This is a genomic window from Pimelobacter simplex, assembly GCF_900114845.1.
GTDB lineage: Bacteria > Actinomycetota > Actinomycetes > Propionibacteriales > Nocardioidaceae > Nocardioides > Nocardioides simplex.
The window spans coordinates 56141-109145 of the sequence record NZ_FOUK01000001.1 but is presented as its reverse complement, the minus strand read 5'-3'; the positions used below and the strand labels follow the sequence as shown (position 1 = coordinate 109145).

Below are 53005 nucleotides of genomic sequence, written 5' to 3'. Positions count from 1 at the left end.
CGACGGCGACGATGGTCTCCCCCACCACGTCCAGCGGCAAGCTGATGCGGCGGATGCTCCGGGCACAGGCGTAGTGCGGACACCGAGTGCGAGCGCCCACTGCACGATGAGGAGAACGCCCCGGGCGGGTCCGGCCTCCCGCGGGGCCCGGACGGCGAACCGCTCACGCGAGCGAGGGGAGGCAGTCCGTTCCCGGGGGCGACGCAGAGGGCTCGACGTGTTCTCGAGCCGGTTCACGAGACGGAGAAGGCCCACCTCCCTGTCCGGGAAGTGGGCCTCTTGACCTGTTTGCGCAGGTCATGCGGTTGTTCGTGCTCTGCGCGCCTGTAGGGATTCGAACCCCAAACCTTCTGATCCGTAGTCAGATGCTCTATCCGTTGAGCTACAGGCGCTCGTCGCCGTGGCGACCGAATGAGAATAGCCGAGGCACCCCGTCGATGCCGAATCACCGCCGCCTGCCGGTGTGGAAGCATGGCTCCATGGCCGGCTACCGCCCCGAGGATCGGGAGCTCTTCGAGCAGGAGGCCATCGGTCTCTACGAGCTCATCCTGAACGAGGGCGGCCTGGCGGCGGACGACGACCGCCTCACCGACGGGACGACGTTGCGGCGGGCGTTCGACCTGCTCGTCGAGCTGGGCCTGCTCCAGCTCGACGGGACGCGGAAGACGTGGCGGCCGCTCGAGCCGAGCAATGCGCAGGCGCGGGTGGTGACGCCGCTGGGCAACGAGGGGGCGCGGCTCCTGCAGGAGTCGGCGCACTGGGCGTCGGCGTTCACCCACCTGGCGCAGAGCTGGCGGCGGTCGCCGGCGGCGAACGAGTCGGGGCCCTTCCTCTACCTGCACGGCGAGGCGATCAACCCCTACCTGACCACGCTGGTCAGCGAGGCCCAGGAGGAGCTCCTGACGGCGCAGCCGCAGGCGACGCGCAGCGCGAAGACGGTCGCCGAGGCGGCGGTGCGCGACGTGGCCGCGCTCAAGCGCGGGCTCACGATGCGCACGCTCTACCAGCACAGCGCCCGCCGGCACCCCGCGACGCACACGTACGTCGCCACGGTCACCGAGCACGGCGCCGAGGTGCGCACGCTCGACGAGTTCTTCAACCGGATGATCGTCGTCGACCGCCAGGTCGCGCTCATCCCGGCCGCCGACAGCCTGGCGACGGCGGTCGTCGTCCGGGAGGCGGCGATCGTGGCCTACCTGGTCGACGTCTTCGAGCGGGCGTTCGCGCGGGGGCGGCCGTTCGCGAGCGGTGAGCAGCGGGTGCGCAAGGAGATCGCCTCGGAGCAGCGGGCGATGACGATCCGGATGCTCATCGAGGGGCACGCCGACGCGGTGAGCGCCAAGCGGCTGGGCGTCAGTCCGCGGACGTACGCCGGCTACGTGGCCGAGCTCAAGGAGGAGTACGACGCCGAGACGCGCTTCCAGCTCGGCTACACGATGGCGAAGCTGGGCATCGCCGGCCAGGAGGACGACGACGACGCGTCGCCGGGGTGAGGCACAGGGGTGAGCGACCCCGGGCCCGAGACCCGGGGTGTGGCAGCGCAGCCGTCAGCGGTGCGCGCCCGGAATCACCCGCCAACCCCAACCGGTGTCCGCCTCGGCAGAGCTCGGCACGGAGACGACGCCGATGGTCACGACCACGACGGCGAAGGAGAAAGCGGCAGTCCTGCGGGCGAGCTTCTTCATCTCGGCCCCCCTTACTGGGTTGTGGGCCTGCACCCTCGAACAGGCCCTGAATCGCCTGCCCCTACCCGCTCAGGGGCGTGCGCAAACCCATCTTGCCGCAGAGATCCAACAGAAGCGAGGCAAAAGCGGGCTCGTCATCTCACGTTCGCCGTCCGGCCGACGTCTACGGGGTACCCGACCCGGAAGGACCTCCCCGCGTGCCCCTCGACCTCCCCCTGCTCGCCGGAACGCTCGCGACCGCGATGTTCGTGACCGCGGCGCTGCCGATGGTCGCCAAGGCCGCCCGCACCAAGGAGATGGCGTCCTACAGCGCCGGCAACCTGGTGCTGAGCAATGCCGGCAATGCGCTCTACTCGGTCTACGTCCTCACCACCCCGCCCGGACCGCTGTGGGCGCTGCACGCCTTCAACACGGCGGTCGCCCTGCTGATGCTCGCCGGCTGGCTCCGGTACGGCGCCCCGGCCCGCACGGGATGGCCGATCATGGCCGGGACGTCGTCCACGACCACGACCGCGAAGGGGAGGGAGACGCGGTGAAGCAGCCGTTCGAGCAGGTGGTGGCCCAGCACGGACCCGCCGTGCTGCGGGTGTGCCGCGTCCTGCTCGGCAGCCACGACGCCGAGGACGCGTGGTCCGAGACGTTCGTGGCCGCGCTGCGCGCCTACCCGGACCTCCCGGCCGACGCGAACGTCGAGGCCTGGCTGGTGACCATCGCGCACCGCAAGGCGATCGACGTCCTGCGCGCGACCGGACGACGCCCGCTCCCCGTCGACGAGCTGCCCGAGACCGCGACCGACCCCGGCCCGCCACCCCCGGACGACGACCTGTGGGCCGCCGTCCGCGCCCTGCCGGCGAAGCAGCGCCAGGCGGTCGCGTACCGCTACGTCGCCGGCCTGCCGTACGCCGAGATCGCGGCGATCCTCGGCGGCTCCACCGATGCCGCCCGCCGCGCCGCGGCCGACGGCATCAAGAACCTCCGCACGACCTACCCGGGCCTGCTCACGGAAGGAGCCCGCTCATGAACGACCTCACCCCCGCCGAGCTCGGCGCGTCGCCGGACGACGCCGACATCCTCGCCCGGCTGCGCCGGCGGCTCGCCGCCGACGCCGCCGGCGCCGACCTGCTCGACGTCGCCTACACGACCGTCGACACCCCCGTCGGTCCGCTGCTCCTCGCCGCCACCCCCCGCGGCCTGGTCCGCGTCGCCTACGCCAGCGAGGACCACGACCAGGTCCTCACCACCCTCGGCGAGCGCCTCTCGCCGCGGATCCTGCGCGCCCCTGCGCGCCTCGACCCCGTCGCCCGCGAGCTGGACGAGTACTTCGCCGGGCGGCGCCGGACGTTCGACGTCCCGCTCGACCTCGGGCTCTCCCACGGCTTCCGCCAGCTGGTGCAGCGCCACCTGCCCGAGATCGGCTACGGCGAGACGCGCAGCTACGGCCAGGTCGCGGCACTCGTCGGCAACCCGCGGGCCGTGCGCGCCGTGGGCACCGCCTGCGCGACCAACCCGCTGCCGGTCGTCGTCCCGTGCCACCGGGTGCTGCGGGCCGACGGCAGCCTGGGCGGCTACATCGGCGGGGCCGACGCGAAGACCGCGCTGCTGCGGCTCGAGGCGGCGGCGTGAGCACCTGGGAGGACCGGGTCGCCGGCGCCGACTGGGCCCGCGTCGCCGCCGACCTCGACCGCGACGGCGGGGCGCTGCTCCCCCAGTTCCTCACTGTCGCGGAGGCCGCGCAGCTCCGCGGGCTGTACGGGCGCGACGAGCTGTTCCGCAGCACGATCGACATGGCGCGGCACCGGTTCGGGTCGGGCGAGTACCGGTACCTGCGGACGCCGTACCCGGAGCCGGTCGAGCGGCTCAAGCAGGCGCTCTACCCGCGCCTGCTCCCCATCGCCCGGGACTGGTGGACCCGCCTGGGCCGTCCCGCGCCGTGGCCCGACACCCTCGACGAGTGGCTCGACCTCTACCACGCGGCCGGCCAGCACCGGTCGACGTCCATCCTGCTGCGGTACGGCGCCGGCGACTGGAACGCCCTCCACCGCGACCTGTACGGCGACCTCGTGTTCCCCCTGCAGGTGGTGGTCAACCTCGACGAGCCCGGCGTGGACCACACCGGCGGTGAGTTCCTGCTCGTCGAGCAGCGCCCGCGCGCCCAGTCCCGCGGGACCGCCACCCTCCTCCCCCAGGGCCACGGCTACGTCTTCACCACCCGCGACCGCCCCGTGCGCTCGGCGCGCGGCTGGTCGGCGGCGCCGGTGCGGCACGGCGTCTCGGCGGTGCGCAGCGGCGAGCGGCACACGCTCGCGCTCGTGTTCCACGACGCGGCCTGAGCCCGGACGCGCGCGACCCCGGTGAGCGATGCCCACCGGGGTCGTGGCTGCAGCGGAGGCGGAGGGATTTGAACCCTCGATGGGGTTGTAGCCCCAAACCCGCTTAGCAGGCGGGCGCCATAGACCAGACTAGGCGACGCCTCCTCCACTTGTCGGCCACAGACCGACCAGCGCAGCACAGGCTACAAGCACCTCGCGGATGCCGCCCAATCGGACCCCGGCATCGCCGCCGGATCAGCGCGCGGCGCGCTCCAGGTGGTCGCGGACGTCGCGCGCGAAGTCGTCCTTGTCGCCGGCCACCAGCTGCACCGGGATGGTCGTGCTCCGGCCGTCACGCAGGCGCAGGACGACGCACTCGACGCCGCTCGGCGCGGCCGCGACGGCGTCCTCGACCTCGGCCCAGCGGGCCTCGGTGACGCCCGCCGCGCGGATCGCCCGGACCCGGTAACCCGCGTCGGTCAGCCGCACCACGACCAGCCGCGACCGCAGCCACCACGACAGCCCGATCAGGCCCAGCAGCCCCAGCGCGAGGACGACGACGAGCAGGTCGGCGTTGAGCTCGAGGACCGCCACCAGCCCGGTCACCACCAGCAGCACCACCGCCAGCAGGATCAGGTACGCGCCCACGAACCGCGCCATGATCGGCGGGGCCAGGCGGTAGTCGGTGACCCCGGGCGACTGCGTGGTGCTCATGCTGCGATTGAACAAGACCGGACGAGCAGGGGCAAAGCGGCGCGGTCCGCGCGAGCGCCCTAGACTCTGCGACGTCCGGCAGCGCGTGCGCCGCCGGGCGAGGAGGGGTGCCGGAGTGGCCGATCGGAGCCGCCTTGAAAGCGGCCGTAGGGAGACCTACCGCGGGTTCGAATCCCGCCCCCTCTGCTCTGGATGGCGCGAGCGTGTCTTCGCCGGCCGGGGGGCAGCAAGCTGCCCGGGAGCCGGCTCTCGACGCGCTGCCGCGCTCGCGGTCGAGGTTCGCTCGGTGCGCGGTTGGCTGGCGGCCAGTCCGCTCAGGCGAGCCGGAGCTCGATGAGCACGTCGCCCTCCTGGACGACGTCGCCCACGTCGACCTTGACCGCGGTGACGACACCGGCGACCTCGGCCATGACCGGGATCTCCATCTTCATCGACTCCAGCAGCACCACGGTGTCGCCGACGGCGACGGAGGCGCCTTCGGCGACCTCGACATGGAGCACGTTGGCGACCATCTCCGCGACCAGCTCTGACGTCGTCACTCGGGCCATGTGACGACCGTAGGCGTTACCCCCGAGTACCCGAAAGCCGGGGTCAGAGGAGGGGCTCGAAGCGGCGCGGCTCCGGGCGGACGGCGGCCGCCTGCTCGGCGTCGCGGCTGCGGCGGCCGCGGGTGCCGGTGAGGGCGAGGTCGAGGCGGATGAGGAGCCAGCCGAGGACCAGGCCGATGACGAGGGAGTAGGCGACCGAGAGGCCGGCCTCGCGGACCGAGACGGCGGGGTTGGCGAGGGCGGTGGCGGCCGGGGAGGTGGCGGCGACGCCGAAGGCGCAGACCCACCAGCCCTGGCGGCGGCGGGCGCGCATGTGGCAGCCGTAGGCGAGGGCCGGGACGCCGAGCACGGTGGCGATCGGGCGGGGGAAGGCGCCGAGGTGGTCCCGGCTCCAGCGCACCCAGCCGAGCAGCTCGTCGACGAGGCCGGTGGAGCCGTAGCGGCGCAGCAGCTCGGCGTACAGGAGGGTCGCGGCGAGGACCACGCCGCCGACGGCGACGATGATCAGGCCGCGGCGGCCGATGCCGTGGAAGCCCGCACCGAGGCGGTAGACGAGGACGATGGCGGCGGCGAAGGCGAGGCCGAGGCCGACGTACTCGAAGCGCTCCTTCTGGATCGCCGGCTCGAAGCCGATCGCGGCCATCGCGCCGACGGCGCCGAAGAGGAGCGCGATCACGCACTCGCGGGCGGCCCCGAGCAGGCCGGCGGCGGGGACGGTGATCATCACGCCGAGGACGGCGGCCACGGCGGAGGTGCCGACCGCGGCGCCGGTGAGGAGCAGGTCGTTGTCGCTGAGGACGGCGGCCACGCCGCAGAGCAGCGCGAGCGGACCGAAGATGAGGGGGCGGCCACCGGTCCGGGCGGCGAGGCCCCAGGCGAAGACCGTCGCGACGACGATCGAGCCGGTGACGCCGAGCTGCTCGGGGCCGACCGGGACCATCGCGCAGACCAGCGCCGCGGTGCCGAGCAGGACCAGGGCGAACCAGATCAGCAGCGGCACCCGCGACTCCCCGAACTCACCGATGCGCTGCTCGAGGGGAGCACGGGAGGGAGCGCGGGACACGGAGAGCGAGCCTATCTGGTCGGCAGTGCGGCGAGAGGCGCGTCCCCCGGCAGCCTGCTGCCTGTCCCCCGCCGAAGACGCGATCGGCCCCGATCAGCGCAGGCGGCGGTTGGCCAGGGACGGATTGACCCGACGGGCCTCGTCGAGCACCGTGCGCTCCGCCACGGCCCGGACCACCTCCGGCGCATCCGGGGCCCCGGGCCCCGCCTCCGCGACGACCTCCCCGAACGGGTCGACGACCATGGAGTGGCCGCAGTAGCGCGGGGCCGGCTGGCCGACCGCGGCGACGTAGACCGTGTTCTCGATGGCGCGCGCGGTCAGGAGGGTGCGCCAGTGGTGCACCTTGCGGGGACCCGCCACCCACGCCGCCGGGACGACGACCAGCTCGGCGTCCCGGTCGACCAGTGCCCGGGCCAGCTCGGGGAAGCGCAGGTCGTAGCAGGTCATCAGGCCGACCTTCCAGCCGCCGATCTCGACGACGACCGGCTCGATCGGCCCGGCGGTGAGGCGGTCGGACTCGCGGTAGCCGAACGAGTCGTACAGGTGCACCTTCCGGTACGACGCCGCCGCGGCGCCGCGCACCAGCAGCGTGTTGTAGGGGCGCTCGGGGTCCGGGCCCGGCTCGAACATGCCGGCCACGAGCGTCGTCCCGTGCGCGGCCGCGGCGTCGGCGACCGCGCCGGCGAAGGGGCCGTCGAGCGGCTCGGCGAACGGGCTCACGTCGGAGCCGGCCTCGCCGAAGTCGCGGGCGAAGGCCTCCGGGAAGGCCACGAGCTCGGCGTCGCCGGCGTGCTCGGCGCTCAACCGGGTGAGCGCGTCGCGGTTGCCGGCCGGGTCGAGCCCGGCGGCGGCCTGGACGAGCGCGAGGCGGAGCGTGGGGGTCGTCACGGTGCCAGCGTAGAGAGTTCTTTGGGAGGATCGGAGGCGTGGCGATCGAGATGGGGCTCTCCGGGTTCGCGGCGGTCGTGCTGGCCGGCGGCCAGGGATCGCGCCTGGGAGGCGCCGACAAGGCGTCCATCGAGATCGACGGGCGGACGCTGCTCGACCACGCGCTCGACGCGGTCATCGACGCGAGCGAGGTCGTCGTCGCAGGGCACCAGGTGCCGACCGACCGTCCGGTGACGTTCGTGCGCGAGGAGCCCCGGTTCGGCGGACCGGCCGCCGGGCTGCTGACGGCGCGCGACGTCCTGCTGCGGCGGTTCCCGACGCTCGCGGTGCTCGCCGTGGACATGCCGCGGCTGACCGCCGGGACGTTCCGGCGCCTCCACGAGGCGGGGGTCGGCCACGACGGCGCCATCCTGACCGACGGCGACGGGCGGCGGCAGCTGGCGTTCGTCGTCGAGACGGCCCGCCTGGACGCCGTCCGACCGGACCACGAGGGCCAGCACGGGCTGTCGATCCGGGCGCTCCTGGCACCGCTCGACCTGGTCGAGGTCCCGCCGCTGGGCGACGAGGGACGCGACATCGACACCTGGACCGACCTGCGCGACGCGTCCGGCGACGCACCGTAGGGGGCGCGGGGGCCTTGTCAGGGCCGGGGCCCTCGTATCACTCTGGTCGGGTGAACCTCCACGACTGGATCGATGAGTTGTGCGACGCGCTCGACATCGAGGCCGAGGCTGACGAAGGTCTGCTCGTCGACCTCGCCGGGATCACGCGCGAGAACGTCCACCCCGCCGCCGGCTTCGTGACCGCCTTCCTGCTCGGCGTCGCCACCGGCGAGCAGGGCGCCGACCCCGACGAGGTCGAACGCCTGGCCGCCCGGGCGCAGGCGCTCGCCGAGTCCTGGGACCGGCCTGCCGGCGCCGCCGAGGAGGAGGACGAGGACGTCGAGGTCGACGAGCTCGCGGAGGCGGAGTACGAGGAGGACGAGCAGGACTCGCTCGTCTAGGCCTGGCCCCGCCTGCCAGACTGCGAGCATGCGCGCCGTCACCCAGACCGCCCCCGGAGGACCCGAGACCCTCGTCGTCAGCGAGCTGCCGGACCCGGTCCCCGGGCCGGGCGAGATCCTGGTCGACGTGGCCGCCACGGCGGTCAACCGGGCCGACCTGCTGCAGCGCCAGGGCTTCTACCCGCCGCCGCCGGGCGCATCCGACGTGATCGGCCTGGAGTGCAGCGGCACGGTCGCCGCGCTCGGCGAGGGCGTCACCGGCTGGGCCGTGGGCGACGCCGTGTGCGCACTGCTGGCCGGCGGCGGGTACGCGAGCCGGGTCGTCGTCCCGGCGGGACAGGTGATGCCCGTCCCCGACGGCATCGACCTGGTCACCGCGGCGGCGCTGCCCGAGGTGGCGTGCACCGTGTGGTCCAACGTCTTCATGGTCGCGGCCCTGCGCCCGGACGAGGTGTTCCTCGTGCACGGCGGAGGCGGCGGGATCGGCACGTTCGCGATCCAGCTCGCCGCGGCGTCCGGCGCCCGGGTCTTCACGACGGCCGGCAGCGCCGACAAGCTCGAGCGCTGCCGCGAGCTCGGGGCCGAGGTCGCGATCAACTACCGCGACGACGACTTCGTCGACGTGGTGCGGACGGCGACCGACGGCGCCGGCGCCGACGTCGTCCTCGACAACATGGGGGCCAAGTACCTCGGCCGCAACGTCGACGTGCTCGCCGACGAGGGCCGGCTGGTCATCATCGGCATGCAGGGTGGGTCGAAGGGCGAGCTCGACATCGGGCGGCTGCTGTCGAAGCGCGGCGCCGTGATCGCGACCGCACTGCGCTCGCGGCCGGTCGAGAGCAAGGCCCGGATCTGCGCGTCCGTGGTCGAGCACGTGTGGCCGCTCGTCGCCGACGGGCAGGTGCGCCCGGTGGTGTCCGCCGTCCTCCCCCTGGACGAGGTCGCCGAGGCGCACCGGCTCATCGAGTCCGGCGAGGCCGTCGGGAAGGTCCTGCTCACCCCCTAGGCGCTCACTCCGTCCGCGCGTCGTCGAGGCAGAGGATGTTGTCCTCGCTGTCCTTGAACCACGCGGCGTGACCCATCCCCTCGAGGCCCGCGACGTCGCCGTCCCAGGTGACGCCGGGCAGGTCGTAGTGCTCGAAGGTCAGGCCCCGGTTGCGGAGCTCGTCGACCACCGGGCGGACGTCGTCCACGTGGAGCTGGGCGATGGTGTGCCCCGCCTTCCCCGCGTACTCGGTCTCGTAGACGTTGAAGTCGGTCCCGCCGGTCCGGTAGAGCAGACCGCCGGGGCTCTCCCCCGCCGGCTCGAGGCCCAGCGTCTCGGCGTAGAACTTGCGGGCGCGGCTCAGGTCCGCGGCCGGGATGTTCGCGGTGACCCGGCACTCCTCCAGCAGCATGGCGGCCTCCTCAGGCGCTCTCGAACCAGGGGTGGTGCAGGTCGTGGAAGGTCGCGCCCTTCATGGCGTACTCCAGCTCGCGGCGCACGTCGGCCGGCGGCTCGACCTGCTCGCCCTCGCGGGCCGCGTCCTCGGACGTGAAGGCGATCGTCTCGACGAAGGTGCCGTCGGGCTCGATGGCGAGCGTGCCGCCGAGGATGTCGGGACGCATCTCGTGGAGCATCGTGGTGTCGGCCATCATCGCCTTGAGCCGGCTCGGGTCGTCGACCTTGCCGGTCACGATCTGGACGAAGCCGGCGTCGTCGGAGCCGCCGTCCATGAGCAGTGTGACGTCGTCGCAGTCGTGGAACTCCGGCTTGCCGTCCATGAGCGCGGTGAGCCGCTCCGCCCACGCGCCCTGCTCGGGCCGCTCGGAGTTGGCCATCGCCTCCTCGCGCGAGGCGAAGCGGACGACCGCCATGAGCTGGTCGTCGTCGGTGAAGCCGTAGGTGCCGCCGAGCCAGCCGGTCGCGCCGGGGGCCAGGTCGCGGCGCCACTCGTCCAGCAGCGCCCGGACCTCGTCCTGCCGACTGCAGGCGCACTGGATCATCTGGATGAACATTCGTTGCCTCCTCAGGTCGGTCCCGCCCCCTCGGCAACGTACGCCGGCGCGGCGGCCCGGGCATCACCCAACGAGGGGATCGGTCCGCCCGGGCGGCGTCGCGGGGAGTTGGCTAGGTTGGGGGCATGACCGAGAACGCCTCCGCGAGCGAAGAGCAGATCGTCGTCATCGGACCGGACGGCCAGCCCATCGGCACGGTCCCCGCGTCCGCGGTGGAGCAGGCCCGCGCCGCCGAGGACGACGACGGCGACGGCGAGCGCGCGCTCACCGACCTCGTCGAGCAGCCGGCCAAGGTCATGCGGATCGGCAGCATGATCCGCCAGCTCCTCGAGGAGGTGAAGGCCGCGCCCCTCGACGAGGCCAGCCGCAGCCGCCTCGCCGCGATCCACCGCTCCTCCATCGCCGAGCTCGAGCAGGGTCTCGCCCCCGAGCTCGTCGAGGAGCTGGAGCGCCTCTCGCTCCCCTTCTCCGAGAACGCCACCCCCTCCGAGTCCGAGCTGCGGATCGCGCAGGCCCAGCTGGTCGGCTGGCTCGAGGGCCTGTTCCACGGCATCCAGACCGCGATCTACGCCCAGCAGATGGCCTCGCGCGCGCAGTTCGAGCAGATCCGCCGGGCGCTGCCGCAGGGCATGGGCATCCCCGGGGGGCCGGGCGGCGTCGCGCCGGGGGCGCCGGGTCAGCCGGGACAGCCGGCGCAGGCCGACGACGCGGGTGACGAAGGCCGCTCCAGCGGCATGTACCTGTAGGACTGGCCGAGCGCGTCTCCGGCGCACCCATCGGCAGCAAGCTGCCGGGCACTCGCCTCCCGCCGCGCTGCCGGCTCGGCGCGCCTAGCCCCGCCGGCGGCCGAGCCGCGAGACCAGCACCAGCCCGAGCACGCCGATCAACGCGATCGCCCCACCCGAGGCGAGCACCCGGCCGAGCTCGGGCGGGTTGCCGAGGGGATCGCCGGGGTCGTCGAAGGCGACGGGCTGCGGCGTCGGGGACGGCGGTGCGGTCGGCTCGACCGAGGCGAGGTAGCGGCGCAGCGTGGCGGTGACCCGGGGGGTGATGCCGCCGGGCAGGAGCGCCGTACCGGTGCACGGGTCGGCGACGACGCGGCCACCGCGGTCGTTGGTGAAGAACAGGTAGGCGCGCGCCTTGCGCACGGTCGGGTCGACGTCGGCGGGCCAGTCGATGGTGACCAGGACCTGCTTGTCCTTGTCGATGTCGCCGCGGAAGGGCCGCTCGACGGCGACCAGGTAGCCGATCCGCTTCGCGTCGCCCGCGGTCGGCTGGACGGCGCGCACGGTGCCGGCGAAGACGTCGTCGGCGGGCAGCGCGCGGGCGTCGATCTCGGCCTCGTCGGTCAGGTCGAGCGCGTCGCACATCGCCGGGTACGCCGCGGGCGCGGTGGCCGGCTCCGGGACGGCGACCGGCGCGGCGGTGGCACCGGCCGGGGCCGCGGGCGCGAGCGCCAGGACCGCGAGCAGGGCCGGCGGGAGCAGCCGGCGGGCGGAGGAGGTCACGCCTCCATCCCACCAGATCCGGGTGCGGGGAACCAGCGACCGATCTCGAGCGCGGCGCCGTCGTCGTCGACGGAGGCGGTGACCGCGTCGGCGATCTCCTTGACCTCGTCGATGGCCTGACCCATCGCGACCCCGCGCCCGGCCCACTGCAGCATCTCGATGTCGTTGCGCCCGTCGCCGATGGCGAGGACGTCGGCCCGGTCGACGCCGAGCTGCTGGCAGACGTACTCCAGGCCGGAGGCCTTGGAGACGCCGACGGGCGCCAGGTCGAGCCAGGCGGTCCAGCCCACGACGTAGTCGGTGCCGTGCAGGCCGAGGTTGGCGGCGAGCGCGACGAAGTCCTCGGCGGTGGCCTTGGGATCGCGGATGATCACGCGGCTGACCGGCTCGGCGACCATGTCGGCGACCGCGGCGACGCTGGTCGAGCCGCCGAGCTCGCCGTCGGGGAAGGGCGCGGAGACCCGGTAGCCGACCCCGCGCTCCTCGACGGCGACGAGCGCGTCGGGGTGCTGCTCGAGGACGGCGGCGACGGCCGCGCGGGCGTCGAAGGTGACCTCGTGGACCACCTCGGCCGGCGGGTAGCGCAGCACGACCGCGCCGTTGGCGGCGACGATCCAGATCTTCTCGCCGTGCCCGTGCAGGTCGAGCTTGTCGGCGACGTCGGTCATGTTGTGCGGCGCCCGCCCGGACGAGAGGACGACGTGCGCGCCGGAGTCGAGGACCCGCTGGACGGCGTCGTGCACCGCCGGCGTGACCTCCTCGTGGCTCATCCCGAGCCCGGCGACCCAGCGCAGGAGGGTGCCGTCGATGTCGAGGGCGACCAGCCGCGGCCGCCAGGGCCGCTCGTCAGGCACCGGTGACCTCGGCGACCGGCGTCAGCACCTCGAGGCCGCCCAGGTAGGGCTGCAGCGCCTTCGGCACGCGGACCGATCCGTCGGCCTGCTGATGGGTCTCGAGGACCGCGACGATCGTCCGGGTGATCGCGGTGAGCGTCCCGTTGAGGGTGGCGATCGGGCCGGTCTTGTCGCCGAAGCGGCCGCGGGTGTCGAGCCGGCGGGTCTGGAAGTCGGTGCAGTTGGACGTCGAGGTCAGCTCGCGGTACTTGCCCTGCGTGGGGATCCACGCCTCGCAGTCGAACTTGCGGATCGCGCTCGCCCCGAGGTCGCCCGCCGCGATGTCGACGACCTGGTAGGCGAGCTCGAGCTTGTCGAGGAACTCCTTCTCCCAGGCCAGCAGCCGCTCGTGCTCGGCGGCGGCGTCCTCGAGCGTGGTGTAGACGAACATCTCGACCTTGTCGAACCAGTGGACCCGGATGATCCCCTTGGTGTCCTTGCCGTGCGAGCCGGCCTCCTTGCGGAAGCAGGGGCTGAACGAGGCGTACCTCCTGGGCAAGGACCGGCCATCCAGCAGCTCCTTGGAGTGGTACGCCGCCATCGGCACCTCCGAGGTGCCGACGAGGTACATCTCCTCGCCCTCGATCCGGTAGATGTCCTCGCCGCCGCCCTGGTCGAGGTAGCCGGTGCCCTCCATCGCCTCGCGGCGGACCAGCGACGGCGCGATCACCTGCGTGAACCCGGCGTTGCGTGCCTGGTCCATGGCCAGGTTGACCAGCGCCAGCTCGAGCTGGGCGCCGATGCCGGTGAGGAAGTAGAAGCGGCTGCCGCTGACCTTGGCGCCGCGCTCGAGGTCGATCGCGCCGAGCAGCCGGCCGAGCTCGATGTGGTCGCGCGGCTCGAAGCCCTCGGCCGCGAAGTCGCGCGGCGTCCCGACCTGCTCGAGGACGACGAAGTCGTCCTCGCCGCCCGTCGGCGTCGCGTCGGCGACGACATTGGGGATCGCCTTGAGCGCGTCGGTCCAGGCGCCCTCGGCGTGGGTCTGGGCGACCTCGAGGTCCTTGACCTCGGCCGAGAGCGCCTTGACCTGGGCGAGCAGCGCCTGCTTCTCCTCGCCCTGGGCCTGGGCGACCTGCTTGCCGAACGTCTTCTGCGCCGCGCGCTTCTCCTCGTACGCCGCGATGGCGCCGCGGCGGGCGGCGTCGGCGTCGAGCGCCCGGTCGACCACCTCGGAGGACGCGCCGCGCTTGGTCTGCGAGGCGCGGACGCGGTCGGGCTCGTCACGGAGGATGCGCGGGTCGATCATGGCGCTCAGGCTATCCGCCAGGGGTCAGTAGAGCGCGATCCGGTCGGGGGCGGGGAAGAGCGCGTCCAGCTCGGCCAGGTCGTCCGCGGTCGGCACCCACTGGTCGGCCGCGGCGTTGGCCGCGACCTGCTCGGGCGACGTGGCGCCGGCGATGACCGAGGTCACCGGCTCCTGGGCCAGCAGCCAGCCGATCGCGACGGTCACCTCGGAGACGCCGCGGGCCCGGGCGAACGCGGAGTACGCCTGCAGGGTCGGCGAGACGGCGTCCTCGAGCAGGTGCTGGCGGGTGGTGCTGAGCCGGGTGCCGGCGGGCGCCTTGCCGTCGGCGTACTTGCCGGTGAGCAGGCCGTTGGCGAGCGGGAAGTACGGCAGCACGCCCAGCCCGAGCTCGCGCGAGGCGGGCAGCACCTCGAGCTCGGCGCGGCGGTCGGTGAGGTTGTAGTGGTTCTGCGCGGAGATGAAGCGCTCGACGCCGAGCGCACGGGCGACGTACTCGGCCTGCGCGATCTGCCAGCCGGACCGGTTGGAGTGGCCCAGGTAGCGGACCTTGCCCTCGCGGACGAGGTCGTCGAGCGCCGAGAGCGTCTCGTCGATCGGCGTGCGGAGGTCGGGCGTGTGGAACTGGTAGAGGTCGATCCAGTCGGTGCCCAGGCGGCGCAGCGACGCCTCGACCGCGGTGCGGATGTAGCGCCGCGACCCGCGCGCGTCGAAGTCCGGGCCGTTGATCCCCTTCATGTCCATGCCGAACTTCGTGGCGAGGACGATCTCGGAGCGCCGCGCACCCAGCGCCTTGCCCAGCCGCTCCTCGGCGAGACCGGGCGTGGCGCCGTACGTGTCGGCGACGTCGAAGAGCGTGATGCCGGCGTCGAGGGCCGCGCCGATCACGCGGTCGGTGCCCTCCTGCGACTCGGTGGCGGCGCCCGGGCGGCCCAGGTTGTTGCAACCGAGACCGACGCGGGAGACGACGAGGCCGGAGCGGCCGAGGGTGGCGTGCGACGGGGAGGTCATGTCTCGACCGTAGAGCGTCGCGCAACGGCCGATAAACTCCGCTGGTGCTCGACCGTCCCCGCCAGACCCCGTTGCTGTCCGCGCTGGTCTGCCTCGGCCTCTTCGCCGCGATCGCCCTCTGCGTCGCCGCGGAGCTGTCCTGGCTCACCGACCTCGACAGCCACGGCGAGGCCGCCCGGCAGTGGGCCGGCGACCGCAGCTGGCTGGAGCACCCGCTCCGCGTGATCGAGGTCGCCGGCGGCACCCTCTGGATGACGATCGCGACCATCGTCTTCGCCGCCGGCGGGCTGCTGCGCGGGCACCGCCGGGCGGGCATCCTCATCGCCGTCGTGATGGCGGCGACCGCGCTCATCACCTACTTCACCAAGATGTTCGTCGGCCGCGGCCGGCCGCTCTGGCAGGACCCCGAGTACTTCCTGCACTCCAACGCCTTCCCCTCCGGGCACAGCTCCGCCGCCGCGGCCTTCGCCGGCCTGGTGATCGTCGTCGCGGCCATGCTCGTGCGGCGCACCGCGATCCGCCGGCTGATCTGCACCCTCGCGGTCCTCGCCTGGGCGCTCGTCGCCGCCGACCGGATCCTGCTCGGGCGCCACTACCCCAGCGACGTCCTCGGCGGGACCCTGCTCGGCGTCGGCGTCCTCCTCCTCGGCATCGCCCTCTACAACCCGCTGCCGCGCAGCCACGCCCTCAAGGCCGAGCCGCTGCCGGAGCCGTTCCCGTCGGCACGCCGGCTGGCCGTCGTCCTGAACCCGATCAAGGTCGAGTCGGTCGAGAACTTCCAGACGATGGTCACCCAGATGGCCCTCGAGTCCGGCTGGAACAGCCCCCAGTGGTTCTTCACCACCGTCGAGGACTCCGGCACCGGCCAGGCCGAGCAGGCCGCCGTCAACGGCGCCGACCTGGTCATCGTCTGCGGCGGCGACGGCACCGTCCGCGAGGTGTGCGCCGAGCTCGCCGGCACCGGCATCCCCGTGGGCGTCGTCCCGGCCGGCACGGGGAACCTCCTCGCCCGCAACCTCGAGATCCCCCTCTTCATCCGGGCCGCCATCGACATCGCCCTCACCGGCCAGGACCGCGCCATCGACATGGTCGAGGTCGACGGCGACGGCATCGAGCCCACCCACTTCATGGTGATGGCCGGCATGGGCTTCGACGCCGCGATCATGGAGGGCGTCAACGAGGACCTCAAGAAGAAGGTCGGCTGGCTCGCCTACGTGCTCTCCGCCCTCAAGGGCCTGATGTTCCCCACGATGAAGCTCGAGATCTCCGTCGACGGCGGCCCCTTCACCAAGCACCGCGCCCGCACCTGCGTCATCGGCAACGTCGGCAGCCTCCAGGGCGGCATGAACCTCCTGCCCGACGCCACCATCGACGACGGCCTCCTCGACGTCGTGCTCCTCTACCCGCGCCGCTTCCTCAGCTGGATCCCCCTCGTGCTGCGCGTCATGACCCGGCGCGAGCACAACGCCGGCGAGTCGGTCGCCCGGATGACGGGGCGCACGGTCGTCGTCCGGGCCTCGGGGGAGGTCCCCCGCCAGCTCGACGGCGACACCATCGGGCTGGGCTCGGAGCTGCGGATGGAGTGCGTGCACGGACGGGTCCTCGTGCGGGTGCCGCGCACGGTCTGAGCCGCCGCGAAAGGAGCGCGGCGCAGGCAAGGCGGCCGCGTAGGCAAGGCGGCCGCGTAGCGGCGGCGCGGACGAAGTCCGTGCCGGCACCCCGCGCCGCCAAGCCGGCCGTCAGGGCCCCGCAGTCAAGGACGCCGAAGGCGCCGCGCAGCGGACCGAGCGAAGCGAGGGTCCTTGACGGCGGGAGACGGCCGGCTAAGCGCGGCCGCCACCGCAACCCCGCTCACCAGCCCCCGGCAGCACCGCCGACGAGCACCTACATCCGCGCCATCCGCGCGTGCGCGACCGCCTCACCCTCCTCCGGCGACAGCTCCTGCTCGCCGGCCCACGCCGCGACCGACTTGGCGTAGGTCCGGGCCTCGTTGCGTCCCCGGATCGACGTCAGCACGACGCCGTCGCCCGCGTCGTCGAGCAGGGCGAGCGACCAGGACAGCCGGCCGCCCATCTCGTCGAACGCGTCGTACCGGACGACGGCCAGGTGGCGCAGGGCGCCCGCGGCCTCGGCGCGGAGGGCGGCGACCTCGCGGCGGAGGCCGGCGGCGTCGGCGGGGAGGTCGTCCCCGGCCTCCGCAGGCGTACGACGTCCGCTGCGCAGCGCGACCACCAGGGCAGCGGCAGCGACGACGAGGGCGAGGAGCGCGAGGACGACGGCCATGGCCCCGACGGTAGTCAACGAGACGGCGCCGGGAGCGGCCACGCGCCGCCACTACGATGCGGGCATGGTCCGTATCGCGTACCAGGGGGAACCCGGCGCCAACTCGCACATCGTGTGCAAGCAGCACTACCCGGACGCGGAGGCGGTGGCCTGCGCGTCGTTCGAGGACGTGTTCGCGGCGGTGAGCAGTGGTGACTGCGACCTGGCGCTGATCCCGATCGACAACTCGATCGCGGGGCGGGTGGCCGACATCCACCACTTCCTGCCCGAGTCGGGCCTGCACATCATCGCCGAGCACTTCCTGCGCATCCAGTTCCACCTCATGGTGAACCCGGGTGCGACGGTCGACACGCTGCGCACGGTGCACAGCCACGTCCACGCGCTGGGCCAGTGCCGCAAGATCATCCGCGAGCTCGGCCTCACGCCGATCATCTCGGGCGACACGGCGGGTGCGGCGCGCGAGGTGGCGGAGGCGGGTGACCCGACGCAGGCGGCCATCGCGCCGCCGCTGGCGGCTGAGATCTACGGGCTCGAGATCCTGCGCGAGGACGTCGAGGACGAGGACCACAACACCACGCGGTTCGTGCTGCTCTCACCGGACTTCGTCCAGGCGCCGCAGGACAACGGCCCGGTGGTGACGAGCTTCGTCTTCAACGTCCGCAACCTGCCGGCCGCGCTCTACAAGGCGCTCGGCGGCTTCGCGACCAACGGCATCAACATGACCAAGCTCGAGAGCTACATGGTCGGCGGCCACTTCGCCGCGACCCAGTTCCTCGCCGAGGTCGACGGCCACCCCGACGACCCGGGGCTGAAGCGGGCGCTCGAGGAGCTGACGTTCTTCACCACCGACATCAAGGTGCTCGGCGTCTACCCGGCGGACCCGACCCGCGGCTGACTAGGGTGGGGCCATGGCGAGCCCACCGAGCGCCGGAGTCGACAGCGAGGTCGGGCGGCTGCGCTCGGTCCTGCTCCACCGCCCCGGCCCCGAGCTCGAGCGGCTGACGCCGCACAACCACGACCGGCTGCTGTTCGACGGCATCCCCTGGGTCGGGCAGGCGCAGGACGAGCACGACGCGTTCGCCGCGGCCCTGCGCGAGCGGGACGTCGAGGTGCTCTACCTGACCGACCTGCTCACCGACACCCTCCGGGACGACGACGCGCGGGCCGCCGTCGTCGACACCACCCTCGCCGGCCGGAGCGGGCGCGACCTCGGCGACGCCGTCCGCGGGCACCTGCGGGCGCTGTTCCTCGACGCGGCGCCCGAGGACCTCACCCGGCTGCTGACCGCCGGCGTGCGCAACGACGAGGTGCGCGTCGGCACGGGCGCCACGCTCGTCACGTCGCTGCTCGCCCCCGACGGCTTCCTCGTCGACCCGCTGCCCAACCTGCTCTTCACCCGCGACTCCGCCGTGTGGGTGCGCGACCGGGTGGCGGTGACCTCGCTGGCCACCGAGGCGCGCCGCCGCGAGGCGCACCTGACCGACCTCGTCTACCGGCACCACCCGCGCTTCGCCGGCACCGGGCTGCTCCACGGGCACGACCGGGAGCCGGTCGAGGGCGGCGACGTGCTGCTGCTCGCCCCGGGCGTCCTCGCCGTCGGGGTCGGCGAGCGGACCACCGCGGCCGGCGCCGAGCGGCTCGCCCGCGAGGCGTTCGCGGCGAGGGTGGCGACCACACTGCTCGCCGTCCCGATCCCCCGCGAGCGCGCCACCATGCACCTCGACACCGTCTGCACGATGGTCGACGTCGACCGGGTGGTGATGTACCCCCACGTCGCCGACTCCCTCACGGCGTACGCCGTCACCGAGCACGAGCCAGGCTCGGGCGAGCTGCGGGTGGCCGCGCCGGAGCCCTTCCTCGTGGCCGCCGCGAAGGCGATGCAGATCGACACGCTGCACCGGATCGAGACCGGCCTCGACCCGGTCACCGCCGAGCGCGAGCAGTGGGACGACGGCAACAACACGCTCGCGCTCGCGCCCCGGCTGGCGGTCGCCTACGAGCGCAACGACGCCACCAACGCCTGCCTCGAGGCGGCCGGGATCGAGGTCGTCCGGATCGCCGGATCGGAGATCGGATCGGGGCGCGGCGGGCCCCGCTGCCTGAGCTGTCCGGTGCTGCGCGACCCGCTCGTCGTCCCCGAGGGGTAACGCGACTTACCGGAACACGTTGTTGCAGTAGGTCTCCCGCGCCGCCGCCGATGACACTAGGGTCGACGGTGACGGCCGAGCGAAAGGGTCAGCATGGCAACGTTCTTCGAGCACTTCTCCCCCCAGGAGATCGCGCGGATCAGCGCGACCGGTCGGCGGGTGAAGCTCCCCGAGGGCTGGTCGCCGATCTGGGAGGACACCCCGGCCGACAAGGCCTACATCCTCCTGTCGGGCACGGTGTCGGTCCGTCGCGACGGCGCGGAGATCGCGCAGCTCGGGCCCGGCGACATCGTCGGCGAGGCCGCGATCGTCGGCAAGCGGCTGCGCAACGCCACCATCGTGGCGCTCACGCCGCTCGACACGATCCACCTCACCGACGAGACCCTGCGCGAGCTGGACGCCGAGTGGCCGGCCTTCCACGACGCGCTCGTCGAGGTCGCGCAGTCGCGCCTCGGCACCGCGGGCTGACCGTCCCGTGACCTCGTCGGACGACCCCGCCGGTGACGGCGGGGTCATCGGCGCGCTCGAGGCCCACCTCCTCGGCGCGCGGCCCGCGCTGACCCAGCACGACGTCGCGGCGCGGGCCGGCGTCCCGGTCGCGACGGCCAACGAGCTGTGGCACCTGCTCGGCTTCGCTCACGTCCCCGACGACGAGGTCGCCTTCACCGATGCCGACGTCCGCGCGCTGGAGCTGACCAACGACCTGATCGCGCTCGGCGTCCTGAGCCAGGAGCGCCAGGACGGCCTGGTCCGGACCTGGGGCCGCAGCTTCGCCCGGCTGGCCGACTGGCAGGTCGCGCTCCTCGCCTCGGTCGCCGAGGAGATGGGCGCGGACCCCACCGAGGGCCTGCTCGCCGTCTCCGACGAGGTGATGCCGCGCGTCGAGGAGCTGCAGAGCTACGTCTGGCGCCGCCACCTCCTCAGCGCCGCGGCCCGGCTGCTCGCCGAACGGTCCTCGGGGCCCTCGGCCATGCTCGCCGTCTGCTTCGTCGACATCGTCGGCTACACCTCGCGCTCGCGGACCCTCTCGGACCGCGAGCTGGTCGGCTGGCTCGAGTCGTTCGAGTCCACCGTGCTCGGCCTCACCGTCGACCGCGGCGGCCGGATCATCAAGAACATCGGCGACGAGCTCCTCATCGTCGCCGACTCCGCCGACGCGCTCGCCGAGGTCGCCCTCGAGCTCACCCGCCGCGGCGCCGACCCCGACGACCCGTTCCCGGCGGTCCGCGCCGGCATCGCGTACGGCGAGGTGGTCACCCGGCTCGGCGACGTCTTCGGCCCCGTCGTCAACATCGCCGCCCGGCTCACCTCCGTCGCCCGCCCGAGCTCGGTGCTCGTCGACCTCGGTGCCTACGAGGCGCTGTCCGGCCGCGCCGACGACGACACCGACGAGCACCCCGACCACGACCACGCCGGGGGCTATCGCTTCCGCCGCCTGCGCCGGGTCTCGGTGAAGGGCTACTCGCGGCTCAAGGTCTGGGCGCTCCAGCCCGCCTGAGCCCCCGTCGTACCGGACAAAATGGTCGTGAATCAGGCGATTTCGCGACCATTTTGTCCGGTACAACGGGGCGGAGGTCAGCGGATGGTGACCTGGCGGTTGGCCAGCCCGTTGCGGGCCGAGCGCTGCTCGGTGGTGAGGTCGGAGGTGTCCGCGAGGGCGGCGTCGAGCTGGGCCTTGAAGGCGGCGGCGGGCTCCTCGAGGGCCTCGGCGCCGGTGCCGACGGGGAGGTCCCACACGGGGGTGAGGAGGCCGTGGGCGCGGAACATGCCGACGAAGCGGGCGTCGGGGACGATGACGTCGTCGCCGGTGACGTGGAGGCGGGCGAGCGCGTCGAGGAGGGCGTCCTCGGGCTCGGGCATCACCCAGCGCAGGTGCTCCTTGGCGCCCATCCGGGTCCAGTACGCCGCGGTGACCTCGGTCAGCCGGGCGGTCGGGGCGGCGGCGCCGTCGGCCTGCTCGAGCGCCTGGGCGAGCTCGGAGCTGGGGTCCATGTCGGAGACCCAGTAGTCGAAGCCCTCGTGGACCTCGACGGCGAGGTCGCCGTCCGCGACGAGGTCCTGCAGGCGCGGGCCGGGTCCGGGCGGGTTGGTCAGGCCGATCATGCCGGCGCCGGGCTCGGCGGCGAGCGCCTCGAGAAGGACGGCGCCCAGGTCGCGCGCCGGGTCGCCGAAGGCGTGCTGGACCTGGAGCCCGAGCCACACCTCGCCGCTGTCACGGACCAGTGCGGGCGCCGCCATGGGGAGCAGGGTGCAGAGCTTGACCACGCGGTCGGCGTGCTCGCCGGTCAGGGCGAGGGTGGCCGTCGCGGCGGGGACGAGCTCGCGCATCGCGACGATGTCGCACTCCGAGGGGAGGCCCTCGAAGGGACGCTTGACGAAGACCTGGCCGCCACCGGGCGCGCCGTGGCACGCCTTGTAGCGCTTGCCCGAGCCGCAGGGGCAGGGCTGCCGCGGGCCGACCTCGCCGGCCGGGATCTCGGACGCGGACTTGGTGCGGTTCTTCTTCGCCATGCGGCAGAAACTACTGGTTGCCTCCGAAGCGGTCGTCGAGCAGGTCGAGCATCAGCCGCGGCCGGTCGCTGATGACCGCCTTGACGCCGAGGTCGAGGCAGCGCTGGAGGTCCTTCTCCTTGTTGACCGTCCACACGTGGATGTCGCGCCCGCTGCGACCGATCGAGTCGGCGACGCGGGGGTGGTCGCGGATCATCTTGATGCCGGGTCCGATCACCCAGTCGCGGCCGACGACCCGCTTGAGCATGGGCCAGTAGTTCGGCTTGTCGAGGAGCTGCACGAGGCGGACCTCCGGGGCCAGCCGCTCGACGCGCTGCAGCGCGGTGAACGAGAAGCTCATCACCCGGACGGGCGCGCCGGCGCGGTCCCACCCGAAGTCGCGGAGCATGTCGACCAGGCGCTTCTCGACCAGCCCGCCGTACCGGGTGGGGTGCTTGGTCTCGATCGCGACCTCGACCCGCCGGTCGTAGTCGGCGACCGTCTCGAGCAGCTTGCGGAGGGTGAGGACGCCGCGCAGCGCCTCGTCCTCGTCGGGCGCCTCGTCGTCGAGCTCGGCCCACGGGTTCTTCCAGGCAGCGAAGTCGAGCTCGGAGAGCTCGGCGAGGTCCATCGTGGAGACGAGCCCCTTGGTGGACGCCGTCCGACGCAGGTCGCGGTCGTGGACGCAGACGAGGTGCCCGTCGGCGGTGAGCCGGACGTCGCACTCGAGACCGTCGGCGCCGGCGTCCAGCGCCTCGAGGTACGCGCCGAGGGTGTGCTCGGCGAGCTCGTGACTGGCGCCTCGGTGGGCGACCACCTGCGGTCGGTGGGTGGGCACGGACCAAGTGTGGCAGGGCCGGGGCGCCAGGGTTCTCAGGGTCGGCTCCGGGGACGACCGGGGTCGTTCCCCGATGTGCGGACGGCGGCCACCGGGCACCGTGGAGGCATGAGCAACTACGACAGCTACCCGAACCCGCCGGCCTCCTCGCACCGCCGGCTCACCCGCCGCCAGGACAACAAGATGGTGGCCGGCGTCTGCTCCGGCGTCGCCGACCACTTTGGCGTCGACCCGACGCTGGTGCGGATCCTGCTGGTCGCCGCCGTCGTGTTCGGCTTCGGCACCGGGATCATCCTGTACCTCGCCGCGTGGTGGCTGATGCCGGAGGCCTGAGCCGGCCGGCTCTCCCCCTACGCTGGCGCCGTGCCCGACCTCGTCGCCCGACTGCGCGCCGCCGGCTGCGTGTTCGCCGAGGAGGAGGCCGCGCTGCTGGAGTCCGCCGCCCGCTCCCCCGAGGAGCTCGAGGTGCTGACCCGGCGGCGGATCGCCGGCGAGCCGCTGGAGCACGTGCTCGGCTGGGTCGACTTCGACGGCGGACGGGTCGCGGTCGAGGCCGGAGTGTTCGTGCCGCGGCAGCGGACGGCGTACCTCGTCGAGCTCGCGGCGGAGCGGCTGACACCGGAGGCCACGGTCGTCGACCTGTGCTGCGGCAGCGGCGCGCTCGGCCTGGCCCTCGCCCGCCGGCTCCCGGGGCTGACCGTCATCGCGGCCGACGTCGACCCGCGCGCCGTGGCGTGCGCGGCGCGCAACCTGGCCGCCGTCGGCGGGACCGCCGTCACCGGCGACCTCGACGCGCCGCTCCCGGACGCACTGCGCGGCCGGGTCGACGTCATCGTCGCCAACGTCCCCTACGTGCCCAGCGCCGCGGTGGCGCTGATGCCGCCCGAGTCGCGCGACCACGAGCCGCGCGGCACCGTCGACGGCGGCGCCGACGGGCTGGACCTGCTCCGTCGGGTCGCCGCGCTCGCCCCGCGCTGGCTGCGGCCGGGCGGCGCGCTGCTCTCCGAGGTCGCGGACGGCGACCAAGCGGAGGCCGCTCGCGCGGCCTACGCCGCCGCCGGGCTCACGGCCCGGCTCGACCACGATGACGAGCGCGAGGCGACCGTCGTCACCGGGGTGCGGTCCGCCGCAGCATCCCGTCGGCACTGATCCGGCCGGCGCCGAGCGCGCCGATCACGAGCGCCACCGCGCCGATCACCATGACGAGCTCGCCCCCACCCTCGCCGACGAAGATCCCGCTGCCGCGGTGGGCGAACCACCAGGCGCCGAGCATGTCGAGGGCGACGAGCAGGGCGGCGAGCGGCGTGAGCAGCCCGGCGATGAGGAGGACGCCGCCACCGAGCTCGGTGAGTGCGGCGAACGTCGCGGCCGCCCGCGGCAGCGGGACGCCCATCTGGTCGAAGCTGGCGCTGGTCCCGCTCAGCGTGTACTCGTCGAGCTTCTGCCAGCCGTGCGCGACGAGGACGACGCCGAGCAGCACGCGTGCCGCGAGCAGGGCGACGTCCTGGGCGGCGGTGGGAAGGGGTCCGAGAAGACGTGTCATGGCCCTGACTCCACCAGGTCCATCCAAATCGACGATATGCGAACACCCCCTAGAAACCTGAGGATTCTCCTTCCCAGGCGAGACCTGCGTCACTAGCGTGAGGCGGAGCCGACCGTGGGCGCGCGGTCACCTCTTCTCTCGGGAGCTCCCATGCCGCCGCTTCGCACGACCCTCCTCGCCGCCGTCGCCGTGGTGGCGACCGTGGGCCTCAGCCTGTTCCCACCGATCGCCACGGTGACGTCCGCATCCGCGGCTCCCGCCGCCGCGGCCCCCACCACCGACACCGACGGTGACGGCCTGCTCGACGACTGGGAGGTCAACGGCTACGACGCCGACGGCGACGGCGTCATCGACGTCGACCTGCCGGCGCTGGGCGCCGACCCACGCCACCAGGACCTCTTCGTCGAGATGGACGCGATGCCCGGGCTGCGGCCACCGGTCACGGTCCTCGACCGGGTGGTCGACGTGTTCGCCTCCGCGCCGGTCGGCAACCCCGACGGGACCACCGGTGTCCGGATCCACCTCGACGGCGGCGCCTACGCCGGGCGCACGACGTACGACCTCGGGGGATCGAACCAGGTCCCGCTCGACACCGACCTCTCCCCCTACGCCGCCGAGATCCGCGCGATCCGCAACGCCCACTTCGCGCCCGCACGGGCCAAGATCTTCCGCTACATGGTCTGGGCCGACCGCTACAACGGCGACTGCAGCAGTGGCGTGGCGCTCGGCATCCCGTCCGACACCTTCGTCGTGACGCTCGGCGACACGTGCCGCTGGGCGCGGACCGACGACCAGATGGTCGGCACCTTCGTCCACGAGCTCGGCCACACGCTCGGGCTGCGCCACGGCGGCGTCGACGACACCCACTACAAACCCAACTACCTCAGCGTCATGAACTACTCGTTCCAGCTGGCCGGCGTCCCGCGCACGAGCGGGGCGTCCTACTTCGGCTACTCCGACGACGCCTACCCGGTCCTCGACGAGCGCTCGCTCGTCGAGTCGCGCGGCCTGGGGCTGGGCGCCGCCGGCTGGCGGACGATCTGGTACTGCCCCGGCTCGGGTGCGGCGCGGACCAGCGGCGACGCCGCGGCCGGCATCGACTGGAGCTGCAACGGCTCGGTCTCCACCGGTCCGGTCAGCGCCGACATCAACAAGAACGGACGGACCGGCATCCTGACCGCCCAGGACAACTGGGCCAGCCTGCGCTTCAAGGGCGGCTCGGTCGGCTACGGCGCCGCGCCGGCCGACGAGGCGCCTCAGCAGCGCGTCGAGATCGGCCCGGACCGGTTCCGGCTCGACCCGCCGGCCGCGCTCGAGGAGCTGACCAAGCACGAGGCGGACCTGCTCCGGCAGGGGCGGCGGCCGTGACCGGCGGCGCCTAGGGGCGCAGGAACCGCGGCGCGAGGCTCGCGCCGACGCCGGCGAGGTGCTCGACGAGCTCGCCGGCGTCGATCTCGACCAGCCCGGAGCGCCAGGCCAGGACGGTCTCGACGAAGCCGCCGATGCCGAGCAGCACGCTGATCCGCAGGCCGGTCTCGTCGGCGTCGGGGCGCAGGTAGGGACGGGCGAGGTCGATGAGCAGGTCGACGGCGAGCTGGATCGTCTCGCGCCGCCGCTGCTCGAGGATCGCGCTGCCGGCGTGGTCGCCGAAGACGATCTGCGCGCGGTGCGGCTCGTCGCCGATGTGGTGGACGACGGCCGCGAGCGCGGCCCGCAGCTGGACGAGCGGGTCGTCGTCGCCGTGGGGGGCGATCGCGCCGAGGATCATGGCGAGCGTCTCGTCGCGGACCTGGTCCCAGATCGTCGCGAGCAGGGCGTCGCGGTCGGCGAAGCTCTCGTAGAAGTACCTGTCGGTGAGCCCGGCCCGGGCGCAGACGCCGCGCATGGTCACCGCGGCCCAGCCGCTCTCCTGCCAGATCTCCTGGGCTGCGACGAGCAACGCCTCGCGCCGCTCGGCCCGGCGCTGCTCGGCCGACTTGCCGCCGTAGCGCCGGCGGGGCGCGGGGGCGTCGGCGCGGGCGGCATCCATACGAGCATCTTGACGGCACCCGCCCGCAGAATGCAATGTGAGGGCATGCGCCTTCACAATGCGGTGCCCGCCCGCGGCTCCCTGCGCAGCCGGCTCGCCGCCGACCTGACCTCGGTGACGCTGCGCCCGCTGACCTCCGTGATCCCGATGAACCGCACGGGCATCCGGTTCTCGCGGCGGCTCGTGGCGAGCAGCCTGTGGGCGTTCGGCCCGCCGCTGCGCGGCAGCCGGATCGTGCGGGTCGAGCACCCGCACCTGGCCGAGGCCGGGCCGACCGCGCGGGGCGAGTGGGTCCGGGCGCCGCGCGCCGGCCGCGACGACGCGGTCGTCCTCTACGTGCACGGCAGTGCCTACACGATCTGCTCGGCGCGCACCCACCGCGGCATCACCACCCGGCTCTCGGCGCGCACCGGCCTGCCGGTCTTCGCCTGCGACTACCGGCTCGCGCCGTCCCACCGCTTCCCGAGCGCGGCGGACGACGTCCGCGCGGCCTACGACTGGCTGCTCGGCGAGGGCCACGACCCGGCCCGGATCGTGCTCGCCGGCGACTCCGCGGGCGGCCACCTGTGCGTCGACCTTGCGCTCGAGCTGGTCCGCGAGGGACGGCCCGCGCCGGCGGCGCTGGTCGCCTTCTCGCCCGTGCTCGACCTGACCATGTCGCTGGCCGCCGCCCGTGAGCGGATGCGCCGCGACCCGATGATCTCCGCGGCCAAGGCGGCGCGGATGCTCGACCTCTACCTCGCCGGCCACGACCCGCAGGCGCCGCGGCTGCGGTTCTCGTTCGACGGCGCCGACCGCTTCCCGCCGACGCTGGTCCAGGCCGGCGCGCGGGAGATGCTCGCCGCCGACGCGGTCGAGCTGGCCCGCGGCCTCTCGTCGGCCGGCGCCGACTGCCGGCTGGAGGTCTGGCCCGACCAGATGCACGTCTTCCAGGCGCTGCCGCGCGTCGTCCCGGAGGCGGAGCGGGCGCTCGACGCCGCGGCCGCGTTCGTCGACGAGCAGCTCGAGATCCAGCGCCGGCGCGGCGCGCTCACCCTCGTACGACCGGCCAAGGAGGCCTGACATGGGACACCGACGGACCAAGGACGCGGATGCCGTCGTCACCGGCGCCGGGAGCGGCATCGGCCGGGCGTTCGCGCGCGAGCTCGCCCGCCGCGGCGGACGCGTGGTGTGCGCCGACATCGACGAGACCGGCCTCAAGGAGACCGTCGCCGCCATCGAGTCGGCCGGCGGCCGGGCCCTCGCTGTCGACTGCGACGTCGCCGACGTCGCGCAGGTCCAGCGGGTGCACGACACCGCGCTCGACTGGCTCGACGGGGCGCCGCGGATCGTCGTCAACAACGCCGGCATCGGCGCCGGCGGCCGGGTCGTCGGCGACGCACCCCTCGGCGACTGGCAGCGCACGCTCGGCGTCAACCTGTGGGGCGTCATCCACGGCTGCCACGTGTTCACACCGACGCTGCGGGCCGCCGGACGCGGCGGCATCGTCAACGTGGCGTCGGCGGCCGGCTTCACCGCCGCACCGCGGATGGGCGCCTACAACGTGAGCAAGGCCGGCGTGGTCAGCCTCTCCGAGACGCTGGCCGCCGAGCTCGCCGGCACCGGCGTCGCCGTGACCGTGCTCTGCCCGACGTTCGTCAAGACCAACATCTTCGACGGTGACCTGATCGACCCCGGCGCCGCGGGACTGGCCCGCCGGATCGCCGGCATCGCCGGGTTCTCGGCCGACCGGGTCGTCCGCACCACGCTCGACGCCCACGACAAGGGCCGCCTGTACGTCGTCCCGCAGCTCGACGCGCAGCTCCTCTGGCGCACCAAGCGGCTGCTCCCCGCCCCCTACACCCGCGTCGCCGGCCTGATCGGCCGGTTCGCCCCCGACCCCGAGGAAGGTGCCGACCGATGAGCGCCACGACCTTCGACTTCGACCAGATGCTGCAGACCATCAAGGACAAGCAGTGGTCGCTCGCCGACATCGACTGGGACGCCCCCGGCGCCGAGACGATGACCGACGAGCTGCGCGCCAAGATGCAGCCCTTCATGGCCGACCTCGTGTGGATCGAGCACGTCGGAGCGCGCGGCTTCGCCTCGCTCGCCAAGAAGGCCCCGACCCCCACGATCAAGCGGATCTACGAGTACTTCCACGCCGAGGAGCAGAAGCACGCCAACGCCGAGCTCGCGCTGATGAAGCGCTGGGGGATGCTCGACGCCGAAGGCAACCCGCCCGAGCCCAATGTCAACGTCAAGCTCGCGATCAAGGTGCTCGACGACTACGGCGACACGATCCCGCTGACCGGCCTGGCCACGCTGATCCCCCTGCTGGAGTGCGCGCTCGACGGCGCGCTCGTGAAGTTCCTGCTCGAGGAGGTCACCGATCCCGTCTGCCACGAGGTGTTCCGGCACATCAACTCCGACGAGGCCCGGCACATCACCGTCGACTTCCAGGTGCTCGAGCTGATCGGCGCGGGCCCGCTGCACAAGCTGGTCATCGAGTCGGCCGCGCTGCTGCAGCCGCAGGTGATCATCGGCCTGATCGTCGTCTTCACGCCGCTCATCAACAAGATGCGCGACAACATCGTCGCGATGGGCCTGCCGGAGCAGAAGCTCTACAACGCGGTGAAGAGGTTCGCCACGATCGGCTCGCGCGGTCCGCACACGGCCCGCATCCCGGCGTACCACGTGCTCAAGGCACAGGCCGCGATGATCATCGACCGCACCTCGCCGTACCACCGGCTGCTGGCCGACCCGATGGTGAAGCTCACCTCGTTCGTCCCGGCCAAGGTGCTCGGCCGCCCGCAGGCGTGGGTGGACGAGCTGACCCACGAGCCGATCGCGTCATGACGGTCTCGACAGGCTCGACCTCCGGCTTCCGGGGCGAGGTGCTCTGCGGCACCGCCTGGCGAGGCCGCGCGTTCACCGGCCGGAGCGTCGCCGTGATCGCCCCCGGCCGTGAGGCGGCGGTGATCGTCCCCGAGGTGGTGCGGACGGCGCGCCAGGTCAAGGTCTTCCAGGAGGAGCCGGACTGGCTGCTCCCGCTCCCCCTGCCGCTGCCGCGCGTGCTGGCCCGGCCGGCGGCCCGGCTCAGCCTGCGGCTCCAGGTCCGCGACCCGTGGACCCGCCGGCGGCTCACGCCCGACGCCCGCTTCAACCGGCACCGCCCGCGGGTCGACGGCCGCTACTACGCGGCCCTCCAGGAGCCCCACTGCACGCTCATCTCGTGGCCCGTCTACGCGCTCGTGCCAGGTGGGGTCCGCAGCGCCGAAGGCATCGAGCACCACGTCGACTGCATCATCCTCGGCGAGTCCGCCGCCCAGCGAGAGGACCTCTGCGCATGACCGTGCTCCCCCAGCCCGACCAGCCCGACCAGCCCGACCACGAGGTCGTCATCATCGGCGGCGGCTTCTCCGGCATCGGTGCCGCGATCCTGCTCTCCCGGGCGGGCTTCGCCGACTACCTGCTGCTCGAGGCCGGCGACGGCCTCGGTGGCGCGTGGCACTGGAACACCTATCCGGGGGTCGCCGTCGACATCCCGTCGTTCAGCTACCAGTTCTCGTTCGAGCAGGTCGCCGGCTGGTCGCGGGTCTACGCGCCGGGACGCGAGCTCAAGGCGTACGCCGAGCACTGCGCCGACAAGTACGACGTCCGCCGCCGCACGCGGCTCCGCACCACCGTCACCGCCGCGACCTTCGACGACGACGCCCACCTGTGGCGGCTCGACCTCGCCGACGGGGCCGCGATCACGGCCCGGCACGTGGTCAGCGCGACCGGCGTCCTCACCCAGCCGAAGCTGCCCGAGATCGACGGTCTGGCCGACTTCGCCGGCACGGTCATGCACACCGCGCGCTGGGACCACTCCGTCGACCTGACCGGCCGCCGGGTCGCGGTGATCGGCACCGGCGCCTCGGCCGTCCAGGCGATCCCCCACGTGGCGCGGCAGGCCGCGCACCTGACCGTCTTCCAGCGGACGCCGATCTGGTGCCTGCCCAAGCCCGACTCCCCCCTGCCCGGCCTGGCGCGCACCGCGCTGCGCGCCGTCCCCGGCGCCCGGCGGGCCACCCGGCTGGCGAGCCAGGCGTTCGTCGAGGCGACGTTCCCGGTCGCCGCCCACTTCGCGGGCCTGGTCCCCGTCGCGGCCGTGGGCGAGCGGATCGGGCACGCCTACCTGCGCCAGGCGGTGCGCGATCCCGCCGTCCGCGCGGCGCTGACGCCGTCGTACGCGCTGGGGTGCAAGCGGCCCAGCTTCTCCAACGCCTACCTGCCGACGTTCAACCGGGCGAACGTGACGCTCGAGACCGCGGGCATCGCCACGATCACGCCGGGCGGCGTCCGCACGGCCGAGGGGGTCGAGCACGACGCCGACGTCCTCGTGCTGGCGACCGGCTTCAAGGTCTTCGAGAAGGGCAACATGCCGCCGTTCACCGTGCGCGGGGCCGGCGGCGCGGACCTGGAGAAGTGGTGGGAGGAGAACCGCTTCCAGGCCTACCAGGGCGTGAGCGTGCCGCAGTTCCCCAACTTCTTCACGATCCTGGGGCCGTACGGCTACAACGGCTCGTCGTACTTCAACCTGATCGAGACGCAGAGCGCCCACATCGTGCGGGCCCTGCGCCAGGCGCGCAAGGTCGGCGCGACCCGGGTCGAGGTGACGCCCGAGGCGAATGCGGCCTACTTCGCGAGCGCCCTGGGACGGCGCCGGCACCAGGTGTTCTTCCAGGACTCGTGCGGTCAGGCCAACAGCTACTACTTCGACGCCAACGGCGACGTGCCGTTCCGCGCCGCGACGACGCTCGAGACGATGTGGGCCGCGCGGCGCTTCCCGCTCGACGCCTACGCCTTCACGGGTTGAGCACGGCCTCGCCGGCGACCTGGTCGAGCAGCGCGGTGAGTCCGGGCTTGTCGCCGGCCCGGCCGGTCACGGAGACCTCCAGGGACACCGTGCCCTGGTCGCCCTCGCGCCACCGGAAGTAGTTGTTGCGCAGCCGGCCCTCCTTGTCGCGGAAGGTGAAGTACACCGCCTCGTGGGTCTGCTGGTAGACGTCCACGTCCCTGAGGTCCGGCGACGCCTTGAGCTCGCCGACCTTCTGCGCGATCTGCTCGGCCATCGTGTTCTTCGTGTCGAGGACCCGCGCCCGCAGGCTGTACCCGCCGCGCAGCGGCTCGTCCGCGGGCCGCCACCGGACCTGGGCGCGTTGGTCGACCTGCTCGTCCGGCAGGAGGTCGGCATCGCTGCCGTCGGCGCTGATCGCGTAGGCGGCCCAGCCGCGCGGCACCGGGTAGCTCCACACGACGCCGTTCAGCCGGACCTCGTGGGTGTCGTAGCGCTGCTTCGCGTCGAGCACCAGCGGCGCGTAGGTGATGTCGGCAGCCGGCGACGAGCTGCCCGACGGCTCACCCGACGGCTCACCGGTCGGCTGCCCCGACGAGCCACCTCCGTCGTCGCCGCGGACGACCCGGGTGACCCCGAAGGCGATCGCGAAGGTCACCACGAGCACCAGGAGCGCCAGCAGCAGGGGGCGGAGCCACCCGGCGCCCCGGGCCGGCGACGGCGCCGGCAGGGGCGGAGGCGGCGGCGGTCCGCCCAGCGCCACCGTCGTGGCCTCGCTCGCGCCGCGCAGCCCGGCCACGAACGACGGCACGTCGGGCCAGCGGTCGCCGGGCTCGAGCTGGAGTGCCCGGAGCAGCGGCCCGTCGTAGGTGGAGGGGACGTCCGCCACCCGCGAGGGCGCCGGCGGCAGCTCGGGGGTGGCGAGCGCACCGATCCCGCCCTCACGGACGAGGCGGCCGGTGAGCAGGTGGTAGCCGACCGCACCGAGGGCGTGGACGTCGGCGCGCAGGTCGAGGCCGATCCCGGTCGCCTGCTCGGGCGCCATGTAGCTGGGGGTGCCGACGACCTGGGTCAGCCCGCTCGCGTGGAGCATCGCCTTGGCGACGCCGAGGTCGGCGACGAGGACCCGCTCGCCGCCGTCGGGCGTGGAGCGCAGCAGCAGGTTCTGCGGCTTGATGTCGCGGTGGATGATCCCGTGCCGGTGCAGCACCGCGATGCCGTCGCCGGCCTGGCTGAGCAGGTCGACCATCCGCTCCGGCGCGACCGGGCCGTCGGCGAGCAGGTCGGCGAGCGAGCCGCGGTCGGCGTACGACATCACGAAGTACGGCGTCCCGTCGACCGCGCCGATGTCGTAGACCCGGACGACGTGGTCGCTGTCGGCCCGGCGCAGGATCCGCGCCTCCTCGAGGAAGCGGTCGCAGACGTCGGTGCGCTGCGCCCAGTTGTCGGCGAGCGCCTTGACCGCGACGGGCGAGTCCAGCTCGTCGTCGTGGTAGAGCCAGACGGTCGCGAAACCACCGGCTCCGATCCGGTCGACGCGGCGGAGCCTCCCGAGTCGTTCCGGCAGGGACACGGTGCGTATTGTGCCCGAGAGGTCCGGAGTCACTCGGGGAGGCAGGCCATGGACGAGCCGATCGATCTCGACGATCTCGCGCTGCGCGCGGCCGCCGGCGACCGCACGGCGCTCGACGACCTGCTCGCCGCCATCCAGCCGCGGGTCCGCCGGATCTGCGGGCGGATGCTGCTGCACCCCCAGGACGCCGAGGAGGCCACCCAGGACGCCCTGCTCCTGGTCGCCACCAAGATCGGCACGTTCGCCGGGCGCAGCCGCTTCACCACGTGGCTGCACGCGGTCGCGTCCAACAGCGCCCGCACCACCTACCGCTCCCTCAAGCGCCGCGCGGCCGAGCACAGCGTCGACGAGATGCCCGTCGCCGCCGACCCGCGCACCACGAGCGTCATCGCCGGCAGCCGGCTCGACCTGCTCGAGGCGCTCGAGGTGCTCGCCTCGACCCGGCCCGAGCTGGTCGAGCCGCTGGTGCTGCGCGACATCCAGGAGCTCGACTACAACGAGATCGCGCAGCTGCTCGACGCCCCGCTCGGCACCATCAAGTCGCGGATCCACCACGCCCGCCAGGCGGTCCGGCCGCTGCTGCGGGTCGACGAGGGCTGAGCCCCGCGGAGGCGCTCAGCGCGAGCCGCCGAGGACCGCGACACCCCGGGCGCTGCCTTGCGTGGTGCAGCTCCCGCCGAGGTCGCAGGTGCGGACGGTCGTCGTCTGCGCGCCGTCCGGACCGGACACGCTGAGCACGACGAGCTCGTCGTCCGCCAGCATCGCGACGTCGAAGACGTCGTCGGGCAGCGGCACCTCGGCGACCTGCTCACCGGTCGTGGCGTCGAGGACCTTCGCCCACGTGGGGAGCGCCTCGCCGGTTCCGTCGTGGCCGATGACGACGAGCCGCTTCCCGTCAGGCGCGTACGGCGACGCGCTGCCGAGACCACCGGGGCACTGCTTCCACGGCGCCGTGTCGTCGTCGCCGGCGGGGCCGCCGATCACGCAGTCCGGACCGATGCCGACCCGCAGGCCGGCGTACGTCGAGCGGTCGGGGGAGAACCGCCCGTCGATGACGTTGCGGGCCACGACCTCCTGGTAGGTGCCCGTGGGCGTGGAGCGGTAGTACGTCGTGCCGCTCGGCGACCAGCCGGTGACGACGTCCTCGCCGTCGAAGAGCGCGGTCCCCTCGGGGTCGCCGGGATCGGGCGCCGGCGGCACCCGGGTCGCCGTCCCCGTCGTGAGGTCGGTGATCTCGTAGCCGGTGGCGTCCGGACCCAGGCCGACGTGCTGGGTGCCGTCGTCGCTGATGTCGCCGTGCCCGCGGACGTCGGCCAGCACCACCACGTCGCCGTCCCGGTCGACGCGTAGCACGCGCGGCGACGAGTCCGGGGTGCTGGGCACGTCCTGGACGATCCAGTGGTCGCCGACCCGCTCGACGCCCGTCACGAACGCGACGCCGGAGAGCGGGACGACGGTGTCGCCGTCGTGCAGCTCGCTGGACGTCATCCACAACGGTCCCGGCGCCGCCTGCTCGCGCTGCTGTCCCGCCGGCGGGTGCGCGGCCGGCGTGGAGCCGCCGGGCTCGAGCGCGACGCCGACACCCCCGACGGTGCCGACGATCGCGGCGACGGCGACCGCGGCCAGCATCCGGCGGTCCATCAGCCGCTCCCGAGCACGAGGTTGCCCTCGGCCTCGACCTGCGTCGTGCAGTCGCCGGTCGCCACGACGCACCGGCTCAACGCGATCTTGTCGGTGTCGTCGCGCCCGGTGACCGTGTAGACGACCGTGTCGTCGCCGCCCCACGCCGCACCCGACCGGTACCCGCCCGGGTCGATCCGCCCGGTCACCCGGCCCGTCGCCGGGTCGCGGACCTGCAGCGCCGACGGCGGCGGCCCGTCGCCCACCGCGGTCTCGGTGAGGAGCAGCGTCCCCGACGGCGAGTACGGCGCCCGCGACGCCGTCCCGGTCGAGCACTCGGCCCACCACGAGCCGGTGTCGGCGAGCGCGCCCCCGGTGAGGCACCCGCCGACCGGCGTGGCCGGTCCGGTCGCGGGATTCGGACGGCTCTCGACGGCGTAGCGACCGTCGTCCGAGACGTAGCGCGGCTCCCCACCCGGCTCCCCCAGCTGGCGCGGGGTCCACGGATCGGCGGCCCCCAGCGGGTGCGTCGTCCGGTCGGCGAGGACGGCGACCTGCCACCCGCCGCGGCCGTCGCCGTACGCCACGCGCTCGCCGGCCGGGTCGACGTGCCAGGGACCGACGAGCGGACCCACCTTCCACGTCGCGCCGCCGGGGGTGACGTAGACGCCGGTCTGCTGGTCCTCGTGGTCGCCGTAGTAGACGACCAGGTAGCCGCCCCGCGCGCGCTCGAGCGAGAGGACCAGGTCGGCGTCGACGCCGGGGACCGCGACCTCGGCGTCGCCGTCGTGGATCGTGCCGTGGAGGAAGTAGAACGGGCCGGCCGGGGCGACCGGGGCGACCGGGGCGACCGGGGCGACCGGGGCGACCGGGGCGACCGGGGCGACCGGGTCGGCCGGGTCGGCCGGGTCGGCGGCCCGGTGCTCGCGCGGGGCGTCGTCCCCTGCACCGACGGCGTACGCGACCCCGCCGGCCGACCCGAGGACGGCGGCGGTGACGAGCGAGACCAGGGTGATCCGGTTCATGTCAGGTGTGATGCTCCGGGGTCAGGTTCGGTTCTGCCCAGAGGCCGATCTCGGCGGCGAAGCGGCGGAGCACCTGCTCGACCGGTCCGTCCGGCGCGAGGAGCACGGCCGGGTCGGCGGCCGCGACGAGGGCGCGGACCGCCGGTGCGTCGTCCGGCTCGGCGAGGGGCCAGCGCGCGGCGGCCGTGGCGCGGTCGGTCGTCCAGGTGCGCTCGCGGATGCTGACCAGCCCGGCCAGCGCGAGCAGCGTCTTGCGGCTGATCCGCCGGGCGAGCTCGGGTCCCTCGGGCGCCGTGCGCCAGCCGGCGAGGTGCGCGGCGAGGTCGCCGTTGAAGCCGCGGGCGGCGCGTCGGTCGGCGGGCACGGGCGGGAGGTCCGCAGCGGGGTCCGGTCCGGCGAGGTGGACGCAGTAGTGGCGCAGGAACGCCCGGTTGCCGTACGCCGCGTCGCTCGCGCTCGCGCCCGCGTCGGCGAGGTCCTCCGCGCCGAGGCACGCCACCTCCACCCCGCGGCCGAGCCCGGCGAACCGGTCGCTCAGCTCGGCACCGAGCGCGGCGGCACGCTCCCGAGGGAGTCCGACGGTGAGCAGGTCCACGTCCGAGCGCCCCGGCTCGGCCTGGCCGGTGGCGACCGAGCCGTAGACGTACAGCGACGGCGCCCCGGGCCCGTCCCCCAGCAGCGCGACCGCGTCGTCGAGCACCGCACGGTAGGCGGCGGGGATCCGGTCGCGGCGCGCGCCGGTGACGATCAGCCCGCCACGGCTGACGCCCTCGCCCGGATCGCGCACCCCCGCACGCTACCCGCCGAGCCGCAGCGTCGTCCCCTCCCAGCGCCGGCGCAGCCAGCGGTCGTGCGAGGCGACGACGACGGTGCCGGGGCTCGTGCCGATGGCCTCCTCGAGCTCGCCGACGAGCGCGAGCGAGAGGTGGTTGGTGGGCTCGTCGAGGAGGAGCAGGTCCGGCTCGGTCGCGACGGCGATCGCGAGGGCGAGCCGGCGGCGCTGACCGACCGAGAGCAGGACGACGGGCTTCGGGTGCTCGCGGGGGTGGAGCAGGCCGAGGCTGCGGAGGGGACGACGGGCGGCGAGGTCGGGGCCGACCGCGGCGTCGTAGGTGGCGCGGGCGGTGGCGGTGAGGTCCGGGAACACGGGGTCCTGGGTGAGCTCGGCGATCCGGTGCGCGCCGACCTGGACGGTGCCGGCGGTCGGCGTGATCCGTCCGGACAGGACGCCGAGCAGGGTCGACTTCCCGGTCCCGTTGGCGCCGGTGACGAGCAGGTGCGACCCGGACTCGACGTCGAGGACGGGCAGGCGCAGGCGGTCGCCGACGACCAGGTCGCGGACGAAGACGACCCGCCCACCGGCAGTGCCGGAGCCGGCACCGGTCAGCCCGGTCGCCAGGCGCAGCGGCGCCGGAGGCTTGCGGACCTGGGTGCGCTCGGCCTCGTCGAGGCGGCGCTCGGCGTCCCGCTTGCGGCGGGCGACGGCGCGGTCGACGTTGGCGCCCTTGAAGGCGTGGATGAACTTGTCGTTGTCGCGTGGTCCGCGGCCGGGCGCGATCGTGCGCTGGTCGATGCGGGTGGCCTCGCGGAGCCGGTCGAGCTCCTCCTGCTGGGCGGCGTAGGTCTCCTCCCAGCGGCGCCGGGCGGCGGCGCGGGCCTCGGAGTACGCCGTCCAGCCGCCGCCGTAGCGTCGTCCGCCCCGGCCGTCGGTGCCCATGCCGACGGGGTCGAGGTCGACCAGGTCGGTGCAGACCTCGTCGAGGAGGACCCGGTCGTGGCTGGTGAGCAGGACGACGCCCGGCAGGTCGCGCAGGAAGGCGACGAGCAGCGCGACCGCGGCGTCGTCGAGGTGGTTGGTGGGCTCGTCGAGCAGCAGGCACTGCGGACGCCGGGTCATCAGCGTCGCGAGCGCCAGCCGGGTGCGCTGGCCGCCGGAGAGGCTGCCGACCGGGCGGTCCGGGGCGAGGTGGTCGAGGCCGAGCTGCTCGGCGGCGAGGAGCGCGCGCCGGTCGGCGTCCCAGGCATCGTGGGCGAGGGCGAGCTCGAGGGCGGCGGCGTACTCGTCGGCGACGGCGGGCTCGTCGAGCCGGTCCGCGAGGCGCTCGACGGCCGCGACGGCCTCACGGAGGGGGCGCAGCGCGGTGGCGAGGACGTCGGCGATCGTGTCGGCGTCCCGGAACGGCGGCTCCTGCGTGAGGAGGGCGAGGTCGTCGGGCCGCTCGATGCTGCCGGTGACGTGGGCGGTGGCGGGCAGGGTGCCGCTCACCGCGCGCAGCAGCGTCGACTTCCCGGCGCCGTTCTCACCGATCAGGCCGATCCGCCGGCCCGGCTGGGCGACGAGGTCGATCCCGTCGAGGACGGTACGACGTCCGAACGCGACGCCCAGGTCGCGCACGACGACGGGGGCGAGGGAGGTGGTGGATCCGGATGATGCGGACATGACGGGGCGCCTTCGGAGACGGAGGGACCCACCGGGCTGGTGCCGCGGACGTGGGCCGGGTCAGGCGTCGATCAGCATGATGGGCCCAGCGTACGGGGGTGCTGGTCACCGGCGCCACCGGATAAACCGGTGGCCCCGCGGCGCCGTCCGCCGCTACGGTCGCCCCATGACCCGGCTCGTGCCGAGGACGCCTCGAGGCGTGGCTCGGAATCCCGACCCGCACCGGTAGCTCCTGACGCTGCCGGCCTGAGGCGCGCTCGGCCTGCTCCTGCTTTGTCATCCCAAGGAGCAAGGAGAAACCGGGTGTCCGACACCTTCACCTGCGTGCGTTGCGGCCTCGTCGTCGTCACGCTCGCGCCCGGCGACGCACGCCGCAACCACTGCCCCAGCTGCCTGAGCTCACGGCACACGATCGACCACGTCGACGGCGGACCGTCCGACTGCGAGGGCCGGATGGCGCCGCTGTCGATCGCCGTCCAGCGGGACGGCTCGTGGTCGCTCGTGCACCGCTGCACGCGCTGCCGCGAGCTCGCGCTGCACCCCACCGCACCGGACGACAACCAGCTGATCCTGATGCGGCTGGCCGTGCGCCCGCTCGCGGAGCCACCGTTCCCCCTCGACGTCTTCAGCACCCTGTAGGGGGCGGCGATGCCGAGGAGGAGGACGCCGCCAGGGCGTACCCAGCGGCGCAAGGACGTGCGCCACCGCACCGGCGCCGGGTCCGGCGACGCCTTCCGCTGCGTCGGGTGCCGGCTCGGGGTGCCCGTCGTCGCGCCCGGCACAGCGCACCGCAACCACTGCCCCAGCTGCCTGGCCAGTCGTCACGTCGACGGCCGGGTGCCGGGCGACCGGGCGTCGCCGTGCGGCGGCCGGATGGTCGCGGTGAGCCTGTCGACACGGCCGGACGGCGAGTGGCAGCTCGTGCACCAGTGCACGGCCTGCGGCGTCCTCAAGCTGAACCGGGTCGCGGGCGACGACAACGCCCTCGCGCTGGTCCGGCTGGCGGTGCGCCCGCTCGCCGACCGGGGGCTCGGCCGGCGGGCGCTGCGGGAGCTGTGAGCGGACGCGCCGGGCTGGTCAGAGCTCGCCGAGGATGCGGGCGCGGGTCTCGTCGTACTCGTCGCGGCTGACGAGGTCGCGGGCCAGCAGGGAGTCCAGCTCGGCCAACCGGTCGGCGGCGCTCGGTCCCATAGGGACGGCGCCGCCGGCCGGTGCCGCGGTCGGCCCGGCGGCCGGCGCGGCAGCCGGTGCGGCGGTCCAGTCGATCTCCCACTCGTCGGTCTCGCGGTCGAGCAGCAGGGGCAGCGCGCCGCCGTACAGGAGCGGGATCCGGATCTCGGGGATCGGCAGGCTCGCCTGCACCTCGTACGGCGTCACGTCGTCGCCCTCGATCCGCATCCGCAGCCTGACCACCGGCTGCTCGTTGATCCGGACGTTCGTCTGCTCGAACGAGAGCACCCTGCCGGTCGCAGGGCGCCCGTGCTGCCGGAGCCGGTACCGGCGCACTTCGCCGCCGTACCGGCCGAGCCCGAGGAAGAGACCGATCAGGACGTCGAGCGCGGTGATGGCGATGCCGGTCGGCAGCAGCCAGCCGGTGCCCGGCTCGGAGCCGTCGACGGACAGGCCCATGATCAGGAAGATCGGACCGACCACGCCGCACAGCAGGCTGAACAGCAGCACCGGCACGACGCTGCGCACGAGCGACGGCCGCCGCGGCGGCCGCTGGGGGGAGAGCGTCATGGAGTCAGCGTAGGGCGGGTCGGGCGGGTGGTGGTTCGGTGAATCTGGCTGGGGAGGGGGAGTTTCCTGTGCCCAGGGGCAGTTTCACCGCCTAGGCGGTGAAACTGCCGCCGCGGCGGCCCGCCCGTACTGGCCCCACAAAACTGCCCCTTGGCGCACGGAACTCCCTGTGCCAACGGGCAGTTTCACCGCCTAGGCGGTGAAACTGCCGCCCCGACCCCGTACCTTCACCCCGTGCCCACCCCCGCGTCCGTCGCCGCCCTGGAGCGGCACCAGGTCGCGATCTACCTCGGCGGGCTGGGGGCCGGGGCCGCCGTGGGCCTGGCCTGGCCGGGCGCTGCGGACCCGCTGGAACGGGCGATCTACCCGGTGCTCGGGGTCCTCCTCTACGCGACCTTCCTCCAGGTGCCGTTCACCGAGGTGGCGGGGGCGTTCCGCGACCGGCGCTTCCTCGGCACGGTGCTGGTCCTCAACTTCGTCGTCGTGCCGCTCGTCGTGGCCGGGCTCACCGCGGTGGTGTCGCTGGAGCGGGCGGTGCTGCTCGGTGTCCTGCTGACGCTGCTCACGCCGTGCATCGACTACGTGATCGTGTTCTCGCGGCTCGCGGGCGCCGACAGCGAGCGCCTCGTCGCGGCGGCGCCGCTGCTGATGCTGGCGCAGGTGTTGGCGCTGCCGGTGCTGCTGTGGCTGTTCGTCGGGTCCGAGCTCGCCGACGTCGTCGAGGCGGGACCGTTCGTCGAGGCCTTCGGCCTGCTGATCGTGCTCCCGCTCGCGCTCGCGTGGGCGACCCAGGCGCTCGCCGACCGGCGCCGGGCGGGCGTCGTGGTGAGCCGGGCGATGACGGCGGCGATGGTGCCGCTGATGGCGCTCACGCTGCTCGTCGTGGTCGGCAGCCAGGTCCCCACGCTCGACGGCCGGTACGGCGAGATCGCGGCCGTCGTCCCCGTCTACGCGGCCTTCCTCGTCGTGATGGCGGTGCTGGGCGTCGCCGCGGTCCGGCTGACCGGGCTCGACGTCGGCCGCGGCCGGGCGCTCGTGTTCAGCGGCGCGACCCGCAACTCGCTGGTCGTGCTGCCGCTCGCGCTCGCCCTGCCCGCGGCGTACGCCGTGACGCCCGCCGTCGTCGTCACGCAGACGCTGGTCGAGCTGGTGGGGATGCTCGTCTACGTGCGCCTGGTGCCGTGGCTGGTCAGCGAGCGGGGAGCTCCTCGGCCGCTGTCTCGCGGACCCAGGCGGCCTTGATCGCGCGCCACGACTCGTCGTCGTGCCCCCGACGCCAGTACGGCGAGCAGGAGAGCCGCTCGGCGTCGACGATCCGCTCGCCGAGCAGCACCCGGCGCACGGCGCGGGTCGCGGCGGCCTCGCCGTGCACGAAGGCGCTCACGGTGCCGGACGGGCGGGGCAGGGCGGCGACGGCGTCGGCCAGCAGGCCGGCCACCTCGTCGTCGCCGGTGCGTCCGGCGCGGTGCACCCAGTGCACCTCGAGCGCGCCCGGGGACGACAGGGGGATCTCGTCGGCGGCGTCCTCGACCTCGGCGACGACGACGACGGGCCGCCCGGCCGGGACGGCCTCGGCGCACGCGGCGATGGCGGGCAGCGCGCTCTCGTCGCCGACGAGCAGGTAGTGGTCGGCGTCGTCGTGGGGCCGGTAGCCGCCGGCCGGGCCGCGCAGCTGCAGACGGTCGCCCGGGGTGGCCCCGAGCGCCCAGCGGCCGGCGTAGCCCACGTCGCCGTGGGCGGCGATGTCGAGCGTGAGCTCGCCCCGCTCGGCGTCCCAGCGGCGGACGGTGATCCGGCGGGGGAAGGGCCGCTGCGGACGGGGCAGGTCGCGGACCGCCTCTTCGTCGAAGGGCACCGTGTAGGGGGCGTCGTCGGGCCGGAAGAAGCAGTTGACGTACTCGTCGGCGTCGCCGGTCGAGGTGAAGCCGGCGAGCCCGGCTCCGCCGAGCACCACCCGCACCAGGTGGGGGCTCAGCTGCTCGGTCGCGAGGACCTCTCCGTGCATGGCACTGCTCCTTCTCACGTCGAGGACCGGTCAGCCTCGATCATCTTCCTTAGGCGAACCTAACCTAGCGCGGGGGTGGTCAGGCCGGCGACCGGTCCCGCAGGGCCGCGACGTAGGCGCCGGGAGTGGTGCCGGTGGTCTGCCGGAACGCCCGCACGAACGCGCTCGCGGTCTGGTAGCCCACCTGGTGCGCGACGGCGGTCGCCGTCTGGCCGTCGGCGAGCAGCAGGATCGCCGCCCGGACCCGGGCCTGGACCCGCCAGCGGGCGAACGTCATCCCGGTCTGCCCGGCGAAGAGCCGGTCGAGGGTGCGCCCGGAGAGCCCGACCTCGGCCGCCCACTGCTCGGTCGTCCGACGGTCCGCCGGGTTCTCGACCAGGCCCGCCGAGACCACGCGGGCCCGCGGGTCGGTCGGCGTGGGCAGCGCGATCCCGGTCCCGGCCACGGGCTTGACCAGGCTCATCGCCGCGCGCTCGGCGTCCTCGCGCTCCGCGTCCGAGAGCGTCGCGTCGCGCAGGTGCAGCAGCAGCTCGCGCACGACGGGCGGCATCGCGACGAGCACCGGGCGGTCCCACTGGCCGGGGAAGCGGACCGGGTCGACCAGCGTGAAGTAGTGCCGCGCGCCGGCCCCGGCGAAGCCCGCGTGGCGCACCCCGGCGGGCACCCACAGCCCCGCAGTCGGCGGCAGCGTCCAGGCGATGCCCTCGGTCTCGACCGTGCGGACGCCGGCGAACCCCCAGAGCAGCTCGTGCTTGCGGTGGACGTGCCAGTCGATCGACCGGGCGTGCGGCTCGACCAGGTGCTTGGTGACGAGCGCTGCCGGCGTGCGCCCGGTCACAGTCGGCGGTGGCGACGTCGAGATCGGAACACGATGTGTCACCTTACCTCCTGGCACTGAGGCAAGCCTTACCTCTACCGTCGGAGCAGGCCGCCCGGTGCCGTCTCCCGGTGCGCCTCCCCGCTCTCGAACCGAAGGAACCTGCATGCCCCGCGCCCTCTCCCTCGCCGCTGCCGCCGCCCTCGCCGCGCTCGCCCTGACGGCCTGCGCCGGCGAGAAGGACGACGCCGGCCCGGCCGGCCCGGTCCACGACGTCACCCACGCCCGGGGGACGACGGCCGTGCCCGAGCAACCGAAGCGCGTCGTCGTGCTCGAGCCGGTGCAGCTCGACACCGCGGTGGCGCTCGGCATCACGCCGGTCGGCACCGCCGTCGCGAGCGAGGAGACCGGCGTGCCGTCGTACCTCGGGCCGGACGCGGCGGACATCGCGACCGTCGGCACGGTGACCGAGCCGTCGCTGGAGAAGATCGCCGAGGAGAAGCCCGACCTCATCCTGGGCACCGAGTCGCGCCACTCCGACCTCTACGACCAGCTCAGCGACATCGCCCCCACGGTGTTCATGGCCACCCAGGAGGACCCCTGGCAGGACAACGTCGCGCTGGTGGGCGAGGCGCTCGGCAAGCCCGGCGAGGCGACGTCACTGCTCAAGGCGTACGACGACCGCTGCGCCGCGATCGCCGAGGAGCACCAGCTCGCGGGCACCACGGCCCAGCTGGTGCGGCCGCGCGACGAGGCCGTGCTGAGCATCTACGGACCGACGTCGTTCGCCGGCAGCACGCTCGAGTGCGTCGGGCTGACGATCCCCGAGCGGGACTGGGAGGGCTCGATCTCCGTCGACATCTCGCCCGAGCGGATCCTCGAGGCCCGCGGCGACCTGCTCTTCGTGACCAGCAGCGACCCGGCCGACGCCGGCACCCTGCCGAAGCCGATCAAGGACAACCCGAAGGCGTTCCCCGCGCCGCACCTGGTCGACTTCTCGTACTGGATCGCCGGCGTCGGCCCGCTCGGCGGCCAGGCGGTCCTCGACGACCTCGAGGAGATCCTGTCCGCGCGCTGAGCCTGCCCGGGTGGGTGCTCGGGCTGGCGGTGGTGCTCGGCGGCGCCGTCGTGCTCTCCCTGGCCGTCGGCTCGAACCCGCTCAGCCCGGCCGAGGTGCTGGCCGCGCTGGGCGGGGGCGGCACCGACGAGACCCGGTACGTCGTGCGCGAGCTGCGGGTGCCGCGCACGGCGGTCGCCGTCGTGGCGGGCGCCGCCCTCGGCGTCGCGGGCGCCCTGATGCAGGCGTTCACACGCAACCCCCTCGCCGACCCGGGCATCCTCGGCGTCAACGCGGGCGCGGCGTTCTGCGTCGCGCTGGGCGTCACCTTCCTCGGCATCCGCTCGATCACCGGCTACGTCTGGCTGGCGTTCGCAGGCGCCCTCGTGGTGACCGCCGCCGTCTACCTGATCGGATCGACCGGCCGCGGGCGCGCCGACCCGGTCCGGCTCACGCTCGCCGGCGTCGCGCTCGGCGCGGTGCTGTCGGGCATCACCACCGGCCTGAGCCTGAGCAACCCGACGGCGTTCGACAAGATGCGCAGCTGGAACGCGGGCACCGTGCTGGGGCGCGGGTTCGACGTCCTCGTCCCGGTGCTCCCGCTCGTCGCGCTCGGCCTCGCGCTGGCCCTGCTCGTCGCGCGCGACCTCAACGCCGTCGCACTGGGTGAGGACGTCGCCCGCAGCCAGGGCGTCGACGTCGTGCGCACCCGGTGGCTCGTGGTCGCCGCGGTCACCCTCCTGGCCGGCTCGGCGACGGCCCTCGCCGGACCCATCGCGTTCGTCGGGCTGATGGTCCCCCATGTCGTGCGGTGGACGCTCGGCCCCGACCAGCGCCGGATCCTCGCCGGGACCGTGCTCGTCGCGCCCGCCCTGCTGCTCGCCGCCGACGTCGTCGGACGCCTCCTCGTGCTGCCCGGCGAGATGCCGGTCGGCGTGGTGACCGCCTTCGTCGGCGCACCGGTGCTCATCGTGCTGGTCCGGCGCCGGGGAGCGTCGGCCCTGTGAGCGGCGCACCGCAGGTCGAGTTCGGCTACCGGCGCCACCGGATCGGTGGCGAGCGGCTCAACGCCGTGCTGCGCACGCGCAGCCTCCTCGTCGGCGCCGTGGTGCTCCTGGCCCTCGGCGGGCTGGGGGTGCTCGCCCTGATGACGGGCGACTACTCGCTGAGTGCGCGCGAGGTCGTCGACGTCCTGCGCGGCGTGCGCGAGGGGCTCGCCCCGACCGTCGTCCTGGAGTGGCGGCTGCCGCGGGTGCTCGCGGCCGTCGTCCTCGGCGCGGCGCTCGCGGTCGCCGGTGCGCTCTTCCAGACGCTGACCCGCAACCCGCTGGCCAGTCCCGACATCATCGGCCTGTCCAGCGGCGCGTTCACCGGCATGCTGCTGACCGTCCTGCTCGTCGGCACCACGTGGCTGCAGGTCACCGCCGGCTCCGTCGCCGGCGGTGCCGCGGCCGCCGCGGTGATCTTCCTGCTCGCCTACCGCGGCGGCATCCAGGGCTTCCGCTTCATCGTCGTCGGCATCGCGATCTCGTCGATGCTCGCCTCGGCGAACACCTGGATGCTGCTGCAGATCGAGGTCGAGACGGCGATGTTCGCCTCCGCCTGGGGCGCCGGCAGCCTCAACGGCGTGACCGGCAGCCAGGTCCTCGGCGCCGGCCTCTGCGTCGCCGTCCTCCTCGCCGGGTGCGTGGCGCTCGCCCCGGCGCTGCGCCAGCTCGACCTCGGGGACGACGCCGCGCACGCGCTCGGCCTGCGCCCGGGCCGGGTCAAGGCGGCCGCCGTCCTGCTCGGCGTCGCGCTCGTCAGCGTCGCGACCGCGGTCGTCGGCCCGGTCGCCTTCATCTCGCTGGCCGCACCCCAGATCGCCCGGCGCGCAGCGGGGACGCCGTACCTCCCGCTGACGCTGACCGGGCTGACCGGGGCGCTGCTGCTCCTGATGTCGGACTTCACCGCCCAGCACCTGCTGCCGGTGACGCTCCCCGCCGGCGTAGTCACCGTGGTGCTCGGCGGGGCGTTCCTGGTCTGGCTGATCGTGCGGGAGATGCGGCGCTGGCGCTGACGGCGTCGCATCTCAGTCGGCCGGCACCTGCGCCTCGTCGGCCCGCGGGAGCACCTCGATCCGGGTGAGCCGCCGGCCCTCGACCGCGCTCACCCGCAGCACGGCGTCGGGCAGCTCGACGCTGTCGCCCACCTCGGCGACGTGGCCGAGCCGGGAGATGACGTAGCCCGCGACCGTCTCGTAGTCGCCGTCCGGGACGACGACGCCGGTCTCCTCGGCGAAGTCCTCGATGGTGAGCCCGCCGGAGACCACGACCGCACCACCCGGGCCGTCGAGCTCGGGAAGGGTGCGCGGGTCGGGGTCCTCGTCGTACTCGTCGCGGATGTCGCCGACGATCTCCTCGACCAGGTCCTCGAGCGTGACGATGCCGTCGGTGCCGCCGAACTCGTCGACGACGACCGCCACGTGCGCACCCTGCTTGCGCAGCAGGACGACCGTCGGCAGCACGGCGTTCGTGCCCGGCAGGTGCAGCACCTCGCGCTGGACGTCGGCGACCGTGCGCCCCGGCGGGTGCTCGCCCAGGATGTCGCGGATGTGGACGAAGCCGGTGACGTCGTCGAAGTTCTCGCCGATCACCGGGTAGCGCGAGTAGGGCTGGTCGGCGACCCACGTCGCGGCCTCGGACAGCGGCAGCGCGCCCTCGACGAAGACCACGTCACCGCGGGGGCGCATGACCTCCTTGAGGTTGCTGCGGGTCGCGGCGAAGACGTCGGTGAGGATCTGCCGCTCCTCGTCGCCGAGGCCGCCGTGGCTGGTGACGATCTCGCGCAGCTCGTCCTTCGACACCTCCTCGGAGGTGGCGTTCGGGTCGCCGCCGAGCAGCCGCACCAGCGCATTGGTCGACATCGACAGCAGCCAGATCACCGGCCGCATCAGGGTCGCGAACCGGTCGAGCACCGGCCCGGTCAGCATCGCGACGCCGGCTGCGCGCTGCAGCGCCAGCCGCTTGGGCACGAGCTCGCCCAGCACCAGCGACAGGTAGGCGATGATCAGCGTCATCACGATGAGCGCCACCGTGTCGGCGGTGTCGGCGCCCATGCCGAGGTCGACGAAGTACGGCGCCACGTCGGGCGCCAGGGTCGAGCCGCCGTACGCCGCGGAGAGGAAGCCGGCGACGGTCACGCCGATCTGGACCGCCGAGAGGAACCGGTTCGGGTCGCGGGCGATCGCCGCCACCCGCGCGCCACGACCGCCGCGCTTCGCGAGCTGGCTCACCTGGGTCTCGCGCAGGGAGACCAGCGCCAGCTCGGTCGCGGCGAAGACGCCGCCGACGAGCACGAACAGCACCACCAGGGCCAGGTTCAGGTAGGTCTGTGAGTCGATCACGCCCGCTCACCTCCCCACAGACGCAGAGGTGAACGGAAACGACTTCGTGGTTCGTCCATGCGCAGATCCTAGAAGAACCGGGCCAAGGGCGCGCTACGCCTGGGTGCGCAGGTAGCGACCGAAGTGCGGCACGGTGAACGCGATCCGGCCGCGCTCGCCCGAGTAGATGAGCCCCTTCTTGAGCAGCGAGTCGCGCGCGGGTGAGAGCGACTGCGGCTTCTTGCCGAGCACCGCGGCGACGTCGGCGGTCGCGACCGAGCCGACCGGGTCGTCGACACCGTCGTCGGAGGCGGCCACCGCGGCGTCGGCCATCGCGCGCAGGTAGTCGCGCTCGGCCGGCGTCGCCCGCTCGTAGCGGGAGCCGAAGAAGCCGACGGCCAGCTCGGCCTCGGCCTCGGGGCCGGCCACGGCGATGTCGTCGACCGTGATCGGCGTCCGTGGCGCGAGGTCCCAGACGGAGCGGCCGTAGGCCTGGATGAAGTAGGGGTAGCCGCGGGTCGCGTCGTACATCGCGGCGAGGGCGTCGGCGGTGAAGGTGGCCTCCTCCTCCTCGGCGGGCGCGACCAGGGCACGGTCGGCGGCCTCGCGGGAGAGCCGGTCGATGCGCTGGTACGAGAACAGCCGCTCCGAGTAGGACTTGCTGGCCGACAGGACCGCCGGCAGGTGCGGCAGCCCGGCCCCGACAACGATGACGGGCAGCCCGTTCTGGCTGAGCTCGTGGCAGGCGGCGCAGAGCGCGGAGACGTCGTCGGCGCCGAGGTCCTGCATCTCGTCGATGAAGACGGCGACGCCCTTGCCGACGTCGGCCGCGAGCCCGCCGACGTCGGTGAGCAGCTCGACGAGGTCGATCTCGACGTCCCCCGAGTCGGCCCGGCCGCGGACGACGGGCGCGGCGATCCCCGGCGACCACTTGTCGCGGAGCTTGGCGTCGGTGCCGGCCTCGCGCTGCGCGAACGACCGGATCACCCCCAGCACGTGCTCGGTCTCCCCCTGCTCGGGGTGGCCGAGCTCGCGGACCGCCTGGTGCAGCGCCGACGACAGCGGCCGGCGCAGCGACTGGTCGGGGCGCGCCTCGAGCTTGCCCGTCCCCCAGCCCTTGCGGACCGCCGCCGAGCGCAGCGCGTTGAGCAGCACCGTCTTGCCGACACCGCGCAGCCCGGTCAGCACCAGCGACCGCTCCGGACGCCCCCGCGCGACCCGCTCGAGCACCACGTCGAACGCCGCCAGCTGCTCGTCGCGGCCGGCCAGCTCGGGCGGGCGCTGCCCGGCGCCGGGGGCGTAGGGGTTGCGGATCGGGTCCATGATGCGACGCTATCGGCGTCTCTAGCGGCCCCCCTAGATTCGCCTAGCGTGTCGGATCGATCGCAGGTGTGCGGACGCCGGGCCCGGGCACCGCAGAGGGATGGACGGGCTCACCTTCGCGTGGTCGATCGCCCTCATCGTCACTGCCGGGACGCTGCCCGCCGGGGTGGTCCGCACGCTCGCCTACCGCTCCGGCGAGGTCGACCACACCCCCGGAATGCGGATGGTCGCGACCGTCGCGATGGCCGTCGGGACGGTCGGGCTGGTCTGCCTGGTCGCGCTCAGCGTCGCGCTGCTCGCACGGTGACCGCGCCCGCGAGCACGCCCCCGGCGCCGAGCAGGACCAGCCACGGCGCGACCGGCGCACCGGTGGCGGGCAGGCCCGTCGCCGCGGCGACCGGCCGCACCGGATCGGCACCCGTGGCCGGCGTCCCCACTTCCTCGCCGGCCACGGCGCCGTCCGGTGCGGCGGGTGCCGCGGGTGCCGCGGGTGCGGCCGGTGCGGCCGCGCACGGCTCCGTCGCCGGCTCCCCCGGGACGACGAAGTCCTCCACCCACGCGGGCATCACCTCGACCTCGTGCTCGGGACTCACCACGAGCTCGACGACCGAGTCCGGCAGCGCGGCCCACCCGGCACCCTCGGGCGGGGACGCCGAGGCATCGGGGGTGGTCTCGACCGCCGGGACGCCGGCGCGCGTGGCGCCCGTGGCGTCGTACCCGAGGGCGGGGGCGGCGCCTGCGCCGAGCCACACGACGTCGACCACGGCGGGGGTGGTCTCGGTCGTCGCGCCCTCGGTCCAGCCGGCGCCGTCCGGGACGACGCCCGGCGCGAGGTCCCGGCTCTCCGGCGTGCTCGACGCGTCCCGGCTGACGCCCGTCGCGACCGCGCCGGCCGGGGGCACGGCGCCGTCGACGACCCAGGTCGTCTCGACGTGGCTGAGCTCGGGCACCTCCGGGACGGCCGGCCGGTCCACGACCCAGACCTGCTCGGTGACCTCGGGCGTCACCACCTGGACGTCGGTCGCGCCGGTCGGCGACCAGCCCTTGCCGTTCTCGCCGGCGTTCCAGCCCTCCCGCTCCCACCGGGTCCTCCCGGTCTGCTGCTGGACGTACTCCCACCGCGTCACCGTCACCGCCGGCGTCACCACGCGGGTCTCCTCGTGACCGGCCTCCGGCGTCCCCGGCACGACGGGGCGGTCGACCACGGTCCGCGCGTACGCCGACTCGCGGACGACGACCACCCGGGTCCAGCGCACGCTGCGGGTGGCGGGCACGATCGTGCGGGCATACGCGTGCTCGACGGTCGGCACCACACGCTGCCAGCGCCAGCCCGGTGCCGTCACGGCGGGCACGATCTCGGTGATCGCGGGGTGCTCGATGCTCGTGTAGACGGGCGGCCCCTCCGGCAGGCCGCAGGGCCGGCCGGAGGGAGCCGCACCGGCGGAGGGAGCGGTTCCGACGACCGCCGTGAGGGCGATCGAGGCAAGGGTGAGGTACCGGATGTCCATGGCGAGACCTTCGGGAGAGGCGCACGACGCGGCGCGGGAGGGGCGAGGCGGTTCCCGAGTGGCCCGATGCACCCTCAACGCGGCGTCCCCCGCACGGTCACTGCCCACGGCCGGAATCAGGACGAAGTCCCGGGTGCCCTCCTCGGTCCGCCCCCTTCCGTCGGACCCACCATCTACGCTGTTCGCGTGCCCGAGCTGCCCGAGGTCGAGGCGCTGGCCCTGGACCTGCGGGGCCGGCTCGACGGCCGTGCCCTCACCCGCGTCCACGTCGCCGCGTTCAGCGCGCTCAAGACCTACGACCCGCCCCTGTCCGCGATCGAGGGCACCCTGGTCGACGACGTCCGACGGCACGGCAAGTTCCTCGACATCGAGGCCAGCGGCCTGCACCTCGTGCTCCACCTCGCGCGCGCCGGCTGGGTGCGCTGGAAGGACGAGGTGCCCGCGCTGCCCCCGCGCCCCAGCACCAAGTCCCCGCTCGCCGTCCGCATCGTGCTCGACGAGAACGACGGCGTCTCCCCCGGCCTCGACGTCACCGAGGCCGGCACCAAGAAGTCCCTGGCCCTCTACCTCGTCCGCGACCCCCTCGACGTCCCCGGCATCGCCAGCCTCGGCCCCGACCCGCTCACCGACGACTTCACCCCGCAGCGCCTCGCCGGCATCCTCGCCGACGCCGGCCGCAAGCAGCTCAAGGGCGTGCTGCGCCACCAGGGCACCATCGCCGGCATCGGCAACGCCTACTCCGACGAGATCCTCCACGCCGCCCGCATGTCGCCCTTCAAGCCGGCCGACAGCCTCACCGACGACGAGCTCGCCGTCCTCTACGCCGCCGTCCGCGACACCCTCGGCGACGCCGTCGAGCGCTCCCGCGGGCTCGCCGCCAGCGAGCTGAAGAAGGAGAAGAAGTCCCACCTCGCCGTCCACGGCCAGACCGGCAAGCCCTGCCCGGTGTGCGGCGACATCGTCCGCGAGGTGTCCTTCGCCGACTCGAGCCTGCAGTACTGCCCGACGTGTCAGACGGGCGGCAAGCCGCTGGCCGACCGGCGGATGAGCAAGCTGTTGAAGTAGGGGCGCACCCGCTCCCGAGGCGCGTCCTCGCGCGGCTGCCGCACCAGCACCACCGCCGCCAGCACCAGCGCCCCACCCGCGACCTGCACGGCGGTGAGCAGCTCGCCGAACATCACGGCCGCGCTGACCACCGTCACGACCGGCTCCAGGATCGACAGGATGGCGGCCGTGGACGGGCCGACGCGCGCCATGCCGGCGAAGAACAGCAGCATCGAGCCGACCGTGCTGACCAGGGCGATCGCGGTGAGCCAGAGCCAGCCGGTCGCGGTGAAGTCGAGCGCGGTGCCGCCGCGGACGCCGCCGACGACGAGGAGGGCGGCCGTGGCGCCGGCGCAGATGACGGCGGCCAGGGCGAGCGGCGGGGCGCCGTCGGTGAAGCGGTCGCCGACCACGATGTAGCCGGTGTAGGTGAGCGCCGCGCCGAGCGCCAGCAGGGCCCCGCGGACGTCGAGCCCGCCGCTCGCCGCGCCCGCGCCGACGAGGACCAGGCCGATCCCCGCGAGCGCGACGAGGAGGGCGGCGACCCGGCGCGGGGAGACCGGCTCGCGCCGGGTGAGGACGGCGACGAGCATGACCAGCGCCGGGTAGACGTAGAGGATCAGCGCGACGAGCGCGGCGTCGAGGCGGCGGAGCGCGGAGAAGTAGAGGCTCGCCTGGACGGCGTACCCGAAGACGCCCATGCCGAGCCCGACCAGGACCGCGCGGCGGCTCAGCCGGCGCAGCGCGCCGGTGCCGGCGGCGACCGCGAGCAGGACGGCGGCGGCCAGCCCGAAGCGGACGACGAGCAGGCCGTCGACCGAGACGCCGGCCGCGTAGGCGGACTTGGCGAAGACCGCCATCAGGCCGAACCCGACGGCGGAGAGCAAGCAGTAGAGGCGTCCCACCCCTCCATGGTCCGGGCCAGGAACGTTCAGGTCCATCACGGCTTCGTGCACATGATTGTTCGGATAATGTGAACAGATGCTCGACCTCCACCGCCTCCGCCTGCTGCGCGAGGTGCACGGGCGCGGCACGGTCCACGCGGCGGCCCGGGCGCTCGGCTACTCCCCCAGCGCGGTCTCCCAGCAGCTCGCCGTCCTCGAGCGCGAGGCGGGCACCGCCCTCCTCGAGCGGACCGGGCGCAACGTCCGGCTCACCGACGCCGGACAGGTGCTGGTCCGGCACGCGATCGCACTGCTCGAGGGCGTCGAGGCGGCCGAGGCCGACCTCGCCACGGCCGCCGCCGGGCGCGCGGCGGGCGCCGTCCGGGTCTCGGCCTTCCAGACCGCGGCGCTCAGCATCGTCGCGCCCGCGGTCCGCGCGCTCGCCGCCAGCGATCCCGACATCCGGGTCGAGGTGGTCGAGGCCGAGGTCGAGCAGGCGGTCCCGGCGCTGCGCCTGCACCAGTACGACGTCGCCATCGGGGACGAGTACGACGACCTGCCGCGCCCCGTCCACGCCGACCTGCGCCGCGAGCGGCTGCTGCGCGAGGGCCTGCGCGTCGTCCTCCCGCCCGACCACCCGGAGGCCGGCGCCGCCGAGGTCCCCCTGAGCCGGCTCGCCGGCCTCGCCTGGGCCGGCTGCCAGCCGGGGACGGGGCACCGGTCGATGCAGCTGCGCGCCTGCCGCCAGTACGGCGGCTTCGAGCCCGACGTCCGCTACAGCTCCGACGACTTCCTGATCCAGCTCGCGATGGTGCGCACCGCGGGCGCCGGGGCGCTGCTGCCGGAGCTGGTCCTCGCCCACGGCGGCGCCGGGCTCGCCGTCCGTCGTCCGGCGGAGGCGCCGCTGGGCCGGGAGGTCTACCTGGTCACCCGGCAGGTCCGCACGCCGGCCGTCGAGGCGGTCGCGGCCGCGCTGCACGCCGTCGCCGCGGGGCTCTCTAAGGTGGAGTCATGATCCCTTCGGTCGAGATCGACGGCGTCCCCGACCCGCTGCCACCGGACCTGGTCGTGCTCGACGTCCGCGAGGACGACGAGTGGGCCGCCGGCCACATCGACGGCGCGGTCCACATCCCCCTGATGGAGCTCCCGGCGCGGCTCGGTGAGTTCGTCGAGCTCGAGGCGCCGCAGACGCTGGTCGTGTGCAAGGCCGGCGGGCGCTCGGCGCGCGCCGTGGCCTACCTCGCCCAGCAGGGGTACGACGTCGTGAACCTCGTCGACGGGATGATGGGCTGGGAGCGGGCCGGGCGGGCGATGGTCGCCGACTCCGGTCAGCCGCCCCAGGTCATCTGAGCGCGCCCGCAACCCGCGCACCTCGAGCCCGCAACCCGCGCACCTCGACCCCGCAACCGGCGCACTTCGCGCAGAACGCCCAGCACGCACGACCGGCGCCGCCCTTGTGGGCGGCGCCGGTCGCTTGTTCTGACGTTCTGGTGATCAGGAGGTGGGGATCTCCGTGGGGAGGTTCGAGAGCAGGCTCTCGAGCTCGGCCGGGTCGGTCGGGAGGTCCGACGGGAAGCCGGACGGCAGGCCGTC

At 74.1% G+C, this 53005-nt stretch carries 63 protein-coding genes and 3 tRNA genes (2 of these 66 cut by a window edge); 34 read left to right on the top strand and 32 right to left on the bottom strand.

Annotation, left to right across the window (positions count from 1 at the left end):
* On the bottom strand, positions 1–100 hold the start of the coding sequence (locus BM223_RS00575) for a zinc-binding dehydrogenase (RefSeq protein WP_082003842.1). Its footprint begins 461 nt before the window's first position; 100 of the gene's 561 nt are visible here — the first part of the coding sequence; the start codon lies at positions 98–100; its stop codon lies beyond the left edge, outside the window.
* A gap of 219 nt (positions 101–319) precedes the next feature.
* Positions 320–392 (bottom strand) — tRNA-Arg (locus BM223_RS00570).
* An 87-nt stretch (positions 393–479) separates the two neighbouring features.
* Here BM223_RS00570 and BM223_RS00565 point away from each other — a divergent pair.
* The gene (locus BM223_RS00565) at positions 480–1493 is read left to right on the top strand and encodes a phospholipase D-like domain-containing protein (protein WP_038682429.1); all 1014 of its coding nucleotides are present in this window, start codon (positions 480–482) and stop codon (positions 1491–1493) included.
* 54 nt (positions 1494–1547) lie between these two features.
* Here the strand turns inward: BM223_RS00565 and BM223_RS28765 are convergent, their stop codons facing one another.
* Entirely contained in the window at positions 1548–1685 is a 138-nt protein-coding gene (locus tag BM223_RS28765; protein ID WP_158510240.1) for a hypothetical protein, read from the bottom strand.
* A gap of 197 nt (positions 1686–1882) precedes the next feature.
* Here BM223_RS28765 and BM223_RS00560 point away from each other — a divergent pair, with 197 nt between their 5' ends.
* The 4 genes from BM223_RS00560 to BM223_RS00545 are packed head-to-tail and all read left to right on the top strand — an operon-like array spanning position 1883 to position 4015.
* Positions 1883–2221 (top strand): hypothetical protein, encoded by a 339-nt coding sequence (locus BM223_RS00560; RefSeq protein WP_038682431.1) that lies wholly within the window; start codon positions 1883–1885, stop codon positions 2219–2221.
* A complete protein-coding gene (locus BM223_RS00555) occupies positions 2218–2706 on the top strand; it encodes an RNA polymerase sigma factor (protein ID WP_038682433.1) in 489 nt (162 codons plus the stop codon). Before BM223_RS00560 ends, BM223_RS00555 begins: the two co-directional genes overlap by 4 nt.
* On the top strand, positions 2703–3308 hold the full coding sequence (locus tag BM223_RS00550; protein WP_052139122.1) for a methylated-DNA--[protein]-cysteine S-methyltransferase: 606 nt from the start codon (positions 2703–2705) through the stop codon (positions 3306–3308). The genes BM223_RS00555 and BM223_RS00550 overlap by 4 nt, the downstream gene beginning before the upstream one ends.
* Positions 3305–4015 (top strand): 2OG-Fe(II) oxygenase, encoded by a 711-nt coding sequence (locus BM223_RS00545; protein WP_038682435.1) that lies wholly within the window; start codon positions 3305–3307, stop codon positions 4013–4015. Before BM223_RS00550 ends, BM223_RS00545 begins: the two co-directional genes overlap by 4 nt.
* 53 nt (positions 4016–4068) lie before the next feature.
* Here BM223_RS00545 and BM223_RS00540 read toward each other — a convergent pair.
* Together BM223_RS00540 and BM223_RS00535 are read right to left on the bottom strand one after the other, a co-directional pair.
* Positions 4069–4159: transfer RNA gene (locus BM223_RS00540), tRNA-Ser, on the bottom strand.
* A gap of 90 nt (positions 4160–4249) precedes the next feature.
* Entirely contained in the window at positions 4250–4708 is a 459-nt protein-coding gene (locus tag BM223_RS00535) for a hypothetical protein (protein ID WP_038682437.1), read from the bottom strand.
* A gap of 101 nt (positions 4709–4809) precedes the next feature.
* On the opposite strand from BM223_RS00535, the gene BM223_RS00530 reads away from it, so the two are divergent.
* Positions 4810–4894, top strand: a tRNA-Ser gene (locus tag BM223_RS00530).
* Between the two features lie 128 nt (positions 4895–5022).
* On the opposite strand, the gene BM223_RS00525 is transcribed toward BM223_RS00530, so the two are convergent.
* The 3 genes from BM223_RS00525 to BM223_RS00515 all read right to left on the bottom strand — a co-directional run bounded on the left by BM223_RS00525 (position 5023) and on the right by BM223_RS00515 (position 7207).
* Positions 5023–5256 carry a biotin/lipoyl-binding carrier protein gene (locus BM223_RS00525; protein WP_038682439.1) on the bottom strand — a complete coding sequence of 78 codons (234 nt, stop codon included), beginning with the start codon at positions 5254–5256 and terminating at the stop codon, positions 5023–5025.
* Positions 5257–5299: 43 nt separating this feature from the next.
* On the bottom strand, positions 5300–6319 hold the full coding sequence (locus tag BM223_RS00520) for a hypothetical protein (RefSeq protein WP_141267547.1): 1020 nt from the start codon (positions 6317–6319) through the stop codon (positions 5300–5302).
* A gap of 93 nt (positions 6320–6412) precedes the next feature.
* Positions 6413–7207 carry a carbon-nitrogen hydrolase family protein gene (locus tag BM223_RS00515; RefSeq protein ID WP_038682441.1) on the bottom strand — a complete coding sequence of 265 codons (795 nt, stop codon included), beginning with the start codon at positions 7205–7207 and terminating at the stop codon, positions 6413–6415.
* A 38-nt stretch (positions 7208–7245) separates the two neighbouring features.
* Here BM223_RS00515 and mobA point away from each other — a divergent pair, with 38 nt between their 5' ends.
* The 3 genes from mobA to BM223_RS00500 are packed head-to-tail and all read left to right on the top strand — an operon-like array spanning position 7246 to position 9216.
* The gene (gene mobA, locus BM223_RS00510; protein WP_052139124.1) at positions 7246–7830 is read left to right on the top strand and encodes a molybdenum cofactor guanylyltransferase; all 585 of its coding nucleotides are present in this window, start codon (positions 7246–7248) and stop codon (positions 7828–7830) included.
* Positions 7831–7880: 50 nt separating this feature from the next.
* Positions 7881–8210 carry a DUF6457 domain-containing protein gene (locus tag BM223_RS00505; protein ID WP_052139125.1) on the top strand — a complete coding sequence of 110 codons (330 nt, stop codon included), beginning with the start codon at positions 7881–7883 and terminating at the stop codon, positions 8208–8210.
* Between the two features lie 28 nt (positions 8211–8238).
* Positions 8239–9216 (top strand): NAD(P)H-quinone oxidoreductase, encoded by a 978-nt coding sequence (locus tag BM223_RS00500; protein WP_038682443.1) that lies wholly within the window; start codon positions 8239–8241, stop codon positions 9214–9216.
* 4 nt (positions 9217–9220) lie between these two features.
* Here the strand turns inward: BM223_RS00500 and BM223_RS00495 are convergent, their stop codons facing one another.
* On the bottom strand, positions 9221–9607 hold the full coding sequence (locus tag BM223_RS00495; protein ID WP_200887031.1) for a VOC family protein: 387 nt from the start codon (positions 9605–9607) through the stop codon (positions 9221–9223).
* 10 nt (positions 9608–9617) lie between these two features.
* Positions 9618–10208, bottom strand: a complete 591-nt coding sequence (locus BM223_RS00490) for a hypothetical protein (protein ID WP_038682446.1) — start codon at positions 10206–10208, stop codon at positions 9618–9620.
* 125 nt (positions 10209–10333) lie between these two features.
* Between BM223_RS00490 and BM223_RS00485 the strand changes: the two genes are divergently transcribed.
* Positions 10334–10954 carry a bacterial proteasome activator family protein gene (locus BM223_RS00485; RefSeq protein WP_038682448.1) on the top strand — a complete coding sequence of 207 codons (621 nt, stop codon included), beginning with the start codon at positions 10334–10336 and terminating at the stop codon, positions 10952–10954.
* 84 nt (positions 10955–11038) lie between these two features.
* Here BM223_RS00485 and BM223_RS00480 read toward each other — a convergent pair whose 3' ends face one another.
* From BM223_RS00480 to BM223_RS00465, 4 genes are read right to left on the bottom strand one after another with little or no spacing between them, the layout of a single operon-like run.
* Complete coding sequence (locus tag BM223_RS00480) at positions 11039–11716, bottom strand: hypothetical protein (RefSeq protein ID WP_038682450.1); 678 nt, start codon at positions 11714–11716, stop codon at positions 11039–11041.
* Positions 11713–12570 carry an HAD family hydrolase gene (locus BM223_RS00475; protein WP_038682452.1) on the bottom strand — a complete coding sequence of 286 codons (858 nt, stop codon included), beginning with the start codon at positions 12568–12570 and terminating at the stop codon, positions 11713–11715. Before BM223_RS00475 ends, BM223_RS00480 begins: the two co-directional genes overlap by 4 nt.
* Positions 12563–13855, bottom strand: coding sequence for a serine--tRNA ligase (gene serS, locus BM223_RS00470; protein ID WP_038682454.1), 1293 nt, complete (start codon positions 13853–13855; stop codon positions 12563–12565). The genes BM223_RS00475 and serS overlap by 8 nt, the downstream gene beginning before the upstream one ends.
* Before the next feature lie 24 nt (positions 13856–13879).
* On the bottom strand, positions 13880–14863 hold the full coding sequence (locus tag BM223_RS00465) for an aldo/keto reductase (protein WP_038682455.1): 984 nt from the start codon (positions 14861–14863) through the stop codon (positions 13880–13882).
* Positions 14864–14907: 44 nt separating this feature from the next.
* Here BM223_RS00465 and BM223_RS00460 point away from each other — a divergent pair, with 44 nt between their 5' ends.
* Positions 14908–16491, top strand: coding sequence for a bifunctional phosphatase PAP2/diacylglycerol kinase family protein (locus BM223_RS00460; protein WP_038682457.1), 1584 nt, complete (start codon positions 14908–14910; stop codon positions 16489–16491).
* A 256-nt stretch (positions 16492–16747) separates the two neighbouring features.
* On the opposite strand, the gene BM223_RS00455 is transcribed toward BM223_RS00460, so the two are convergent.
* The gene (locus BM223_RS00455) at positions 16748–17146 is read right to left on the bottom strand and encodes a DUF4446 family protein (RefSeq protein ID WP_038682459.1); all 399 of its coding nucleotides are present in this window, start codon (positions 17144–17146) and stop codon (positions 16748–16750) included.
* A 64-nt stretch (positions 17147–17210) separates the two neighbouring features.
* Here BM223_RS00455 and BM223_RS00450 point away from each other — a divergent pair, with 64 nt between their 5' ends.
* From BM223_RS00450 to BM223_RS00435, 4 genes are all read left to right on the top strand, one after another.
* A complete protein-coding gene (locus BM223_RS00450; protein WP_038685517.1) occupies positions 17211–18041 on the top strand; it encodes a prephenate dehydratase in 831 nt (276 codons plus the stop codon).
* Positions 18042–18054: 13 nt separating this feature from the next.
* Positions 18055–19293, top strand: a complete 1239-nt coding sequence (locus BM223_RS00445) for an arginine deiminase (RefSeq protein ID WP_038682461.1) — start codon at positions 18055–18057, stop codon at positions 19291–19293.
* Between the two features lie 93 nt (positions 19294–19386).
* Positions 19387–19761 carry a Crp/Fnr family transcriptional regulator gene (locus tag BM223_RS00440; RefSeq protein ID WP_038682463.1) on the top strand — a complete coding sequence of 125 codons (375 nt, stop codon included), beginning with the start codon at positions 19387–19389 and terminating at the stop codon, positions 19759–19761.
* 7 nt (positions 19762–19768) lie between these two features.
* Positions 19769–20791, top strand: coding sequence for an adenylate/guanylate cyclase domain-containing protein (locus BM223_RS00435; RefSeq protein WP_038682464.1), 1023 nt, complete (start codon positions 19769–19771; stop codon positions 20789–20791).
* A gap of 77 nt (positions 20792–20868) precedes the next feature.
* On the opposite strand, the gene BM223_RS00430 is transcribed toward BM223_RS00435, so the two are convergent.
* Positions 20869–21804, bottom strand: a complete 936-nt coding sequence (locus BM223_RS00430) for a DUF5926 family protein (RefSeq protein ID WP_038682467.1) — start codon at positions 21802–21804, stop codon at positions 20869–20871.
* A gap of 10 nt (positions 21805–21814) precedes the next feature.
* Positions 21815–22621 carry a glycerophosphodiester phosphodiesterase gene (locus tag BM223_RS00425; RefSeq protein WP_038682468.1) on the bottom strand — a complete coding sequence of 269 codons (807 nt, stop codon included), beginning with the start codon at positions 22619–22621 and terminating at the stop codon, positions 21815–21817.
* A gap of 108 nt (positions 22622–22729) precedes the next feature.
* Between BM223_RS00425 and BM223_RS28155 the strand changes: the two genes are divergently transcribed.
* Together BM223_RS28155 and BM223_RS00420 are read left to right on the top strand one after the other, a co-directional pair.
* Complete coding sequence (locus BM223_RS28155; protein WP_038682470.1) at positions 22730–22954, top strand: PspC domain-containing protein; 225 nt, start codon at positions 22730–22732, stop codon at positions 22952–22954.
* A 30-nt stretch (positions 22955–22984) separates the two neighbouring features.
* Positions 22985–23770: a putative protein N(5)-glutamine methyltransferase gene (locus tag BM223_RS00420; protein ID WP_038682471.1), complete on the top strand. Its 786-nt coding sequence runs from the start codon at positions 22985–22987 to the stop codon at positions 23768–23770.
* Here BM223_RS00420 and BM223_RS00415 read toward each other — a convergent pair.
* Positions 23730–24164 carry a DoxX family protein gene (locus BM223_RS00415; protein ID WP_038682473.1) on the bottom strand — a complete coding sequence of 145 codons (435 nt, stop codon included), beginning with the start codon at positions 24162–24164 and terminating at the stop codon, positions 23730–23732. The two genes, BM223_RS00420 and BM223_RS00415, sit on opposite strands and share 41 nt — an antisense overlap.
* A 150-nt stretch (positions 24165–24314) precedes the next feature.
* Between BM223_RS00415 and BM223_RS00410 the strand changes: the two genes are divergently transcribed.
* Positions 24315–25532, top strand: coding sequence for a zinc metalloprotease (locus BM223_RS00410; RefSeq protein ID WP_052139126.1), 1218 nt, complete (start codon positions 24315–24317; stop codon positions 25530–25532).
* 10 nt (positions 25533–25542) lie between these two features.
* Here BM223_RS00410 and BM223_RS00405 read toward each other — a convergent pair whose 3' ends face one another.
* A complete protein-coding gene (locus BM223_RS00405; RefSeq protein WP_038682475.1) occupies positions 25543–26193 on the bottom strand; it encodes a TetR/AcrR family transcriptional regulator in 651 nt (216 codons plus the stop codon).
* A 45-nt stretch (positions 26194–26238) separates the two neighbouring features.
* On the opposite strand from BM223_RS00405, the gene BM223_RS00400 reads away from it, so the two are divergent.
* Genes BM223_RS00400 through BM223_RS00380 form a run of 5 tightly spaced genes read left to right on the top strand, consistent with a single transcriptional unit; the run spans position 26239 to position 31033 of the window.
* Complete coding sequence (locus BM223_RS00400; protein WP_052139127.1) at positions 26239–27255, top strand: alpha/beta hydrolase; 1017 nt, start codon at positions 26239–26241, stop codon at positions 27253–27255.
* A 1-nt stretch (position 27256) separates the two neighbouring features.
* A complete protein-coding gene (locus tag BM223_RS00395; protein WP_038682478.1) occupies positions 27257–28096 on the top strand; it encodes an SDR family NAD(P)-dependent oxidoreductase in 840 nt (279 codons plus the stop codon).
* A complete protein-coding gene (locus BM223_RS00390) occupies positions 28093–29031 on the top strand; it encodes a ferritin-like domain-containing protein (protein WP_038682480.1) in 939 nt (312 codons plus the stop codon). The genes BM223_RS00395 and BM223_RS00390 overlap by 4 nt, the downstream gene beginning before the upstream one ends.
* The gene (locus BM223_RS00385; RefSeq protein WP_038682482.1) at positions 29028–29525 is read left to right on the top strand and encodes an NAD(P)/FAD-dependent oxidoreductase; all 498 of its coding nucleotides are present in this window, start codon (positions 29028–29030) and stop codon (positions 29523–29525) included. Before BM223_RS00390 ends, BM223_RS00385 begins: the two co-directional genes overlap by 4 nt.
* Positions 29522–31033, top strand: a complete 1512-nt coding sequence (locus BM223_RS00380; protein ID WP_052139128.1) for a flavin-containing monooxygenase — start codon at positions 29522–29524, stop codon at positions 31031–31033. Before BM223_RS00385 ends, BM223_RS00380 begins: the two co-directional genes overlap by 4 nt.
* On the opposite strand, the gene BM223_RS00375 is transcribed toward BM223_RS00380, so the two are convergent.
* Entirely contained in the window at positions 31023–32585 is a 1563-nt protein-coding gene (locus BM223_RS00375; protein ID WP_052139129.1) for a serine/threonine-protein kinase, read from the bottom strand. The genes BM223_RS00380 and BM223_RS00375 overlap by 11 nt on opposite strands.
* 48 nt (positions 32586–32633) lie before the next feature.
* Between BM223_RS00375 and BM223_RS00370 the strand changes: the two genes are divergently transcribed.
* Positions 32634–33185: an RNA polymerase sigma factor gene (locus BM223_RS00370; protein ID WP_038682484.1), complete on the top strand. Its 552-nt coding sequence runs from the start codon at positions 32634–32636 to the stop codon at positions 33183–33185.
* 15 nt (positions 33186–33200) lie between these two features.
* Here the strand turns inward: BM223_RS00370 and BM223_RS00365 are convergent, their stop codons facing one another.
* Genes BM223_RS00365 through BM223_RS00350 form a run of 4 tightly spaced genes read right to left on the bottom strand, consistent with a single transcriptional unit; the run spans position 33201 to position 37670 of the window.
* A complete protein-coding gene (locus BM223_RS00365) occupies positions 33201–34226 on the bottom strand; it encodes a hypothetical protein (RefSeq protein ID WP_038682486.1) in 1026 nt (341 codons plus the stop codon).
* On the bottom strand, positions 34226–35230 hold the full coding sequence (locus tag BM223_RS00360) for a hypothetical protein (protein ID WP_075018428.1): 1005 nt from the start codon (positions 35228–35230) through the stop codon (positions 34226–34228). Before BM223_RS00360 ends, BM223_RS00365 begins: the two co-directional genes overlap by 1 nt.
* 1 nt (position 35231) lies before the next feature.
* Positions 35232–36017, bottom strand: coding sequence for a nucleotidyltransferase domain-containing protein (locus tag BM223_RS00355; RefSeq protein WP_052139130.1), 786 nt, complete (start codon positions 36015–36017; stop codon positions 35232–35234).
* Between the two features lie 9 nt (positions 36018–36026).
* Positions 36027–37670 (bottom strand): ABC-F family ATP-binding cassette domain-containing protein, encoded by a 1644-nt coding sequence (locus BM223_RS00350; protein WP_052139131.1) that lies wholly within the window; start codon positions 37668–37670, stop codon positions 36027–36029.
* A gap of 303 nt (positions 37671–37973) precedes the next feature.
* On the opposite strand from BM223_RS00350, the gene BM223_RS00345 reads away from it, so the two are divergent.
* Complete coding sequence (locus BM223_RS00345) at positions 37974–38309, top strand: RNHCP domain-containing protein (RefSeq protein WP_235319074.1); 336 nt, start codon at positions 37974–37976, stop codon at positions 38307–38309.
* Positions 38310–38318: 9 nt separating this feature from the next.
* The gene (locus BM223_RS00340; protein WP_038682493.1) at positions 38319–38729 is read left to right on the top strand and encodes an RNHCP domain-containing protein; all 411 of its coding nucleotides are present in this window, start codon (positions 38319–38321) and stop codon (positions 38727–38729) included.
* A gap of 18 nt (positions 38730–38747) precedes the next feature.
* Here BM223_RS00340 and BM223_RS00335 read toward each other — a convergent pair whose 3' ends face one another.
* A complete protein-coding gene (locus BM223_RS00335; protein ID WP_052139132.1) occupies positions 38748–39410 on the bottom strand; it encodes an SHOCT domain-containing protein in 663 nt (220 codons plus the stop codon).
* 234 nt (positions 39411–39644) lie between these two features.
* Between BM223_RS00335 and BM223_RS00330 the strand changes: the two genes are divergently transcribed.
* Entirely contained in the window at positions 39645–40652 is a 1008-nt protein-coding gene (locus tag BM223_RS00330) for an arsenic resistance protein (protein WP_038682495.1), read from the top strand.
* On the opposite strand, the gene BM223_RS00325 is transcribed toward BM223_RS00330, so the two are convergent.
* A complete protein-coding gene (locus BM223_RS00325) occupies positions 40600–41415 on the bottom strand; it encodes a siderophore-interacting protein (RefSeq protein WP_038682496.1) in 816 nt (271 codons plus the stop codon). The two genes, BM223_RS00330 and BM223_RS00325, sit on opposite strands and share 53 nt — an antisense overlap.
* 79 nt (positions 41416–41494) lie before the next feature.
* Entirely contained in the window at positions 41495–42295 is an 801-nt protein-coding gene (locus BM223_RS00320; protein ID WP_141267543.1) for a helix-turn-helix domain-containing protein, read from the bottom strand.
* Between the two features lie 103 nt (positions 42296–42398).
* Between BM223_RS00320 and BM223_RS00315 the strand changes: the two genes are divergently transcribed.
* Genes BM223_RS00315 through BM223_RS00305 form a run of 3 tightly spaced genes read left to right on the top strand, consistent with a single transcriptional unit; the run spans position 42399 to position 45348 of the window.
* Complete coding sequence (locus BM223_RS00315) at positions 42399–43310, top strand: ABC transporter substrate-binding protein (protein WP_038682498.1); 912 nt, start codon at positions 42399–42401, stop codon at positions 43308–43310.
* 14 nt (positions 43311–43324) lie between these two features.
* Positions 43325–44296, top strand: coding sequence for an iron chelate uptake ABC transporter family permease subunit (locus BM223_RS00310; protein ID WP_038682500.1), 972 nt, complete (start codon positions 43325–43327; stop codon positions 44294–44296).
* On the top strand, positions 44293–45348 hold the full coding sequence (locus tag BM223_RS00305) for a FecCD family ABC transporter permease (RefSeq protein ID WP_038682502.1): 1056 nt from the start codon (positions 44293–44295) through the stop codon (positions 45346–45348). Before BM223_RS00310 ends, BM223_RS00305 begins: the two co-directional genes overlap by 4 nt.
* Positions 45349–45360: 12 nt before the next feature.
* Here BM223_RS00305 and BM223_RS00300 read toward each other — a convergent pair whose 3' ends face one another.
* On the bottom strand, positions 45361–46671 hold the full coding sequence (locus BM223_RS00300; RefSeq protein WP_038685534.1) for a hemolysin family protein: 1311 nt from the start codon (positions 46669–46671) through the stop codon (positions 45361–45363).
* A 96-nt stretch (positions 46672–46767) separates the two neighbouring features.
* A complete protein-coding gene (locus BM223_RS00295; RefSeq protein WP_038682504.1) occupies positions 46768–47976 on the bottom strand; it encodes an ATP-binding protein in 1209 nt (402 codons plus the stop codon).
* A gap of 100 nt (positions 47977–48076) precedes the next feature.
* Between BM223_RS00295 and BM223_RS00290 the strand changes: the two genes are divergently transcribed.
* Positions 48077–48283, top strand: a complete 207-nt coding sequence (locus BM223_RS00290; RefSeq protein ID WP_038682507.1) for a hypothetical protein — start codon at positions 48077–48079, stop codon at positions 48281–48283.
* On the opposite strand, the gene BM223_RS00285 is transcribed toward BM223_RS00290, so the two are convergent.
* Complete coding sequence (locus BM223_RS00285; RefSeq protein WP_038682508.1) at positions 48258–49484, bottom strand: hypothetical protein; 1227 nt, start codon at positions 49482–49484, stop codon at positions 48258–48260. The genes BM223_RS00290 and BM223_RS00285 overlap by 26 nt on opposite strands.
* 186 nt (positions 49485–49670) lie before the next feature.
* Here BM223_RS00285 and BM223_RS00280 point away from each other — a divergent pair, with 186 nt between their 5' ends.
* Positions 49671–50549 carry an Fpg/Nei family DNA glycosylase gene (locus tag BM223_RS00280; RefSeq protein WP_038682510.1) on the top strand — a complete coding sequence of 293 codons (879 nt, stop codon included), beginning with the start codon at positions 49671–49673 and terminating at the stop codon, positions 50547–50549.
* Here the strand turns inward: BM223_RS00280 and BM223_RS00275 are convergent.
* A complete protein-coding gene (locus BM223_RS00275; RefSeq protein WP_052139134.1) occupies positions 50495–51433 on the bottom strand; it encodes a DMT family transporter in 939 nt (312 codons plus the stop codon). The two genes, BM223_RS00280 and BM223_RS00275, sit on opposite strands and share 55 nt — an antisense overlap.
* A 76-nt stretch (positions 51434–51509) precedes the next feature.
* On the opposite strand from BM223_RS00275, the gene BM223_RS00270 reads away from it, so the two are divergent.
* Both BM223_RS00270 and BM223_RS00265 read left to right on the top strand, forming a co-directional pair.
* Positions 51510–52427, top strand: a complete 918-nt coding sequence (locus BM223_RS00270; protein WP_038682512.1) for a LysR family transcriptional regulator — start codon at positions 51510–51512, stop codon at positions 52425–52427.
* A complete protein-coding gene (locus BM223_RS00265) occupies positions 52424–52762 on the top strand; it encodes a rhodanese-like domain-containing protein (RefSeq protein ID WP_038682514.1) in 339 nt (112 codons plus the stop codon). The genes BM223_RS00270 and BM223_RS00265 overlap by 4 nt, the downstream gene beginning before the upstream one ends.
* Before the next feature lie 144 nt (positions 52763–52906).
* Here BM223_RS00265 and BM223_RS00260 read toward each other — a convergent pair whose 3' ends face one another.
* On the bottom strand, positions 52907–53005 hold the 3' portion of the coding sequence (locus BM223_RS00260; protein ID WP_038682516.1) for a hypothetical protein. Its footprint extends 519 nt past the window's final position; 99 of the gene's 618 nt are visible here — the last part of the coding sequence; its start codon lies beyond the right edge, outside the window — the gene reads right to left on this strand; it ends in the stop codon at positions 52907–52909.

Bases quoted from the DNA above. Each gene is read 5' to 3' on its own strand.
- BM223_RS00335 (WP_052139132.1), bottom strand. From the start codon at position 39,410: ATGACGCTCTCCCCCCAGCGGCCGCCGCGGCGGCCGTCGCTCGTGCGC.
- BM223_RS00265 (WP_038682514.1), top strand. From the start codon at position 52,424: ATGATCCCTTCGGTCGAGATCGACGGCGTCCCCGACCCGCTGCCACCG.
- BM223_RS28155 (WP_038682470.1), top strand. From the start codon at position 22,730: ATGAGCAACTACGACAGCTACCCGAACCCGCCGGCCTCCTCGCACCGC.
- BM223_RS00340 (WP_038682493.1), top strand. From the start codon at position 38,319: ATGCCGAGGAGGAGGACGCCGCCAGGGCGTACCCAGCGGCGCAAGGAC.
- BM223_RS00415 (WP_038682473.1), bottom strand. From the start codon at position 24,164: ATGACACGTCTTCTCGGACCCCTTCCCACCGCCGCCCAGGACGTCGCC.
- BM223_RS00395 (WP_038682478.1), top strand. From the start codon at position 27,257: ATGGGACACCGACGGACCAAGGACGCGGATGCCGTCGTCACCGGCGCC.
- BM223_RS00485 (WP_038682448.1), top strand. From the start codon at position 10,334: ATGACCGAGAACGCCTCCGCGAGCGAAGAGCAGATCGTCGTCATCGGA.
- BM223_RS00565 (WP_038682429.1), top strand. From the start codon at position 480: ATGGCCGGCTACCGCCCCGAGGATCGGGAGCTCTTCGAGCAGGAGGCC.
- BM223_RS00325 (WP_038682496.1), bottom strand. From the start codon at position 41,415: ATGCACGGAGAGGTCCTCGCGACCGAGCAGCTGAGCCCCCACCTGGTG.
- BM223_RS00315 (WP_038682498.1), top strand. From the start codon at position 42,399: ATGCCCCGCGCCCTCTCCCTCGCCGCTGCCGCCGCCCTCGCCGCGCTC.
- BM223_RS00380 (WP_052139128.1), top strand. From the start codon at position 29,522: ATGACCGTGCTCCCCCAGCCCGACCAGCCCGACCAGCCCGACCACGAG.
- BM223_RS00495 (WP_200887031.1), bottom strand. From the start codon at position 9,607: ATGCTGCTGGAGGAGTGCCGGGTCACCGCGAACATCCCGGCCGCGGAC.
- BM223_RS00500 (WP_038682443.1), top strand. From the start codon at position 8,239: ATGCGCGCCGTCACCCAGACCGCCCCCGGAGGACCCGAGACCCTCGTC.
- BM223_RS00550 (WP_052139122.1), top strand. From the start codon at position 2,703: ATGAACGACCTCACCCCCGCCGAGCTCGGCGCGTCGCCGGACGACGCC.
- BM223_RS00400 (WP_052139127.1), top strand. From the start codon at position 26,239: ATGCGCCTTCACAATGCGGTGCCCGCCCGCGGCTCCCTGCGCAGCCGG.
- BM223_RS00450 (WP_038685517.1), top strand. From the start codon at position 17,211: ATGGTCCGTATCGCGTACCAGGGGGAACCCGGCGCCAACTCGCACATC.
- BM223_RS00405 (WP_038682475.1), bottom strand. From the start codon at position 26,193: ATGGATGCCGCCCGCGCCGACGCCCCCGCGCCCCGCCGGCGCTACGGC.
- BM223_RS00290 (WP_038682507.1), top strand. From the start codon at position 48,077: ATGGACGGGCTCACCTTCGCGTGGTCGATCGCCCTCATCGTCACTGCC.
- BM223_RS00490 (WP_038682446.1), bottom strand. From the start codon at position 10,208: ATGTTCATCCAGATGATCCAGTGCGCCTGCAGTCGGCAGGACGAGGTC.
- BM223_RS00455 (WP_038682459.1), bottom strand. From the start codon at position 17,146: ATGGCCGTCGTCCTCGCGCTCCTCGCCCTCGTCGTCGCTGCCGCTGCC.
- BM223_RS00410 (WP_052139126.1), top strand. From the start codon at position 24,315: ATGCCGCCGCTTCGCACGACCCTCCTCGCCGCCGTCGCCGTGGTGGCG.
- BM223_RS00370 (WP_038682484.1), top strand. From the start codon at position 32,634: ATGGACGAGCCGATCGATCTCGACGATCTCGCGCTGCGCGCGGCCGCC.
- serS (WP_038682454.1), bottom strand. From the start codon at position 13,855: ATGATCGACCCGCGCATCCTCCGTGACGAGCCCGACCGCGTCCGCGCC.
- BM223_RS28765 (WP_158510240.1), bottom strand. From the start codon at position 1,685: ATGAAGAAGCTCGCCCGCAGGACTGCCGCTTTCTCCTTCGCCGTCGTG.
- BM223_RS00535 (WP_038682437.1), bottom strand. From the start codon at position 4,708: ATGAGCACCACGCAGTCGCCCGGGGTCACCGACTACCGCCTGGCCCCG.
- BM223_RS00525 (WP_038682439.1), bottom strand. From the start codon at position 5,256: ATGGCCCGAGTGACGACGTCAGAGCTGGTCGCGGAGATGGTCGCCAAC.
- BM223_RS00360 (WP_075018428.1), bottom strand. From the start codon at position 35,230: ATGAACCGGATCACCCTGGTCTCGCTCGTCACCGCCGCCGTCCTCGGG.
- BM223_RS00390 (WP_038682480.1), top strand. From the start codon at position 28,093: ATGAGCGCCACGACCTTCGACTTCGACCAGATGCTGCAGACCATCAAG.
- BM223_RS00350 (WP_052139131.1), bottom strand. From the start codon at position 37,670: ATGTCCGCATCATCCGGATCCACCACCTCCCTCGCCCCCGTCGTCGTG.
- BM223_RS00270 (WP_038682512.1), top strand. From the start codon at position 51,510: ATGCTCGACCTCCACCGCCTCCGCCTGCTGCGCGAGGTGCACGGGCGC.
- BM223_RS00430 (WP_038682467.1), bottom strand. From the start codon at position 21,804: ATGGCGAAGAAGAACCGCACCAAGTCCGCGTCCGAGATCCCGGCCGGC.
- BM223_RS00295 (WP_038682504.1), bottom strand. From the start codon at position 47,976: ATGGACCCGATCCGCAACCCCTACGCCCCCGGCGCCGGGCAGCGCCCG.
- BM223_RS00440 (WP_038682463.1), top strand. From the start codon at position 19,387: ATGGCAACGTTCTTCGAGCACTTCTCCCCCCAGGAGATCGCGCGGATC.
- BM223_RS00445 (WP_038682461.1), top strand. From the start codon at position 18,055: ATGGCGAGCCCACCGAGCGCCGGAGTCGACAGCGAGGTCGGGCGGCTG.
- BM223_RS00385 (WP_038682482.1), top strand. From the start codon at position 29,028: ATGACGGTCTCGACAGGCTCGACCTCCGGCTTCCGGGGCGAGGTGCTC.
- BM223_RS00285 (WP_038682508.1), bottom strand. From the start codon at position 49,484: ATGGACATCCGGTACCTCACCCTTGCCTCGATCGCCCTCACGGCGGTC.
- BM223_RS00365 (WP_038682486.1), bottom strand. From the start codon at position 34,226: ATGGACCGCCGGATGCTGGCCGCGGTCGCCGTCGCCGCGATCGTCGGC.
- BM223_RS00465 (WP_038682455.1), bottom strand. From the start codon at position 14,863: ATGACCTCCCCGTCGCACGCCACCCTCGGCCGCTCCGGCCTCGTCGTC.